Here is a 57671-nt window from a genome sequence, read left to right as displayed (position 1 = left end):
TCGATACCCACACCACCCTCTGGGCCTGGGCGGGTGCGAACCGTAAGCCTGCCGCCATTGGGCATGGCGTCAAAGGCGTTGAGAATGAGATTTTGAAGCGCCAGGCGAATCTGCGTCTCGTCGAATTCAACCTCTGGCGCATCGAGGGACAGCTCCCGCTCAATTCGTATCTTTCGGCTCGACGCCTCCTCGCTGTAAAAACTCAAAAGTTCATCGAACACATCGTTGATGAATCCTACCCGCCGCTCCGAGCGCGGCATCCGTACGAACTTGAGATAATCATCCGTCACCTGCCGAAGAATATCCACTTCGTGCCGAATCGAGCGGAGAAGAGCCCACGCCTCGGAGGTCTTCTCATCGTCGAAAGCGCCCAATTCATCTCCGAGCAACTCGGAATTCAAATTAATGGCGGAAAGTGGATTGCGTATCTCATGGGCAACCTGGGCGCTCATCTTGCCCACGATGGAGAGCCGCTCTTGCTGAAGAAGTTGCTGCTCCAGCTCACGCCGCTCAGTCACGTCCTTGATGTAGAGAATGACCTGCCTGACCGGCCCCTCGCTACTAAAAATCGGGTAGCTATAAAGCTCTATGTCTCGCCTTTTCCCATCGGGCATCAGGACAGAGCGATCGGCAAATCCTCGCTGACCACTCTCAAAAGTATGCTCAACAACATTGTGGTCTGCCAGGCCTTCAGGAAAAACCCCATCCCCCTCCCCGCTCCAAGTGCGATATAGCAAATCGGCGATCTCACAGCCAAGAAAACGGCTCATCTCCCGATTCACCGTGAGGATCTTAAAATTCTTATCCAGGATACAGATGCTGTCAGTAATACCATCGAAAAGGGCCTGAAGGCGCGTTTTGCTCTCAAGAACCTGGCCCGACCAATGGAGACGATTCTCCATCCGGATGCGGCGACGCTCGCGATCAAGGAGGAGCAGGGCGGCCACAACTATCACAACAAAACCAAAGCTGGTCAGAATAAAACTTTTTCGGAACACCCGCCGAACCAGATCGCCCACCTCGGACGAGGACGCCGTGACGGCCAAGGTCCATTGCTCTTGCCCGACGAGAATCGGCGAAAATGCCGTTAGGGTTCGGCCCCGGCGCGTTACCTTTCCCGGTCGAAAATCATGATGCCACTCAAAACCGCGACCTCCCTGGCGCATCTGGACCGCAATTCGCTTGAGACGCTCATCCCCGAGGCGCTCGGCAATATCTCCGATTCGTTTTCCCTCAAACATCCGGAAACCGGGCGCGAAGAGAATTCGTCCAGAGGCATCTAAAAGCCAGGCACGGCCTTTCAATCCCGACTGAACAGGATCGACAAAAGAGGTGCCCAGATCATCAAGCGTCACCTTGACGTAAAGCCAGTCTCCACCCCCGACCGGGGCGGCGTCAAAGATATATTTCGGCTTGCCGTTCTTTCGGACAATCAGGAAACAAAATCGGACACGCGAGGAACATTGCGACAGGAGGGCAGCATACTCTTGGTTCGTCAGATCGAGGGAGCCTGAATTTTCACTCAGATAGCCGACCTCGCTGACGCGGAGCCGCCCCCCGAGGCGCTCGAACAGACCCGCGATGGAACTCATCCGCCCTGGATGATCAGGACCAACCGTTCTGAGAAACCGAGCGCTATACCTAAGACTTGCGGAAAGCTCATCTAGAAAAGAGGCTATTCTACCGCTAGCCTGATCGGCGATCAGAAGCTGCTGGCGGTTGAACTGGTATTCGATATCTCTTGTGGCACCGGAATGGATTTTGAGTGAGATGGTAATTAAAACGATCAACACCGCCGTCACGCCCAGGACAACGAAATACTGGAATCGGCGGTTCACCCGGCGGGATTCTTGAATACCGGAGTTCTCGCCATTAACGGGCTCTTTGGTTACATTTTGCGCGGCCATCGCTCTTTCCACCATCTGACATACCCTACAAAACGATTAATGATATCATATTCAAAAGTTTATGAAGAAAATTTCAGAATATAGAAGGGGTGCATAGAACTAACATATAGTGCAAAGGGGAAATTGCATGAAACAAAATTTCTTGACAGCCTCTCCCCCCCTGTTTAAGCTCCATTAATAAGGTTAGCACTCCACCTACAAGAGTGCTAACCATACTTGTTCGCCCTGCCATGGGACTCGAAAAATCATGACCGATACGACTCTCTCGGCACGAACCCAAGAAGTGCTCCGGACGGTTGTGAACACGTTTATTGAGACCGGCGAGCCTGTTGGCAGTCGCACCCTCTCGAAGAAGATTCCAATCTCCTTAAGCCCGGCGACCATCCGCAACATCATGAGCGATTTAGCGGATGCCGGATTCATCACCAAGCCACATGCTTCGGCCGGAAGGCTGCCCACGGATTTGGGCTACCGGGTCTTCGTCGATGCCCTGATGAACGTCCACCACATCACCCCCGAGGAGCGTGAGTCCATTCAGGGGAGCACCGCCCGCCGCATGGCCCAGGTCGAGCAGGTCGTCACCCAGGCCTCACGAATACTCTCCGAACTTACAAACCAAGCGGGCATCGTCGTCCTCCCGGGGCGCGATCAGCTCATCTTCCAGACTATTCAGTTTATCCGCATGTCCAGCGAAAACCTCCTCGTCGTCATCGTCTCGGAGAGCGGCGTCATCCAGAACCGCGTCGTCCCCGCCGGGGAGGATCTTGAGCAAGAGGAACTCAACCGCATTTCGAGCTACCTGAACGAGGAGTTCGGCGGCCTCTCCCTCCGCGAGGTTCGCGTCCGCGTTTTGAAAAGGATGGGCGAGGAGCGCGACAATCTTGACCGGCTCTATAAACAGGCCGAGGAGCTCAGCCGCAGAACCTTCCTCGATGACGAGGAAGAGGGGGGCGAGGCGCTTTTCGTCGAAGGTGCATCGCGCGTTTTCACCCAGCCCGACTTTGCCGATGATTTCGACAAGCTACAGAACCTCTACCAGGCTTTTGAGGATAAGGGCCGGCTCATTCGTCTGCTCGACGGTTGCCTCAACTCCCAGGACATCACCGTCTTCATAGGCGCCGAAAACGATATCGACGGCATGAACGAATGCAGCGTCGTGGCGCGCTCCTACTCCATCGACGACAGGCCGCTGGGCACAATCGGCATCATCGGCCCCAAGCGGATGCACTATGACCGCGTGGTCTCCCTCGTCGAGTGGACGGCCGACGCCGTGAGCCGCCATATTTCGAGCAGCGACTACAGGCCCGAGACGAAGTAGCGACTGCTCCCTTTCTTTCATCAATCCCCCAAAATTCGGAGGCGTGCCACAAATGGCCCGAGACGCCTATGAAGTCCTAGGTGTTCCCCGGGGAGCCGGCGCCACCGAAATCAAAAAGGCCTACCGCAAACTCGCGCTTGACTACCACCCTGATCGAAACCCGGACGATAAAAACGCCGAGACCCGCTTCAAAGAGATTGTCATCGCCTACGAAACCCTCAAGGACCCCAAAAAGAGGGCCTCACACGATTCAGCCCCAAGAGGATCGCGAACCGGCGGCAAACAAGGAGATTACGGCCCCGAATGGGAAGAATTCTTCTCCCGTATTTTCAAATCCCGGCGAGACGGAGAAGACCCACGCAAGGAAGCCGCGCCCCTCCGAGCACCCGGCGGCGATCTTCAAGCGCGACTAGAGATTTCGCTCGAGGAGGCGGCAACGGGCGTGGGGAGGGAAATCGAAGTGCATCGACGAGTTGTGTGCCAAAGCTGCCAGGGCAAAGGGGTGGACCCCGGTGCCCAGCCCTCCGAATGCATCCACTGCCGGGGCTCTGGCGAGGTACGCTTCAAGCAAGGGCTGGCCGAGGTTTCGATTCCCTGCTCAACCTGTATGGGCGAGGGCGTCCACATCCGAGAGAAATGCGCCGCCTGCAGGGGTGCAGGTCGCAGGCGAGAGCGAGAGCGCATTCGCGTAAAGGTGCCCGCCGCCGTGGAGGAAGGCACCCAGCTCAGGGTTCGCGGCAAGGGAGATGAAGGCGAAGACGAGGCAGGCGATCTCCTCGTCACTGTGCGGATAAAATCCCACAAAATATTTGGGCGCACGGGGAACGATATCCTCTTCAACCAGCCCATCACATTCACCCAGGCGGCACTGGGTGATGAAATACTCGTCCCCACCCTCGAGGGCCAGGTGAAGGTTCGCATACCGGCTGGCACCCAGACAGGTCAGATATTTCGCCTCAAAGAAAAGGGACTCTCCCCGGCGGGCGGGCGCACCACAGGCGACCAGCTCGTCACCGTCACCGTCGAGACCCCCATTCGCCTCAACAAAAAACTACGGGAGCTCCTAAGGGAGTTCCAGCGCTTCTCCACCGCCTCGACCCACCCGCTCGCCAAGCGCCTTCTCGACAAAGTAAAGGCCTTCCTGCGCTGATTGCCGAATCGAAGCGCCCCACTTAAAGTGCTCTAATCTGTAGTCTTTATTCTTCATCTGAAGGAGAAAATCCAATGACAAGCGATGCCGAGGCAAGAATCGAGGAATTCGTATCCAATCACGCGAGCTGACCGGCAAGGTCACTGGCAAAGGCGAGGGCAGCTCGATCTCCATTGAGTTCACCGGGACCAATCAATTCGACGAAGCGGCAAGCTCCGGCTCGGCCGAAGTCATATTACCGCTCAAAGGCTAGCCCTTCGGGCAGCTATCACCTAAAGGAAGACCCCTGATGCCCGCATGGATGGAGCTTCTCGCCCAGGTATCCGGAGAGCTCGCCGAGGAAGCCTCGGCCCGTTTGATTGAAGCGGGGGCCTCCGCAGTTGAGACACGGGACACGCAGCCCGGCGTCTGTCTGTTGATCACCCATTTTCTCCTTGAGGCAGGGGCAACCCAAAAACTGCGGGCCTCAGAGGCCGCGCTCGCCGATATCGGAATCCCACCTAGCGCCATTGCCGTGCGCAACATCGAGGAAGTCGATTGGGTTACCCGCTCACGTGAAAGTTTCACGGCCCGGCCCTACGGGGAGCGCCTCTGGGTGCGCCCGCCCTGGGATGCGCCCGGCGCGCCCGAGGGCCGCCAGGAAATTATCCTTGAGCCCTCGCTCGCCTTCGGAACCGGACGCCACCCCTCGACAACGCTGTGCCTCGAGGCCATTGATCGAATGTGCGCCGCCGGGGCGCCTGAACGATTTCTCGACATTGGCTGCGGCTCGGGAATCCTCAGCGCGGCGGCCCTTAAACTCGGGGCAGGCCAGGCCCTAGCGCTCGATCTCGATCCGGAAGCAGCGGACACCGCCCTCAAGCTCGCAAAAGAAAATGATCTTACAGGCCACATGCGGATACTCACCGGAACGCTTGAACCTACTACTGCAGGCGATTGGTGGGGGCGGGTGGACATGCTCGCCGCGAACATTTTTCTCAACCCTTTAAGAGAGCTTGCGCCATTGATGTTTGGAGTGCTGGCCTCGGGGGGCCGAGGCATCTTGAGCGGCATCGGCTATGAGCAGGCAGACGCCCTGGCCGAAATTGTCGAGGCGGCGGGACTCACCGTAAGCGGCAAAAAATATCATGACGAATGGGCTGCGGTCGAGATTGAAAAACCATGAGTGCCGATCGGCTCCGTCTTTTTTATACCGAGGCATCGCAAATCACAGGCGATGAGGCGCTGATAACAGGTGATGAAGCCGCCCATCTCGTGCGAGCGCTCCGCATGAAACCGGGCGAGCAGTGCCGCCTCGCCACCGAGGCGGGCGATGAATTCATTGCTGAGATTTCCAATGTTTCACCTAAAGAGGTAAGCGCAAAAATCATCGAGCGGCTTGGTAGGCGCCCTCCCCCGCCACTTTTAGTCACTCTGGGTCTGCCGCTCATCAAGGGCGAGCGATTTGAGTGGGCTCTTGAGAAAACCACCGAGCTTGGCGTGACCGCCTTTCGCCCGCTCGCGCTTTCTCGGTGTGAAGTGAAAATCCCCGCAAACAAAGCCGACGCGCGCACCACCCGCTGGGAGCGCATCGCCCGCGAGGCAGCCAAGCAGTGCGGGCGCATACCCCCGCCCCTGGTATTGGGCCCCGCACCGCTGGATGATTTTCTCTCTAATACCAAGGACGCGGACCTTAAGCTCATCGCCTGGCTCGGAGAGGGTCGCCTCATGGCCACGGAGGTCATCGCCGAGACCAGGGCAACGAAAAAGGAGGATGCCCAAATAAGCGCCGCCCTCATCCTTGGTCCCGAGGGCGACCTCACGCCCGAGGAAGTCGAGGCGGCATGCGCGGCAGGCTTTATCCCGGTGGACATGGGCCCCCGCGTATTGAGGGCCGACACCGCACCCGTCGTGCTGGTCACGATGCTTCAGGCCGCTCTCGGTGACATGGCCTGATTTTGACAGCCAGGTGCACTTACCCGGATAATCATTCCAACAGGCGTGCGCCCCGGCCCGTATAAGCCGGGGACTTGAAGTAAGACCCCCGCGACTCTACGGGGGTTTTCTTTTTGGTGAATTGTTCAAGTAAACATTTATCCATGCGGATTGACGCCCCGCCGCCTCGGGTGCAATCTTCTCTTACCTAAAATCACACCACGCTGAATCATTCAGGCTTAGGAGCATCTGATGAAAGTCATTATTGTCGGCGGAGGCGGACGCGAGCATGCGCTGGCCTGGAAACTGGCCCAGAGCCCGGAGGCCGAGGAAATTATCTGCGCGCCCGGCAATGCGGGAACGGCCACAATTGGCCGCAATGTGCCCACCAGTGCCGAGGACATCGAGGGCATCGTCACACTCGCAAAAGCCGAGGGGGCCGGTCTTGTCGTCATCGGGCCCGAGGCCCCTTTGGCAATGGGACTCGCCGACCGGCTTGAGGCTGAAGGCATCACAGCCTTTGGCCCCAAAAAGGGCGCCGCACGCCTTGAGGCGAGCAAAGCATTTTCAAAAGAGTTGATGCAGGAGGCGGGCATTCCGACAGCCGCGTTCGGGGTGTTCGAAAATCCTGATGAGGCGAAAAGCTTTGTGAGACAGCGCGGCGGCGGATGGGCCGTTAAGGCGGATGGTCTTGCGGCTGGCAAGGGGGTGCTCATCTGCCCGGATCCGGCCTCGGCCGAGCTCGCCATATCCGAGATCATGGAAAATCGCGCCTTCGGCGAGGCGGGCGAGCGATGTGTAGTAGAGGAGTTTCTCGAAGGCGAGGAAGCGAGCCTGCTTGCCTTTGTGGACGGCGAGACTGCCGTACTCATGCCCTCGGCCCAGGACCACAAACCCATAGGCGAGGGCGATACCGGCCCCAACACGGGCGGCATGGGAGCCTATTCGCCTGCCCCGGTAATGACGCCCGAGTTAGAGGCGCGCGCGATGCGCGAGGTTATCGAACCCACGGTGCGCGCACTGGCCAAGCTTGGCACACCCTATAAGGGGATTCTCTATGCCGGGCTAATGATCAAGGACGGAGATTTTAAAGTCCTGGAGTTCAATTGCCGCTTCGGGGACCCGGAGTGCCAACCGCTTTTAATGCGGATGGACTCGGATCTATTGCCCGTTCTTATCGCCTGTGCGACGGGCAACCTGGCCAATGCTGTGGTCTCGTTCTCGGTGGAACCTGCAGCTTGTGTCGTCATGGCTGCGGGGGGCTATCCGGGCGACTATCGAAAGGGCGACGTGATTAGCGGGCTTAATGAGGCCAATGCCATCGGGGGCGCGTATGTTTTTCACGCCGGAACCTCGGAAGATGAGCAGGGCCAGGCCGCCACATCTGGGGGGCGCGTTCTCGGCATCACGGCGCGAGGCCCCGACATCAAAACCGCGCTCGGGCGAGCCTACGAGGCCGCCGGGCTGATTCATTGGGACGATGCGTATTACCGGAAAGACATCGGCGCCAAAGCGCTCCGCCGTCTTCCATGACAACCGTCAAACAATCCTAAAGAGGGGGAGCCGTTGTGCAAGCGATAGTATTACCTGGGCCTGGAGAGCCTTTTGTGATGGAGGAGCGCCCGGACCCGAAACCCGGTCCCGGTGAAGCGGTGGCTAGGGTGCTGGCCTGTGGCTCGGGCCTCACAATTCAACACACCCGCGTTGGGCGCAACCATGGCGCGAACTATCCCGTCATCATCGGCCACGAGATCACGGGCGAGATTGTCGAGACCGGTACCGGAGTGAACAACCTTAAGGTAGGCGACCCGGTTACATGCTATTTCTACCTCGATTGCGGCCACTGCAAATGGTGCCTGAACAACAGGCCGACGCTTTGCTCGAACCTGGCCGGGCATGTTGGCCGCCAGATCGACGGCGGCTACGCCGAATACATCAAGATGCCCGAGCGCAACTACATCAAGATCCCAGAGAGCCTCGACTGGAGGGGCCGCCCGGCGGAGGTGGGCGTCATCGCCGACGCCCTGGCCACGCCTTATAAAGTTATCAGGCGGGCCCAAATCGCTCCGATTGACACTGTCGCCGTCATTGGTGCAGGCGGCGGCCTGGGCATCCATATGGTGATGATGGCTCACTGGGCGCGCGCTAGGGTTATTGCAGTGGACGTTGTTCCCGAAAAACTCGAGAAATGCCGCGAGATTGGCGCGAGCGAAACGGTGAACGCCTCTGACGGCAAAATGGTAGAGGCGTTGATGGACCTGACAGGTGGAGATGGGGTGGATGTCGTGGTGGACTTCGTCTCGAACGAGAAAACGCTCACCGATGGCGTCAGATCGCTCGGGCGCGGGGGCCGGCTCGCCACGCTGGGCGGGGGCGGCTCCAAAACACCCTTCGAGGCCGTGGGCGGCGAACTCTCGGGCAAGGAACTCAACATCATGGGCAGCCGCTACTGCACGCGCCAGGAGGTCAGCGACACGCTGGATATTGTGGCGCGGGGAGATGTCTGGCCACTTGTTACCGAAAAATACGGCTTCAACATTGGAGACGCCGAGCTTGTCCATGAGCGTCTTGAAAAGGGTGAGGTTATGGGACGCGCCGCCATAATGGTCGCCGGATAAATATCGCCTTTTAAGTCTGAACAATAAACGCCCCCACGATTTTCAAACCGTGGGGGCGTTTTATTGTTTCGTAGCGCTTAATTGACGACGTTCCAGCTTCCATCTGGCTGGCGACAGGCGGTTCCGTAGGCACGTTTGCTCTTGCCATCGATGACGACGGTCTGGGTGTACTCACGGCAGTAGCGACCTTGAGCATTTTGATAGGCGGGCTTCGGGATCACTGTACCGTGGGCATTTGAGTCCGGGTCGCGCCAGGGCACTTCGGTCTCCGAGCGGGATGTCTCTAGGGTACGGTTCGTCGTACTCGCAAGAATAAGCTGCTGGCGCTCGTCAAGTTGCTTGCCAATCTCGCCTCCGGCCAAAAGACCGATGATCGAGCCCGCGACGGTGGCAACTACCTTTCCCCTGCCCCCGCCAATTCGCGATCCGATGACACCGCCACCGATGCCGCCGAGAATGGCACCGAGCACCTGGCTCGAATTTTCCGCGCGCTCGTATGTGGAATATGTAGTGGTGGTCCCTACCGGCTGATAAACACGCTCAACATAAACAGGCTCACGATGAACGTGGCGGTGTCCCCAATGGTGGCCATAAAAGCCCGAATAAAATATAGGGGGTCGAAAGTGACGAGGACGAAAATGCCGAGAGCGGATGTGGCGCGCTCTAAAATGTCTGTCTCCGTGCCAAGCATCGGCGCTGCCTGTGAAAAAGAGCGCCCCGCCCATGATTCCCGCCAGCGCTATCACCATAAATCTTTTCATTTCGTAATCTCCCGGATTGTTGGACTCTCTTCCGGTCGCCCATATCGCCAATAGCCAAAAAAGTGCAAAACTTCATTGCTGCCGTTTTGGACGCGGCGGGTTCCCATTTCGATTCACCTTCAAAGAAAACAATACAAGTATTTTTATTTCAATTACTTACAAAGAAAATAGCTCGCCCCCCTCTAGTCTCCAACTAAAGAATCGACTAGAATTTAGCAAGCACTGACACATGACAAAATAAAGTTTACCTATAGGGAGAAAAGCGTGCAGAGCGGGATTCCTTTAGAGGACTGGGTCGTTGGACAAAAAATTACGACTCGCGGGCGAACCATCGCCGAGACGGATATCGTCAACTACGTAAATACGGTGGGCTACACAGAGAGCCTCTTTCTCGACATGGAATATTTGCGCGAAAAGGGACACGACAGGCGCATGGCGCCAGCGCTTTTAACCGCCGGGATAGCCGACGCACTCATCATCCAGACGGGCATCCTGCACAACTACGCCGTGGCGTTATTGGGAATAGACAATCTCGTCGCCCGGGCCCCGGTTTATGCGGGCGACACCCTGCGCGTCGAGGTGGAAGTCAACGAGACCAAAGCCTCCACGAGCCGCCCCGACAGGGGCGTTGTCGCCAGCCACCAGAGAGTCATCAACCAAACGGGCGAGGTTGTGCTTGAGTACGATGTAAAACGAATGGTTCTTCGCGAAAAATCTGTTTAAACGCCGCCGCCTAGATTTCGAAAAACTTTTTCGCCGTACCACTCCAGATTTTATCGGCGTCGGGCTCTGAGAGTCCCAACTCCCCGACAATCTTCACATGCGCCTCAACGGGCACCCAGGGGGCGTCCGAGGCAAACATGAGCCGGTCGGCACCCATTTCCTGAAGCGCGAGGCTGAGCGCCGTTGTGGAATGTGCTACGGCATCAGTGTGAATGCGCTCGAAATAATGACTCGGTGCATGGGAGATGTTGTCCCGTGGGCCCGGGCGGTTGCTCGAAAGACGGTCCACCCGGCCAATGAGAAGCGGCAGCGTTGCCCCGCCGTGAGGCAGGAGCACCTTGAGCCTGGGGTGGCACTCCATGATGCCCGAGAAAATGAGCCGAAGCGCGGCGATGCTTTCATCGAAGAGAAATCCAACCAGGGGTCCTAGCCAGTAGTCCGCATAAACGGCACCAGCGGGCGAGGGCCCCGGATGCAGAACGAGCGGGACATTGCGCTCGGCCAACAACGCCCAGACGGGGGCGAAGGCGGGATCGTCGAGGGGGCGCTTTCCACCGATGAAGGCGAATACCTGAAGGGCGATGAAACCTAGTTCGTCGATGCATCGCTCAAGCTCCCGGCAGGTCGCGTCGATGTCGCCAAAACCAAGGTTGGCAAATCCTTTGAAGCGATCCGGGTGCTTCGCAACGGCCTCGGCGATGCCGTCATTTCCGATGCGCGCCAGCTCGTCGGCGTCCTTGGGGTCCGCCGCGAGATCGGGGCCCGGAATATTGAGGCTGATCAATGCCAAATCGATATTATGCGCATCCATCTCTTCAATTTTAAGCCCGATATCCAGTATCGAGGGGGCCATCGGCAGCCGGGCATGCGTGGTGCCCTGGGCAAACCAGCTATCGCCCTCCCGCTCGAAGAAGGGATAATCTGAACGTTCGGCAAGGGCCTTCACATAACCGTCCGGCATATGGTGCGTCTGGACATCAATGCGCATATCGGTCTCCTGAATTCAAGATAAGATCGGATTTTCCGGGTTCCCCCCAGATTATCGGTCTCTTCGGGATGCCGCGCAAACATAAAATTAACGCCAGAATCAAGAGACTTCCGAGTCTTGACCTATGCCAAATACCCGATACAATTTTCTCATTCCGGGAAACCGCTTCGTTCCTGACACCTCTGCTGGCTGGCACGCCCTCGATGGTTGCCGATTTCCGGCCCGCAGGCACTTTTCTCGCAACGAAAAGGCACCTAAATGCTCGAACCCGTCGATAACCTAAGTTGGGACATCAGCGACCACATCGCCACACTCACCATCGACCGGCCCGAGAAGCGAAACGCGATGACCGACACCATGTATAGAGGAATGCGGCGCTGGCTTTTTACGTTGGACGAGTCGCCCGAGGTGCGGGTGATTATTGTCCGCGGTGAGGGACCCACTTTCTGCGCGGGCTCTGACGTGAGTTCATTTGGTGACAAATCCGGGCCCGAGCGGGAACGCCACTTCGGCTACACCGCCGATTTTTTCCTGGCCTTCTCCCAGATCAGCAAACCTGTTATTGCGGCCCCCCAGGGCTACGCGCTAGGCGGCGGAACAGCGCTGACGGCGGCGGCAGACTTTGCTGTCGCCGAGGAGGAAGCCTTATTCGGCGTTCCCGAGATTAAGCTTGGCTTCTGGCCCTGCACCATCATGCCCCCGGTGATTCGCGCCGTGGGTGCGCGCCGGGCGTATGAGTTATTCGTCACAGGTCGCCGCTTCGGCGCGGCGGAGGCCGTCGCCATGGGCCTTGTGACTAAGACCACGCCAGCCGGGCAATTCGAGGACGAACTAACCGCCTTCGCCACCCAGATCGCCGAGACAAGCCCGTATGCCGTTCAGATGGGCAAGCGGGCGTTTTATGAAATCGAGGGAATCGAGTACAACAAAGCCGTTCGCCTCATGAGCAAACTCATGCCCAATCTTCTCGAATCAGAGGATGCGAAGGAGGGCATCGCGGCTTTTTTTAAAAAGCGCAAACCAGAATGACATGACTGGCAGTCCGATGAACCGAACTAATCACTTTCATTTTATAGGGGAGAAACATGGAATCCACAGGCGTAGCAGTCATCGGAGCGGGCGGGATCGGCACACTCAGGGCCCACTCATGCTCTCAGATACCCCAGGTCGATTACCTGGCCATCTGCGACAAGGTGCCCGAAAAACTCGACACTCTCTCTGAGGCCGTCGGTGCGGACATGGCAACAACAAATTTCGAGGAGGCCATTCGAAGCGATCGCGTGGGCGCGGTCATTATATCAACCGATGAGGAATACCATCACGCCCCGGCCGCCCTTGCGGCCGAACTCGGCAAGCCTGTCCTGATCGAAAAACCATTTGTTCTTGATCTAGACGAGGCAGACGACATTTTGGCCAAAGCCGAAAAAAGCGGCGCCGAGATTTTCGTGGGCTACACCCAGCGCTTCCGCCGCCGCTACCTACACGCCAAACAGGCCGCCATGTCGGGACAGCTTGGCAACATTGTCATGGCGATGGGAAAAATCTACGTCACCCGCGCCGTCGGCGAGGCCGTCGCCCGCCGTTCACCAAACACCACGCCGTCAATCAACACCCTGACCTACATGGTTGATCTTATCCTTTGGTACATGGAGGGGAAAAAACCGGTCGAAGTCTATGCCAAGGCGGCGAGCTTTGTTTTCAAACCCTACAACCGAGATGATTTCCAGTGGCTGATCGTTACCTTTGACGACGGGAGCGTCGCCACCCTGGGGACAAGCTGGCTGCCTCCTCATCACTGGCCTGCTTACACAGCATCGATGGAAATCGACCTTCAGGGGACTGAGGGAACGCTCAACATCGACGATGCGCACCGGGACGTTGTTCTTGCAACGGGCCAACCAATCCCCTGCCCCTACACCCCGGAGCACGAAGTAAACGTCGCCTTCCTCGGCTCGGCAATGCCAGGCGATTTCATGCTGGGCGAATTCTTTGGGCCGATGAAAGAAGAATCCGATGCCTTCATCCGCCACGTCCTGGGCATCGGCGGAGTTGGCCTCTGCACCGGGGCAGACGCCCGGCAAGTACTCGAACTGACAATGGCCTCGGATCGTTCGGTTAAGGAGGGTAAAGCCGTCACCCTTTAGAACAAAGAACCATCAATTGGAAATTAACTGTAAAACCTTGAACTAAATTATAAGGAGCTATTGAGGTGGGCGAGAAACTTGGAATGATCGGATTAGGGAAAATGGGCCTTGCGCTCTCAAAGGAGTTTCTTGCAGACGGACACGAGATGCTCGGCTACGACGTTGATGAGGGCCGGATGAAAATGCTCGAGGGGCTGGGCGGGAAACGCGCCGCATCGGCCAAAGAAATTGCCGAACAGTGCGACATCACCTTCTCAATTCTCCTGAAGGAAGCCCACATCGAGGAAAATACGTTCGGGCCAAATGGTATCGTCGCGGCCGGAAAGAAGGGTTTAATTCACGTCGAAATGAGCACCATGAAACCCGCCTTTCAGGCAGATATGGGCAAGCGTCTCGCCACCACGGGCATCAAAATGCTTGACGCACCGATATCAGGTTCTCATCCCCGCGTGGCCTCACGCCAGATTTCGATGATGGTGGGTGGGGTTAAAGAGGCCTTTGACCGAGTATATCCGATACTCGACTCGATCACCTCAAGCGTTGTCCACATGGGAGAAAACGGCAAAGGCGCGACCATGAAGGTCGTCACCAATTTATTTGTTAATTCCTGCACGGCCTTGATATGCGAAATGCTTTTGACCGGTCGGCGAGCAGGTCTTGATGACGATGCGATGATGGAGTGCCTGCGGGCAAGCACCGTAAAGGGCACGATGCTGGAAAATGCCGCTCCTCGAATTATGAACCGCGATTGGGAAGCTCGTGGCGCGGTCGAAATATTCGTTAAGGACATGGGCCTTGCCATTGATCTGGCGAAAGAAAACGGTGTGGAACTCCAGGTCGTCCCTGCGGCTCGAAAAATGTTCCAGCGCGCAGAAGCTGCCGGATGGGGCAAGGACGATGCCGCCCGCGTCTTTGAGGTATACGAAGGCAAAGACAAGTAAACACTACTCTTAAAAAAAAACAGGAAGGATGGTGGCCATCGCACCACCATCCTTCCTGCGCCTTAAGACTAAACCCACGCTTTCCCCAAGCATATTAAAATATTCATCCGAACATATACCTGGCGTATTCAGCAAAGACTATGTCGCTACTACTCGGCTTTTTCTCAAAAAAACACCTTACTTCAAGAGTCCGCCCGAACGAGTTCTCTAACTCAGCGATGCGCCCGGCGAAAGAGCGTCGATGTCAGTCATAACCTCGACGAGGGCGGGCCTTCCTGCGGCAAAAGCCTTGTCCATCGCTGGCGCAATGTCCTCAGGTTTTTCCACGCGAATGGCAAAGGCACCCATGTCCTCGGCAATTTTAGTGAGGTTAACGTCTGTGAACTTCCACATCGTACCCCACTGATCCGAGGGATTCCCATCGTAGGCTTTCGTGTAAACGCCGATCTCCTGATTCATCGATTTGTTGTTGTTCACAACCGTCACCGAGTTGATTCCGAAGCGCACGGCCGTTTCCATCTCCTGGAGGTGATACCAATAGCCGCCGTCGCCGGTGAAACAGACGACCGGCCTATCCGGGAAAGCACACTTGGCCCCGAGCGAGGCAGGAAAGCCCCAGCCAAGAGAGCCTGCGCATCGGATGATGTCCCATTTCGTGGAGTCCATCCACAACTGCTGGGAAAGCCACATCGCCGAGTGTCCGGTATCGCTAACGACCAAAACATCCTCGGGCAGGCAATCGCTAAGCTCTTTGAGGACACGCTCCGGGCGCATCGGTGTGGCGTCAGAGTTTCGATACGGCTCAATCTCGGCCCGCCAGTCGGCCACCATCTTCTGCACCTCGGCCACCCAGGAACCCGCCTCTCTCTTATTCACTGCGCCAACCAGAGCCTCAACCGTCACTTTCGCATCACCCAAAACCGAAACCGAGTTCGGGTAGTTGCGCCCAAGATCGTTCGCGTCGATGCCAATTTGAATTATTTCGGTACCAGGCTTGGGCAGCTTCCAAAAATGGGTAAGCTGACCTCCTACCTCGGAACCAATGAACAGCACCAAATCTGAGGCGAGCATTGCTTTATTCGAGCAGCTTCTCGAATACGTACCCGGCACACCGCAATAGAGCGGATGGTTCTCCGGGGTGAGCGCCATCGCACCGGTTGAATTCAAGATGGGAATCTGAAGCTTCTCTGCGAGTGCAGTGATCTCGGCTCCCGCGCCCGACACCCGGGCACCGCCGCCAGCCACGATAATCGGTCTTGCGGCCGCCTGGAGGCGCTCGGCCACTTTTTCGACATCCGCTATGTCAGGTCGGGGCCGGTAGGCGGGAATGCTCGTGTGGCGCTCCTCGACGATGACTTCTTGATCGATAATATCGCGCTCGATCTCGCCGTGGTTGCCGTAGAACTGAAGGTTAACCGGACCCGGGTTTCCCGATGTCGCCTCACGGAAAGCCTGCCGCATCATATCGGGGATGCGATCTGCAGTATCAATCTGATAGTTCGCCTTGGTTGTGCACTCGAACATCGAAAAATCATCAATCTCTTGATAGGGGAAGCGATATTTCTGCTCGGAAAAGCGCCCACCAACGAGGGAGATGACCGGGCTGTGCGCCATATGGGCGTCTCTGAGCCCGGCAGCGAGGTTCGAGGCCCCAATCGCCTGGGCTCCACAGATACCAGGTTTGCCCGAAGCGCGTGCATAGCCGTCCGCCATATAAACAGCAGCCTTCTCTCCGTGGGTCATAATCCGCCGGATAGGATAGTCATCCATAAGCGCCAGCGTGTGGCTCAGCATCGAGGGCATGAAAAAATACGTGCTCACACCGTAGGCTTTCATAATTTCACACAAATACCGCGCACCTGACATTTCAGTCATTTCTAGCTCCTTGCAAGAGACCTCCAGCCTAAAACCATCGACCGGAACAAATATAAAAATTCGGTTGGACTTTTCCAGATGATAGAATTATCCGCCTTCCCCGGCATTTCGTCCACCTACGGAATGAATTTTCGGACGAGAACACCCACCATCTATGATAAAATTATGTAAGTTAAATCAGACCTATTTTTTTGTTTGAGGTTTCTGGTGCGCTATCTCGTCAGGGCTTTCGTCATAAAAGGCAAAGAGCGGGCACTGCTTGAGGCGGTCGAGTCAGGCTCTCTGGGCAAGGGCTCCATCGCCTACCCCACCTACATCAAATGCATGAAGAGCGCACGCCTCTTGGATAACGGTCAGGTACGCTGGATAGAGCCTTGTTATTGCCGAGAGGCGTTCGGCCCCGGCGGAGAGCTACTAGAGGAGCTTCCCTATTGGCGAGAATATTTCGAGGATTTCGACATTCGCTACACCACGACGCTCGAAAAATGCGAAGGCTATCCTAGTTGCGGAAGCTGTGAGTGCACTGAAAAGCTTGAGGGAAAGCTTGAAGTCATGGACAACCGTTTTTTCACAGCATTAAAAAAATAGCAAAAATACCAGCTTAATCGTTTTTTTCTTCTTTTTCTTTTTCCGCAAGAAATTCTGCCGATCGCCCCCAAAGTTTCGTTAGCTTCCAGCGATCGTGCAGCCACAAATATTGATCCGGGCATTTACGGACAAACTTTTCAATCTCTACGTTCATAAGCGTCGTCAGCCGCTCGATCTCAACAAGCGATTCCGCCTCTGTGTCGGGCACAATCGGGTCGCTCAAAAGCACCTCATATGCTCCTCCTCCAGGCTTTCGCACACAAGCAACCAGCATAATCGGGCGACCAAAGGAAATGGCGAGGGCAGCAGGTCCCGTCGTGGTGCTCGCTGGTTTCCCGAAAAACGGCACGTCGATTCCCTTCATCCCGGCATGCTGATCCGCCAGCAGACCAACCGATCTTCCCTTTCGTAGTGCTGTCCTGAGGTAGAAGAGCGCATTTCGCTTTGCAAGAATCTCTTGCCCTGAACCTGAGCGCATCTCGAATAGATGTTTTTCTAGTTTCGGATTGTCGAGAGGTCTCACAACAACCGTCACTGGTATTCGCGCAATTGTGGCACCGTGCACGATAAGCTCCCAGTTACCCAAATGAGGCACTACGAAAATGCACCCACCCGCCTCATCGTGCAGCTGCCTCGCTTGATCGAAAACAGACTCCACCCCATCGATCATCCGGCGAACTTCCTTTTCCGCGTCATCGATTCGAAAACGGTAGAGATACTTGACGCTTTCAAGCCCGGTCAGCACAAACGAGCGACAACTCGCCCGCGCCATACGGGCCCGCTCGTCCTCGCTCATGTCTGGAAATGCGATTTCAAGATTATTCAGAAGAATTTTTCGGCGACGTGGAGCTAGCTGGAAAACAGCAGCCCCGACAAGTCTGGCGAGGATATTACACAACCAGAGCGGGATCCATCGAATGATCGAGAGGGCACCAAAGACAGCGAAAAATTCAGCATTCTGCTGAAGGGGGCTTTTATCCTTGCTACGGCGTCGTTTTTTGCGGGGCTTCGCGGCCCGCCCGACTACCGGACTCACGGTGCCGATAAAAGTGTGGCGGAAGACTGGCCGCCAAGGCCATGACTCAGCGAAAGAAACGAGTCCCCCTCGATCACTCTTTCCTCGGCAGCGATATCGAGATTGTCGAATTCTTTTTCAGCCGTCTCGAAGCCCAGGGTAGGTGGAAGAGCACCCTCCCGGAGCGCCTTGAGACCGAGAATCATTTCACCCACATCACTAGCCGAACCCATGTGGCCCGTATGGGGTTTCCAGGCTGCAAGGGGCACTTCGCTCCCGCTCAGAAATTCCTTGAGCGCCCGCATTTCGGCGCGATCTCCCTTTTTGGTGCCGCTCCCATGCGGAAGGACAAAAGAAAGGTCGGTGGGGGACTTATCGCCCTCGCCCATCGCCGCCCGGCTCGCTCGGCTGACAGAATCGCCTGGCACCGAGATATGGGCACCCGACGAAACTTCCTGAAAATTTCCCGTGCCCAGTATTCTTCCAATTGGTTTTGCGCCTCGCGCCTCTGCAACCTCCGCCACCTCTAGCACCAGAGCAGCAGCCCCCTCGGACGGGAAAAACCCATCGCGCCGCCTGTCCAGTGGCCTGAACGAGTCGACTCCATCGTGGGCTCTGGAAAGTATTCCCAGTCCGTCAAGTTCGAAACGAATCAACGCGCTGATCCAGCACCCGCAACCCACCACCAGGCCGAGATCCGCCTTCCCCCAGCGAAGAGCCCGATCACAACCCTCAAGAGCTTGCGCACCACACGAGGACAGGCTCGCAATGCTCCCGTTCGTGCCCATAATTTCGTAGCTCGCCGTTAGGAAGCTGAAAAGATTATTCGCCAGCCCTTCCAGCAGATAAAACGGGTTCACCTGATGTAGCGCCACCTCGTTCAACTCCTCTGGATCGGGAAGACCCCAATAGGGACCAGCGGTCTCGGCAAAGGACTGGTAAAAATCGAGATACTCAAGACGTGTGTAGTCACCAGAGCCGACATAAAGCGATTTTCGCTCAGGCGGCATGGACAGCAAATCAACACCTGCGCTCTCAATCGCCTCTGCGGCCGCGTGGAGCCCAAGGATCGAGGAGCGGTTCAGAAATTTCCTCTGGCTGTTGAGATTGGGCGGCACCTCTGGCGGCTCTTCATGACCTGCCACCGTGCCGAAATAGAGAAAGTTATCGGGAAACGGGGCCGCATTCTGCTGAGGCTGTCGAACGACGCCGCGCCGCCCGGACCGAAGCCCCTCCCAATTCGCATCGACGCCAGCCCCAAGAGGGGAGAGCATCCCGGCACCCGTAATCCAGACTTCCCTGCCTTCCATCATATCAACCGCTCTTTTAAGAGAGTGTTATTTCTCGATTTAATATTTTAAAAAGGTGCGCCTGCTCAGCAGGATCTTCATAGTCTTTGAGATCAACCATCCTACCGGCAAAATCTACCACCACTTTTCGCTCGCCCTCTACCTGGGCAAGACCCTTGTAGAGAGCAAGCCCTTCATCTTCCCCGGCTGCCTCGACTCTGAGTTCAATCTGGTCGCCCGGCAGGGCGAAACCGTAATATTTAACCGTCTTAACCTGCTCAAGAAGAAACCATCTGGAAAAATCAGAACTCGCCGCCTCAAGCCATCCTGTTAGTTGAACGAGCGCCTCAAGAATCATCGAGCCAGGCATCACAGGAAAGCGCGGAAAGTGAAATTCCAAGAAATCCTCGCTCATGGTGACGTTCTTGACGCCTACCATGGTGGCTCCGCGCTCCCATGAAGTCACGCGATCAACCAGCAAATAGCGCATCATGCTCCTCCCGCATTGTTATTCTTCCTCAACGCCCGCGGCTGCGCCTAGCATCATCACCGTCGCTACAGCGAAACTATCGGCGTGGCTAATCGAAACCGTCACCTGATCAATCTTGAGCCGCATTCGCATTTTCTCCATCGACCCGTGCAGAAGGAGAGTAGGTTTGCCCGAGGGCGTGGATTCCACTTCAATCTCCTGAAAACGACCGATGGCGCCGAATCCACCCATTCCCACCCCGAAGGCTTTGAGGCATGCCTCCTTGGCCGCAAAGCGCCCAGCTAAATGCGGATACGGATCGGGCCGAGAATTGCAATATGCCAGTTCGGCCTCCGTAAAAATATCTTTTCCGAAAGCCCCTTGGCGATCATGCGCCACCTTAATCCGATCAATCTCTATTAAATCAACGCCCTGATACAAACGCACTCTAATTCTCCGCTCCTCAACCGATGTGCATGCCGCCGTCAACTGTAATCGCCTCGCCATTGATGTAGCTCGACGCCGACGAGGAGAGAAATACGACAATACCGGCAATATCTTCTGGCTGCCCGAACCGTTTCGAAGGAATTCGCTCCATAATTTTATCGCCCGCGTGTTTTCGGGCAACCTCGCTCATGTCGGTTTCAATCATACCGGGCAAAACGGCGTTGAAGCGCAGCCCGCGCCCGCTCATTTCAGCCGCGCAGGCCCGTGTGAATGAAATCACCCCCGCCTTGGCGGCGGCATAGTTCGTCTGCCCGCCACCACTCATGATTCCAATGATCGAGGAAATATTCACGACACACCCTGTGCGCGCGCGCATCATAATCTCGGCCGCCATTTTCGTGCAGTTGTAAACGCCATTCAGGCTCACCCCGATAACTTTATCCCAGTCGGCAGGCTTCATACGTAGCAAAAGCGTGTCCTTGATGACACCTGCGTTGTTCACCAGAATATCCAGCGTGCCAAAATCCTCCTTCACCTTCTCGAACATGGCCTCGACCTGCTCGAATGAGGAGACATCCGCCTGATAGCACTCGGCCCGGCCACCGGCCTTTTCAATTTCGGCCTTCACCTCCTCGGACGCTTCTTGCGAGGCGCTGTAGTTGATCGCCACCTGTGCGCCCGACGCCGCGAGCGCCAGAGCGCACGCACGCCCTATGCCGCGCCCGCCTCCGGTTACAAGCGCCACCTTTCCGCTCAAATCAATGTTCATCTATGCCGCCTTTCTGACAACGAGAGTCACGTTCTGGCCACCAAAACCAAACGAGTTCGATATCGCGGCGGGAACCGCCATCTTGCGTGACTCGTTCGGGACATAATCAAGATCGCACTTGCGATCAGGGTTTTCCAGATTCAGAGTGGGATGCACTTCATCGCGAGCCACGCTGAGCGTGGTGAATATCAACTCGGGCGCACCGCAGGCCGCAATAAGATGGCCAATCATCGACTTGCTCGAACTGATAGCGAGTTTTTCCGCCCAAGGGCCGAACACCTCTTTAATCGCCAGCGTCTCGGCTGGATCATTAAGCTTCGTTCCCGTCCCATGGGCATTTACATAAGCGATATCCTCGGGGGCCATCCCAGCATCACGAAGCGCCTCACTCATCGAGCGTGCAGCGCCCCTTCCCTTTGGATCGGGCGCTGTCACCTGATAGGCATCCATGCTCGACCCGTAGCCAGACAGTTTGGCATAGACCCTCGCCCCGCGCCGAGAGGCATGCTCGGCTGACTCAAGAACCAGCACCCCGGCCCCCTCGCCAACCACCAGGCCCGAGCGTCTCCTGTCAAAGGGGCGACAAAGATTCTCAGGTGGGGCGTCGGTGGTCGTCGCTGCGCCAAGGAGTAGAAAAATCGCCATCCCGACAGGATGGATCATCGAGTCCGCCCCGCCGCAGAGGATAACGTCGGCCTCTCCCCGGCGAATCATACGCATGCCAAGGCCAATGGCCTGCCCGGCTGCTGCGCAAGCTGAAGTCATCGTAGCCGATGGGCCTCTGAAGCCGGCCCACTTAGAAATCAGCGAGGTGGCCCGCTCTGGCGGATTTCGAAAATATCCCGCTGGATGGGTCTTCTCGATCTCGACCGCAAAACGGGTAGTATCAAATTTATCATCCTCGCCAATCCAGGCAGCAAAATCCTCTAGGCGATAGGAACTTAATCCGGTTCCCATCAGCACGCCCGAGCGCACAGGATCTGCCTCTCCTAGTGCCAATCCCGCATCCTCAAGTGCACTCTGCGCGGCATCGAGGGCGAACAGCACACGCCGCTCCCCCTCGCCAGCGTATTCCTCCGGAAGCCGCTCTTTGAGAGCGGCGAGTTCCTCCAGCGACACCTCGCCCGCCCCCGCGATGGGAAGACGCCCGGCCTCGAAAGAAGAAACCGCTCGCGCACCAGATTCACCCCGAAGCGCTTTGCTCCATGCGGTCTCCAAATCTGAACCGAGGGCTGTCACCATGCCCATACCGGTGATGTGAACTTCGCTCACGATGCCTCCCAGTCCCAGCGGGGCTCAAGCCAGCCCAAATGGCGAAACCGTTGGGCCGTTTCCTCAGGATATGGCTCTTTGAAATGTGGAAACAAAAATCGATCCGCGCTCGCAATCGTCTCGCCATCGCGCTCCACCCACGCACGGCACCGGCTCCAGCGTTTATCGGTGTCGAGTATTTCACCGTGAATATCCACCGTCGTCCCCGCCCGAAGGTCGATGGGCACCTTGACGTTGTTGATAAGCGAAATTACGCAGGCCGTCTCACATTTGTGGGTATAGACAATGAGCCAGCCCGTGATCTGAGCCATGGCTTCGATCAGAATCGAGCCCGGAATCAGAGGCGCTCGGGTAAAATGCCCCTTGAGATAGGCCTCGGACAACGGGAACGTCTTTACCCCGCTGACTCGCTTTCCGCTCTCAACCTCGGTGATGCGATCAAAGTAGAGGAACCGCAAATCTCTCTCCTCGGATAAAACAATGACCAGATAATCGTTTCATGCCGCGCTAGCACAAAACGCCGCACATGAGCCCTCAAATCCTCTCGACAAAACTAGCGCCCTTTTCATTTCGGCGGCCACGGGAACATCCGAAAACTCAAGGGCATCCTGCCCCATCTCGCCCACCCCCGGGCTCGGCAATACAACACCCTCACCCAGCGCTCGGAGCGCCAGCAACAAATCCACAATTGGCGAGGCCCCTAAAAGATGACCAAGGGCGCCCTTTGTCGCAAGTGCGTACGGGCGGCGCGCGCCAAATACACTTAACAACGCCGCAGCCTCGGCCTCATCCTCATCGGGATGTCCCGCACCGTGAACCACCACGAGGTCCACATCGCCAGGGCTTAATCCAGCCGATCCTAGCGCCACGCCAATCGAATCCTTAATCGCCTCTTTGAGCCCTGCACCTTCATCGAGAGCGGTGGCTCGACCCCACCCTCTCAAAAATCCCATGCTAGCAGCCCCTCTCGCCGCTGCGGCCTTCCCGGACTCAATCAACAAAACGCCTGCGCCCTCTCCCAGTGCAGCGACACCAGCACCCGAAAAAGGACGGGGAAATTGACCATCACCTGATACAGGCAAGAATCCACGATTGATATAGCGGGCAACGGAGCGAGCCGAAACAGATGGGCTCACCCCGGCGGCCAGCGCGACCCCCGCCTTTTCCTCTCGCAAGGACTCGGCTGCCTCAATCAAGGCCCGACTAGCGGCCTCAGGTCCCGGGCTGAATGTTCCGTTCTCGCCCCGCAAATCGAACTGAATCGCCACCTGACAGAACCCAATGGCATTGAGCATTCCGAGCGGCCAGAGCGGCGGAATTTGCGCCATCCCCTCGTCATAAAATTTATCCAAATCAACGCCGCCCTCCTTGCGCGCGGACAGCGCAGCGGAAACGAGATCGCCCTCCTCAGGGTCTACCGAATCCATTCCGGCAAAAAAAGCTGTCTCCTCGCCGCCAATGTCTTTACCTGATTTTTTAATCGCCTCGGATACCGTAGCGAGCAACATGTGGGTTTGATGCCCCATGATTCGTGCGGCGCGTCGATCAGCACCAAGTTCCTCAGGGTCAATGGCAGCACATCGCGCCGAGGCTATCGGCGCAAAACCCGAGAGGCCGGGATCAACATCCAGGGCGAGAAAACTTTCACCCTTACAAAGCGACTCCCATGCGACGTCCACACCTCTTCCCGCCGCAGAGACTATTCCGCCTCCTGTGACGGCAAAAGTAGTAGACATCGAGTTCACTCACCCTCGTAGCGGCCAAAGCAAAGCGAGGCATTTTGTCCGCCGAAACCAAAGCTGTTCGACAAGACAACCCGGTGCTCGGAGGGACGCATTTCATTAGGAACATAATCCAGATCGCACTTCGGGTCCGGGTTCTCGTAGTTAATTGTGGGAAGAATCTCCGAGCGGCGCATTCCTTCAAGAGAGAAGATTGCCTCAACTGCGCCCGCCGCTCCAATAGTGTGCCCGACCATTGATTTGTTCGAACTTATCGGAATGCTACTCGCCCTATCGCCGAACACTTGTTTAATCGCAGTCGTTTCGGTGAGATCATTTTTAGGAGTCGATGTACCGTGCGCATTAATGTAATCCACATCTTCGATAGAAATGCCTGCATCAGCGAGCGCCCCACGCATCGCAAGAACGGCTCCGGCTCCCTTGGGGTGCATGTCAGTAATGCGAAAAGCATCAGCCGAATCGCCGTAGCCTAGCACCTCGCCCAAAATTGGCGCTTTTCGTGCCAGCGCGTGTTCAAGTTCCTCAAGCACTAAAGAGCCAGCGCCCTCAGACATGACAAAACCGTTTCGCCGCCGGTCGAAGGGGCGCGAGGCCATCTGTGGCGTTTCGTACTTTTCAACAAGCGCTGTCAGGAGAACGAAACCAAAAAAACCGGCATAGGAGATCGCAGATTCACAACCACCCGCGATCATCGCATCCGCCTTCCCGTCGCGAATCAAGCGAAGTGCCTCGCCCACTGCCTGCCCACCCGCCGCGCAGGCCGAGCAAACCGAAATCGTCGGTCCTTGGGCATCAAACCCTGTCGCCACTACAGAAGTGGCCACATCTATTTTTCGCCGATAGAACTGAAGGAAATCGTAGCCACCCGAATTAAATAGCTCGCTGAAGTCCCAATGGCCCTCCCAGGGGGAGCCACCACCCGGGCGCCACTGGCGGAATAGTTGAATCATCTGGGGAATATCAGGGTGCTCGCCATGCGATCCGATCGCGACCCCAATGCGAGAGCGATCAGCAATCTCGCTAAGGCGAGCGTGGCTCGCGGACTCTCCCGTAGCTGTAAGCATCATCCGGACGCCACGCGTGGCAAATTTTAGAAGTTTGCGGTGGGAGGGCACCTCGCGTGCCTCAATCCAGGCGTCGTCCACTTCACCAGCAATTTGACAGGGCAGCTTCGCCGGGTCGAAAAGGCGGATATAGTCGATGCCGGATTTTCCCTCGCGCGCCGCATCGAAACTGGAGGCAACATCTCCCCCGAGGGGAGTCATCATCCCGTAGCCGGTAACTACGACACGTTTTTGGGGCCGTGCCATCGAGGGCAACTCCCGAGGTAAAACAGGGCGGCGAGTGAACTAGAAGATTTGTTTTTCTTCCTGGAGAGATTTCAGCCAGTTCTGGATCACATCATCGCCGCTGGGCAACACAGGGGCTTTGCCGGTTTCAGAGCAGACAATGTGAGTGCCGTCCTCCGTTTTCCAGTCCACCCCGGCAGGGCTCTTGTCCGGCAAGTGGGCAAGAATGTCACCAACACCCGCTGCAAGCGTTCGGGAGGTAACGAGGGCCGGAAGTTCATCGACAGGGGTTCCCGGATCGAGATCGTTCGCCGCCTCAGTCAGGCGCAACTTTAGAATTTCGACACCCTTTTCAGTGACATCGTTGTTCTCATCTATTGCCACACCCTCGCCAAACATTTCCTCGACATGCTCAAGAACAAAGCTGCGGGCCATTTTGATACCGAAGACCTGCTCTAGCCGAAAATTCACATCGAGAAAATCAAGAGACAGGACATCCAGATCTTCCACAAGCGAGCTATCCGGGGTAATCGTGTCCTTGTCCACACCGGTGGTGTGAACGATTGCGTCGAAGACTTCCTGCATGATCCGCTCTTCACTGATCATGTTCTGCGCCATTTGTTTCTCCTCGTGCCTCTTATGAATGTCCTATTATCAAAGGGATAAGACAACCGCCCGGACCCCATATCAATATCAACCATGACATTAGACCTGCATTAAAACGCTCTGCCCGGCAATGTGCAACTTCGGGACCGGGGGAGGCAAGAATGCATCATCCTGGGGGGGATGGCCAGAGTAGGCGGTTGCTCACACCCTTGTCGGCCACCACCGTCTGCCCCCGTATGACCCCGCTCGCTGGCCCCAACAGATACTGGACCACCCCGGCAACCTCCTCGGGCGATAGAAAAAACCGCTCAGGCAGGTTCTCCAGGTCCGGGTTCACCATCCGGAGCGTCTTGAACGAATCCGTCATCACCAGACCGGCACAAACAGCGTTCACCGAAATGCCCTGCTCGCCCCAGCTTTCTGCCCAATACTTCACGGCTGACTCCATCGCCGCCTTCATCGAGCCTAATGGATAGTCCGGATTAACAAACCGGCTTCCCAGGCTCGAAAGAAACACAACGGCCCCACCCCGCCTGGAAAGAGGGGCAATCGCCTTCTGCATGCAAAAAACGTTGCCCAAGTAATTCGTATCTACCAGTTGGCGGAGATCGCGCTCCAAAAGTTTTTCCCACGGCTTAAAAGGAGCGCGGGCGGCGTTGAGCACAAGAAAATCTAGGCGACCAAATTCTTCTTCGGCCCTGGTGAATAGGGCCTCGACCGCATCTTTTTTTGCAATATCAGCAGGAACCGCTATGGCGCGTACGCCCTCCGCCTCAGCTTCGCGGCACAACTCTTCGGCCATTTTACCCGAGCGACCCCGGCCCTCGCGGTGATTGATCACCAAATCCACCCCCGCCCGGGCAAGGCATCTCGCCACGGCCGCGCCAATACCTCGCGAGGCACCAGTGATCAAAGCAACCTTGCCCTGAAAATGCGATTCAGTTTCATTCAAGGTATTCACTGGCAAACCTTACCTTCGCCGTTTATAACGGCGGGGTTTATCACACAGGCGGGAACTAATGTAGCGTGGGTCATAAAATACCCACTCGAGCACGAAAAAATCTTCCTCGGATTAGCTGCCCTGTTTATAGCATCCGGGCGCTAAGCTATCAATTATAATAACTTTGGGCCGATTACAATGGTTTTTCAGCAGGTTTGAAAATTAGGCTTTGAATCCTCTCGCCTAGAAGTTTAGAATATCCTCATAAGATTAGTTTCGAAATTCTGTCCAATCCTTCCCAGCCGCCGAGGACGACCGATGGAATATCTTAAAATTCAAGAGATACCGGAACTCAGAAACCCCACCCTGGTGCTAGCCTTTTCGGGGTGGAACGACGCCAGTAGTGCCGCGACAACTGCAGCGACCTATATCTCAGAGGAACTTGGGGGCTCGGAGTTCGCCTCCATCGACTCTGATTATTTCCACAATTTCCAAGACGCTCGTCCCTTGGTGAGCTTGGACGCTGAAGGACAACGCCAGATTACCTGGCCCACAAATACATTTTATGCTTGCCGCACCCCTCAACTAGCAAACGATTTAATCTTCTTTGTCGGAGTCGAACCTCATCTTCAGTGGCAATTATTCACGAGAATGATTCATTCCCTCGCACAAAAGTGCGACGTCAGGATGGCCGTGACATTGGGCGCGCTCCTCGCCGACGTCTATCACAGAAGCGAGGTACGCATCACCGGCTCCTCGACCAATATCGAGCTCGCTACCCGATTGGGCCTCAAACGATCGGGCTATGAAGGCCCCACCGGGATCGTCGGCATCCTGAATAATCTGTTCCGCGATGAGAACCTGCCTGCCGTGAGCGTCTGGGCGAACGTCCCTCACTACGTCAACGTTTCGCCAAATCCTAAGGCAGCTCTAGCCCTAGTCCGCCGCCTGAACGAATTTCTCCAAATCGAAGTTAGTGTTTCTGAGTTGGAAATGGGCTCCATCGATTTCGACGATAAGGTTGATCAGGCCCTCGAATCGAACAAGGCAGTAAAAGAGTATGTGGAGGAACTCAAACTCCGGAGCGAGGATGAGAACGAGGATGAGGACCCCTCGGGAGGCCTGCCCTCGGGAGAAGATCTAGCTCGTGAGGTCGAGCGGTTTCTGCGCGAGCGTGGTCGAGGCAAAGATTCGGGCGAGGACAACTAACTCTCTGAATCAGGAAACCCTGCCACAATCAACAAATAATCCTGAAATTTGTATGTCGCTTTTTATGAAAAGACCGCCAAGCGCAGAAAACCCGCTAATCCTTAACTCACGATACTTAAAACGGTTGCCTAGGAAGAGGTCCCGGAAACTCTTGACTCCACTGATTGGCGAACCAAGTCTCTGATTTGCGCCGTATCGGCCGGCTTCTGGAGGAAGTGCGAGGCGCCCAGGTTCATGATCCGCTCTTTATGACTGGGATCGTCCAGGCCTGTTATGGCAATTATCGTTGTATTCGAGCCGCCGCCACTTTGTTTAATCTGGCGGCAAACCTCAAAACCATCCACTCCGGGAAGCATCAAGTCGAGCAAAACAACATCGGGTTTGTTATTGGCATATAACAACCCGGCCCGGAACCCATCGTGAGCTATCTCAATTTCATACTCTGAGTTATCCAAAAGCAAGATATCCCGGATCAACTCAGTGAAATTCTTTTCATCATCGACCACAAGCACCTTTGGCGGACCAGTGCGCTCGTTGAAAATATGCGGGATATTCCTTGACTCAAGGAAAGCCATGAGATCTTCACGAAGAACACGTCGATGGCCACCCGGTGTCCTGTAGGCACGGAGCCATTCTTTGTCGATCCAGTTTTGGATCGTTACAGGAGTCACATCACATATCTCGGCCACTTCAAAAGTCGTAAACGCTTTTTTCGAAGCCAACTTTTCGGGAATTGCCACCTTTAATCTCCCAAGCTACAAATGGTAAAGATAATGATACCTTACCGTTTTTAGGAATTCAATTGTAAATTCCTTTTTTCATTGGACTTATACTACATGATTGAACATGACAGTTTCAAGAGGCCAAAGACTAGAAACTGGAAAAATTTAATTAATTCAAATAATTAAACGGAGCTCTTTTTCCTTTAATTTTCAATTATCCTGAGCCCTATCATCAACTATTCAATCAAAAATCGAGGTAAATGAATTTATGTAATCCTCAATCTTTGATAAAATGGAACACTTGAGATCATCTGGCAATTCAAAATATTCTTGCTAGAAAGAGGCATTCCTATGCTGGCCGTCATTCAACGTGTCCGAAATTCCAGCGTGAGCGTCTCCGGCGAAGTCGTAGGCAAAATCGGGCCGGGCATTATGATTCTCATCGGGGTGGGGCCCGAGGACACCGAAAAAGAGGTGCACTACCTCGCCGATAAGAGCGTCCATCTTCGAATCTTTCCTGACGAGGGAGGCAAAATGAACCGCTCGCTCCTCGACTCAGGGGGCGAAATGCTCATCATCAGTCAGTTCACCCTCTACGGTGATTGCCGGAAAGGAAGACGCCCCTCTTTCACTGGCGCCGCTCCACCTGAATTGGCAAAAAAGTTGATCGAGCAATTCGTCGCCGAGGTTGGAAAACTCGGCGTGACCACCGCCACGGGTAGATTTGGCGCCATGATGGATGTTGAATTAATCAACGATGGGCCCGTTACCCTGATACTCGATTCGAGCGGGGCGTTCTAATGCCCCTTCGTCCCGCAAATGTGTCCGCCGTCAAATCCCGGCTCGATGCCCTGATGAAAACCTATGGGCCCTTCTTCCTAGACTCAGACCCCCTTGGACTAGTGCATCGCTATCCACGCAGGGATGACCGCGAAGTTGCCGCTTTCATCGCGCAGGCGCTTGCCTTCGGGAATGCAAAGGCGGTGCGAACCAGCCTGGGCCGTGTTTATGAACGTCTTGGTGAACAACCTGCCGAGACCCTGCGCAGCTTTCAAATCGAAAAGAACCGAAATCTTTTCAAGGGAATCGTCCACCGCTGGATCTGTGCCGACGACCTATCTCGCTTTGCCCACATGACGGGAGAGGCGCTTCGAGAATGGGGCTCACTCGAGACCATATTCATGCTCAACTACAACTCCAGCGCGGCCACGCTAGCGAGCGCGCTGGCTGCCTTCCGGGGGAGGCTACTATCTCTTGCCCCCGGCGGCGCGTCGAAAAAAGGTTTTTCCTATCTCCTACCCGACCCCACAAGAGGGGGTGCAAGCAAGCGCATGAATCTTTTCTTGAAATGGATGATTCGACAGGAAGACGGAGTGGACCTTGGCCTCTGGAAGGGACCACGATCCGATCAGCTCACCATTCCGCTCGACACCCATATCGCGAGAATCGGTCGCCTCCTGGGTCTGACCGATCGAAAAACACCGAACCTTAAAATGGCCGAAGAGATTACAGACTCCCTCAGGCTCCTGTGTCCCGACGATCCGACGCGCTACGATTTCGCGATATCACGCCTCGGCATCCTGGGTCACTGCCCAAGCCGCCCGGATGTAAGCATTTGCACCGAATGCCCGCTTCAAGACATCTGCCGCCATTGGCAAGGGGAATCAAGGCGTAAAACCCGTCAAAAACCCAAACGCCCCGCTCCTGCAGGCGGCGCCATTCGTTAACCCCAGTTATTTGGTTGCGGCGCACCCTCGAGATTGGGATACTCTCGATCCTTGGCTTTATTATGTAAAAGGGAGACACCGGATCGTGGCCGATTCATTTCAAAAAATTGCGCTTATGACATGGCCCACTGCGCTTACCCAGGAGGTGGATTTATCCTCTGTCGTAAACTGGCTCCGAGACAAGGATTTTGAAATCGTCCTGGACAAGGCAACCGCCGGGCAAATAGGTGCCTCCTGCGGCCTTGACCAGCAAAAGGCTATCGCGGACGCCGACTTGATTATCGTTGTAGGCGGAGACGGCTCGATGCTGAGAACCGCTCATCTCCTAGGCAAAAATGCGCCACCTCTTCTGGGCATCAATGCCGGCCACCTTGGTTTTCTAGCAGACGTTCCCGGCTCCGACGCCATTCCCGCGCTTGAAGACATTCTCATCAAAGGAAATTATGTGACCGAAACGAGAATGCGTCTTCGGCCTTCAGCCCAGAAAAATGGATCAAACATACCGTTGACGGACGTTCTGAACGATGTCGTTCTCACCTCCGGCCCTCTGGCGCGAATGGTGGAATTTCAAATCTCGGTGGACGGAAAGCAGGTTGGTATATTCCGAGCGGACGGTCTAATAATCGCCACCCCTACTGGCTCGACCGCCTATTCGCTCTCGGCGGGGGGGCCCCTTCTGATGCCGGATCTCAACGTCATGCTCATCAACCCCATTTGCCCGCACACGTTAAGCAACCGCCCGCTCGTCGTCCCGGCCGAGGCGAGCGTGGAGGCGATGATCTTCACCGACGCCGATGATGAGGACCGCGAAATACTTCTTACTATTGATGGACAACACGGTTGCAATCTTGGCTCTTCTGATTATCTTCACGTAAGCTTGAGTCCGGACCCTATTCGCCTGGTGCGCCCGTCGGGATCAGACTTCTTCGAGATTCTCCGGGACAAGCTCCTTTGGGAGACGCACCCGCGCGGCGGAAAAAACGGGTCATGAGGACGCCATGCTTCGATTAATGCGAATCTCGGATTTCGCAATCATCGACTCGCTTGAGGTGAGCTTCGGAGCGGGACTGAACGTACTTACTGGCGAGACCGGCGCGGGAAAATCAATCATATTCGAAGCCCTTCACCTCACCCTCGGCGGCAGGGCAAGCGCCGATCTCGTCCGCTCGGGCGCAAAAGACGCCGTAGTCGAGAGTCTTTTCGAGCTTCCCGACACACCCGGCGGGGCCGCTGCCCGCGCTACACTTGAGGAAGCTGGCATCGACATTTCCAAAGAGGGTGAATTGATCGTGCGCCGAAAAATTTCTGCAAGCGGGAGGAGTCGCATATATCTGAACGGAGCCCTCTCGACTGCCGCAACGCTTTCCTCTATCGCCGACGCTCTAGTCAACATCCACGGTCAGCACGCCCAGCAAACCCTCCTGAAACCCTCGGCGCATTTGGGCCTTCTCGACGATTTCGCTGGGCTCTCCGATGAGAGATCCGCTCTGGGGCACCTTGCCGCCGAACTTAGGGAAGTGGAGGCCGAATTAGAGACACACCGCACAGGAGCAAGAGAGCGTGCCCAGCGCGCCGACCTTCTCCGATTTCAAGTCGAGGAGCTTGATCGCGCCGCAATTTCGTCAGGCGAACTCGAAGAGATCGAAGCCGAGCTTCCCCGCCTTCGCAACGCTGGGCGCCTCGGCGCCCTCGGCCAGGGTATATATGAAATGCTTTATGGGGCAGAAGGTTCGGTCATCGAACAACTTGGTGAATCCATTCGAAATTTAGAGCAACTTGTCGAGTTGGATCCCTCGCAGGCCCCTCTACAAGAGATGGCCGCCTCCGCGCGGGCCGAAGTGGAATCGCTTGCCGACTCGGTGCGAGATTATTTCGGCGGTATCGAGCTCGACCCCGAGCGCCTCGAAATCCTTGAAGTCAGGCGAACCCTTCTCCGCGAACTCGTACGTAAATACGGCAACGATGAAGAAGAGTGTCTCGAATATCTAAATAACGCCCGCTCGGAGCTTTCCGCCATTTCGGATGAAGAGGGCACAGAGGCCCACCTTCTAGAAGCGTCCGAGAAATTGCGGAGCGAAGTCTCTCGCCGATGCCATGTCATCTCCCAAAAACGCCAGAAAACCTCGACTGATCTCGATAAAGGGATGAAAAAAGCAATGGCCGATCTTGGCTTGAGCGACGCAGTTCTTGAGACCAAGGTTTCCCAACACGCCGCCCTCGAAGGGGCCGTTGAGATCAAGGGCGAGCGGTTCGAACTGCGCTCGGGGGGCATCGACATGTGCGAGTTCTTCTTCTCCCCGAACGCAGGCGAGACACCGCGCCCGCTGGCACGAATTGCCTCGGGCGGAGAGCTGTCCCGCCTCATGCTTGCGCTCGAATCCGTCCTCCGGCGCGGCGACATGATACCCACCTTGATTTTCGATGAAGTGGACGCTGGCATCGGCGGTGGAATAGCCGAGGTCGTAGGCAGAAAGCTCCAGGAAGTCTCTGCAGATCATCAAGTCCTCGTCATCACCCACCTTCCCCAGGTTGCCTGCCTGGGCGACCAACATTTCCGGATCGAAAAGCATACCGCCTCGGGACGCACCGCCACCTCTATCGAGCCAATTGAAGGAGAGGCCCGCATCGAGGAAATTGCGCGCATGGGCGCCGGACTCGAAGTGACCGCAGCAGCCATCAAACACGCCGAGGAAATGCTAAAGGCTGGAAAAAGAAAGATTGAAACTACGGCTTAATGATGAAGCTTCTCTCCGTCAACGTCGCTAAACCCCGGGCGGTTTTTCACAATGATCAGCCTGTCCACACCGGAATTTTCAAAATACCCGTCAAGGGTCGCGCAATGATGCGAAGCCTTAACATCGACGGCGACGGACAGGCGGACCTCAAAAATCACGGCGGGGAATACAAGGCTGTCTACACCTACGACATCCAAAACTACGCGCACTGGGAAAAAGAACTCCGGCGAGACGATTTTACTTTTGGCCAGTTTGGCGAAAACCTTACCACTGAGGGTATGACTGAGGATGAAGTATTCATTGGCGATATTTTTCGAATCGGGGGCGCGGTGGCTGAGGTGAGCCAGCCTCGAAACCCTTGCTTTAAGCTCGGGATTTCAATGGCGGACAAGAGCTTCGTTGGTAAATTTTTCAATAGCGGGTTGCTCGGAATTTATCTCCGCGTTATCGAAGAAGGGGAAATCGGCGCTGGCGACGCCATCGAGCGCATCGAGGCAGGACCCGAGCAAATTACTGTCCGAGAAATGGCCCGGCTTAGAAATTTCGGCGAAGGTGATTTGGAATTAACGAGGCGGGCATTGCGCATCTCCGCTCTCGCACCAGAGATTAAAGAACAATTCAAAATTCGTTTGGAAAAAGAAAATCAACCAACCAAAGATGCCGAATGAAAACATTTTGCAACCTCGCAGTAGATCTCGCTCTTGTTCTTCTTCTCGCAGGATGCTCGGGCGAGGGTGACACTTCAGTCCCAGGCCCAATGACCGCCAACCGGCACGGCCACACCGCCACGCTTCTCGACTCGGGACGCGTTTTTATTGCAGCCGGCCTAACAAAATCTGACCCACTCGGCTCAATCGAGTTCTACGGCATCGTCGAGGAGCGATTTATGGCGCTCCCTGTGTCAGGCCTTAGTCCGAGGGGTTGGCACCGTGCAGCTAAACTTAAGGACGGGAAAATCCTCATCACAGGTGGATGGACCCACGGTAACCTCGCCCTGCGCGAGGCCGCGATAATTCCCCCGGCGGGAGGCACTCCCATTCTCCTCAAAATGAAATCCGCGCGCTTTGACCACACCATCACTCCACTCAAGGATGGCAGCTTTTTGATTGCTGGAGGAAACGATTCTAAACGCGCCGTCCGCGACATGGAAATTTTCTCGCCCCTGGGCAACATGTTTTCTAGCACCCGCCCATTGTATGCCGCACGCCAGCAACACACCGCCACCCTGCTGGAAAATGGAACCGTACTCATAGTGGGCGGTGCCCGCGGCCCCGGCGAGCGCTATGCCGAGATTTATCATCCAGCCCGGCAACGGACCACGCTGGTGAAAAAGGCGCTATCAATCTCGCGAAGCCGTCACACGGCAACACGCCTGCCCGGAGGACGGGTGCTTCTTGTCGGTGGACTCGGGCCAGCAGGAACACTCGACACCGCCGAAATTTATGACCCGGGCGCTTCTTCGTTTAATTTACTCAAGGCAAAGCTGAACACCTCTCGGCAACAACACACCGCCACACGGCTCCCGGACGGACGAGTGCTCATTATCGGGGGCTGGGGCAAGGGCAAAACCCTTTTGAGCGGAGAGATTTTTGATCCAAAGGGGGAATGTTTCTTACCGCTGGGCTCATCGCTACGCTTTGAGAGAAGGCTCCACACGGCGACCCTGCTCCCCGATGGGAGGGTGCTCATCGTCGGCGGCGCCTCGGACATCGAAGTCCTCGACTCGGCCGAATTGCTCAAAATTCCGCCGCGCGGCAGTGGGTGCAAAAAATAAATGCCGGTTGCCGCCAAAAATATTATCGGGCCTAAATTCAGCTAACCAGTATTTTTCGCTCAAACTCAATGATGGGCGAGCCGACCCCGACGATGCCCTCGTAGCTAAGCACCTTTGTCGAAGGCTTGGGCCCCAAGGCACCTAGCAACATATAAAGCCCATGCAGACCGCCCGCCTCAAGCTCTCCACCGGCAATTTCAGTGTCCGTGTAACTGAAAATATCCTCGGGGCATCCCTTGGTGACAGTATCGAGAAGCTTTCGGTCCCACACCTCACCGTCTGGCCAAAGCGCGTCCGGGCTATCGAAAACGAAATGATGGGAAAGTGTTCCGCTCGCTATAAACACCGCGCGACGACCGATGCGCTCTATCTCACGCTCGATAACTTCCCCCCATTTGCGACTCCGCTCATGGGAACCCTCCTCGTTCGAGATAAGCACGACAGGAAAACGCCCCTCGGGATTTAAATACATGATCGGCACGATAGAGCCATGATCGAGGGCCTCTGGCTCGGACTCGAACTGAACGTCAAGACCCGCCTCCTTGCCCGCGTCAAAAAGACACCCGGCCAGTTCCGTATCGCCGGGAAAATCGTAGGGCACCGGGGGTAGATCCCGGCGATGCTCTGGCGGTAAAACTTCATTAATGTGAGGAAGAAATGTATCAAGCGTGCCTTTATACCGAGGTGCACCGCCGATGCGGTATTTGCCCAGTATCGGCCAGTGGGGCGATGCGACGATCATGACGTCGGGGGCGAATTTGGCCACCTGATCGCGTACCTGCCTATAGGCCGAGGTGGTCAGGGCGTGATGTCCCTCCTCTAATTCACCCGCGACCATTATCCATGGATGGGGCACCATGAAACCGAGTTCCACACCGGACATCGAAAATCCCTCCCGTAGAAAATTAATTCCGAATAGGAAGCACCCAAATCCTGGCCATTTCAAGACTTAAAAGTCCTTTATATTACTAAAATCTTAGTTCTGCAATATTATGTAGAGCGCTTCCACCGTCATGCCAGATATTAGGTTCTCTGCCAGACTCACGTATTCGATGGCTTATACGCCTCCCTTCCGGCTCCAAAATTGACTATATTGATGCTTATGAGCAGGGAATCGGGAAGGAAAAAGATGAGCGGGGGAAAATACGCGCTATTCGCCGTGTTGGTGGTCATAATCTCCACCGCAGCATTGCTCGCCACATTCTTGGCAGGCGATCTGTACTTTCACTACAAGCTTCAAGCGAAGGGCATGTACAACATTTGGGGCTATCGGGGGTCATCAGTCGGGCCGAAAAAGAAAGGTGAATTTCGAATCGCTGTCCTCGGTGGAAGCTCAGCGCTCGGCTACGGAACACCTTTGGGTCACTCATTTCCGGCCAATCTTGAGCGGGCATTCAACAAAAATCCCCGGAGAAAGGGAGGTCCCGAATCCTACAAAATCGTCAACCTTGCCTGGAACAATGAGGGAGCGCATTCCTATATCCATACCCTCAAAGACTACACCTATCTGGACTACGATGCCGTGATCATCTACACGGGCTACAATGACCTCGGAGGCAAAAACCTCGCTGTCTTCAGGCACAAATCTCCCATTTTCCGGTTGACGGGCTATTTACCCCTTCTACCAACGATGATGCTAGACAAAGCCAAAACCCTCCAGTTCGGACTCGGAATCGGCGAAATTAATCTCGGGAAGAGGCGAACCAACTTTACACCAAGCGTCATGGACCAAACCAAAGCTACCGCTCTGAATATAGGGGGGCAAATCGCTCTCTCGCTAGAAGAGCAACTCGGAGGACTAACTAATCCAGGCCAAATTAAGATAATGGCAGGAGACACCGATTGCGGTGAGAGATGGACATTTTACTGCAGCGAAATCAAGCCAGCGCTACACTTCGCTCTTAATAATGGATTACCTGTCGCTATCGTCACCCAGCCATATATCTCCGACAAACATGTCGAGCAACAAAAAACTTTAGTCAACATGCTGAGGCGGCGCTATGGCGATAACCCCAGACTCCTTCACATCAACCTTGGGCGGGCGGTGGACCTCAAAGACCGAAAATTGTCCTTCGACGGCATGCACCTCACATCCCGAGGCAACGAAATCATTTCGAAAAATCTTATCGCTCCGCTGACCCGTTTTTTTGCGCGAGCAAGCTAGTGACACTCCATAGTTCCAAAAAAAAGAGGCGACCCTTGAGAGGATCGCCTCTTTTCCAGATTCGCTAAAAAACTTTACCCGTCTTGATATTGCTGAAGGCTCTGAAGAACAGAAACGTCCTCAAGCGTGGTGGTGTCGCCCACCTGATCGGCTCCCGAGGCGATATCGCGCAAAAGGCGCCGCATGATCTTACCGCTCCGCGTCTTGGGGAGCGCCCCCGTGAAGCGCATGTAGTCGGGACGGGCAATCGCACCTATCTGCTTGACCACCCACTGGCCCAACTCTTTTTCGAGAGCCGGGTTCTTTTTGTTCTCCCCCTTCATGGTGACAAAGGCAGCGATGCTCTCGCCCTTGATCTCGTGCGGAACGCCAACGCATGCGGCCTCGGCCACATCCGGGTGCGCCACGAGAGCGCTTTCGACCTCCATCGTGCCAAGGCGGTGGCCCGCAATGTTAATCACGTCATCCACCCGGCCCATTATCCAGATGTAGCCATCCTTGTCCCTGCGGGCGCCGTCTCCGGTGAAGTAGCAGCCCTTCACGTCACTCCAGTATGTCTTGCGGTAGCGTTTGTCATCGCCCCAAATCGTTCTCAACATCGAGGGCCATGGTTTCTTGATGACGAGTAGCCCACCCCCCTCGGGGCCAACCGATTTTCCGTCCGGTGTCACCACATCGGGAACGACACCAAAGAACGGCAGTGTTGCCGTGCCCGGCTTGGTGGGCGTCGCACCCGGCAATGGGGTGAGCATGATTGCACCCGTCTCGGTCTGCCACCAGGTATCAACGATAGGGCATTTTTTATTTCCAATTACGGTGTGGTACCACATCCAGGCCTCGGGATTGATGGGCTCGCCCACCGTGCCAAGAAGGCGCAGGGATGAAAGATCGCAGCTTTTCGGATGCTCATCGCCCCACTTCATAAATGCTCGGATGGCCGTCGGCGCGGTGTAGAAGATATTGACCTTGTACTTTTCGACAATCTCCCAGAAGCGGCCGGGGCCCGGGTGATTGGGCGCCCCCTCGTACATGACAGAGGTCGCACCGTTTAATAGCGGGCCATAGACGATGTAGCTGTGTCCGGTCACCCATCCGATGTCCGCCGTACACCAATATGTGTCCTCATCTTTCAGGTCAAAAACATATTTTGAGGTCAGATAGGTGCCGCACATATAGCCGCCCGTGGTGTGGACGATGCCCTTTGGCTTTCCTGTCGTGCCGCTCGTGTAGAGGATGTAGAGCGGGTGCTCGCTATCAAGCTTTGCAGCCGGACAATCGCTCGAAGCATTTTCCATCAGGTCATGCCACCAGTGGTCGCGGCCCTTTTTCATCGGAACATCGGTGCCAGTCCGCTTCAGGACGATGACGTGCTTAACCGACGGGCAATCCTCAATCGCCTCATCAGTGCTCGCCTTGAGCGGGACCACATTTCCGCGACGCCAGCCGCCGTCGGCGGTGAGCACGGCAGTCGCCTGGGCGTCCTGAATGCGATCTTTAAGCGAGATGGCGCTGAAGCCGGCGAAGACAACGCTATGCGGTGCACCAATCCGGGCGCAGGCGAGCATAGCGATTGCCGCCTCGGGCGTCTGGGGCATGTAAATGAGAACCCGGTCGCCCTTCTTGATGCCCACATTTTTCATCGAATTGGCGAACTTGCACACCTCGCGGTGGAGTTCCTGGTAGGTAAGGGTGCGTGATTCACCCGGCTCCCCTTCCCAAATAATAGCCGCCTTGTTTTTGCGCCAAGTGGTGAGATGGCGGTCCAGGCAGTTGTAGGAGATGTTCGTCGTCCCGCCCACGAACCATTTGGCGTGGGGCTCCTTCCACTCAAGAACCTTCGTCCATTTTTTGAACCAATGGAACTCGTTCGCCACCTTGCCCCAGAATTTCGCCGGAGACTTGACCGACTCGTTATACATTTTCCGGTAGGCGGCCATGGACTTGATGTGTGCGTTTTTTGAAAATTCTTTATGGGGCTTGAAAACCCGGTTTTCGACCAAAAGGGTATCGAACTTCATGGAATCGACCATATGGTATGTTCCCCCGATCTAGGAATGAATAAGCAATGCGGTGAATCTCGATGCTGGAGCGATCCTATTAATTCACCACTCCCGAACTTCTCTACTCTAAATATACAGTCAATGAGCTTCTTGTCACTTCTTTAACCGGAATATTGAGGCAACCGGGGCACTTACCCAAAATTCACACCGAGCGCTCTGATAATTTCGTCGGCGGCACGCGCAGGGTCGGGAGCGCCAAGAATGGCGCCTATCAGTGCGACCCCGTGGGCCCCTGCCTCGATGCAGGCGGCAGCATTACGGGCGGAAACCCCGCCAAGCGCATAGACGGGTCCGCCGCAGGCCTGAACGTCAAAGCGAAATCCCTCAAGGCCTAAAATTGGGCCCGATGCCGCTTTGCTCGTTGGCGGAAAAACCGGACTCAGCGTGACAAAATCAGCCCCCGCCGCGAAGGCCTCTGCCGCCTCGCCTCCGCTGTGAGCCGAATAACCGATAAGGCCGCTATAGGTGGCGCGGACCTCACCAACAGGCAAGCTAGATTTTCCAAGATGAACGCCCGCCGCTCCAAGTTCATCTGCCAGCGCTGGATCGCCATTGACGATAATCCGCGCGCCTAACGCCCTGGCCAGCGCCATCACCTCGCGGCCCAGCGCCAGCCGCTTGGGTGCAGGCAAATCTTTTTCCCGAAACTGAACAAGACGCACCCCGCCCTCAAGCGCGCTTTTGAGCGCCGCCAGCAAATCCCCCGAAGGGGGCGCATTCCTGTCAGTGATGAGATAGAGGGAATCGAGAGCGCCGCTCACAGGGCCCGCCTTTCCCCGGCGTCTATGAGCCGACCACGCCCTCAAGCGGGCTTGAGGCCGTCGCGTAGAGTTTCATCGGAATCCGGCCCGCCTCGTAGGCCAACCGCCCCGCCTCGATGCCAAGGCGCATCGCCCGTGCCATTTTTACCGGATCGTCAGCTCCCGCAATGGCCGTCTGCATAAGCACCGCCGTCGAGCCAAGCTCTAGCGCCACAGCAGCGTCCGAGGCCGTACCCACACCGGCATCGACAACCACGGGGATTGAAATTTGCTCCATGATGATCTTGAGATTATAGGGATTTCGAATGCCCATCCCTGAGCCAATTGGCGCCGCCAGTGGCATAACCGCGTGGCAGCCCATATCTTCTAGTTTTTTGCAGACAATCGGGTCATCGATGCAATAGGGAAGAACGATAAAACCATCGTCGAGCAGAATCTTGCACGCCTCAAGCAAACCCTCGTTGTCGGGAAACAGCGTTTTGTCATCGCCGATGACCTCGACCTTCACAAAATCCGAGCCCGTCGCCTCCCGGCCGAGCCGCGCCGTCGTCACCGCGCTCTTCACGTCGAAACATCCTGCCGTGTTCGGCAGGATGGTGCAGCGCTCCTTGTCGAAATTCGCCCAGAAACCGTCCTTGGTATCGTCGTTCAGATCCGTGCGCCGGATGGCAACGGTGACAATCTCGGCCCCGCTCGCCTCGATGGCATCGCGCATGACGTGAAAACTCGGATATTTCCCAGACCCCACCCAGAGGCGGGAGGTGAACGTTTTGCCCCCAATTTCGTAGCTACTCATGATTCCCCTCTCCTTCTCGCGACGCTGGCTGGCTCTAGCCGCCACCCACGGCGCGCACAATTTCGATTTCATCGCCCTCGGAAAATTTTGTCGCGGCGTAATCACCGCGGCGGACGATGTCCATGTTAACGGCAACGGCGAGCCCGCTCACATCGAGGCCGAGTTCATCAAGAAGCGCAGCTACCGTGCTCCCCGCCTCGACCTCCCTCGCCTCGCCGTTCACCTGTATTTGCATTCCAGTGCCCTTAAATCAAAACAAAAAAACCGCTGTCCCCCAGGGGGAAGCGGCTCTAAATGCCGGAAAAAACTCTTTCCGAACTTTCAGCCCCGCTTCCCTTCGCTGGAATTACCCAGATCAGGTTCTAAGGGTTGCCTCAGGTCTCAAGGCTCTCAGATACCCACCCCTAGCAGGTCCTACTGCCCATCGATAATTACCCCTCCGGCCTCGGGTGTCAATCGGGGGGAAAGGGGCTTAAAAGGCTGCCCTACAAGCTCCCTGGCTCAACGGGCCGACCCTCCTCGGCCGAGAGGACAATGGCTTCCATAACCGCGACGGCTGCCATACCCACCTCGCCCGAAACTTCAGACTCTCTACCCTCAAGAATGGCGCCCGCAAAATCGTCCATCTGCTCGGCGAGAGAAATAGCCAGTTGCTCATCGGCATCCGGCATCGGCAATTTCTCGAAGGTGTCCGCATCTTTTCGCTTAATCGAGCACTCGCCCCCGTCCACGTCGAGATAGATGACGCCCTCGGTGCCGTGGGCCTGAAAGTAATTTCTGTCGGGGGTAATCATCGTCCCGCCCAGGTAGCCGAGCGCCCCGCTCTCGAATTCAAGCACCGCCGTCATCACGTCGTCCGGCACGGCCGGGCCGTTGAGCTTGCTCACGAAAGCTGATACTCGCCGCACGGGTCCAACAAGATGGTTCATGGAATCTATCTGATGGATGGAAAAACTCGCCAGTGGTCCCCCCGGGCTCTCGACCCGCGAATTCCGCCAGAGACCCTCGATGCGATAGCTCTGGGGTCTGGTCTGGTTGGCCTCGACCAGGGCGACCTCGCCAATCGCCCCCGAGCGAATAAGTTCCTCAGCCTTCCGGTAGCGGGGGCTGCGCCGGGTGTTCTGACCCACGGCCAATACGACGCCCGCCTCTTTGGCTGCCTCGATCATTTCCCTGCATTCGGCGGCAGAGAGCGCCATCGGTTTCTCGACAATGATGTGCTTGCCAGCGCGGGCCGCCTCAATAGCCAGGGGCTTGTGAAGGCTGTTCGGTGTGGTGAGCACTACCGCATCGATATTCTCATCAGCCAGAATCGTCTCCCAGGATTTGGCCGGGATGCCGCCAAAGTTCTCGGCAAACGCATCCATTTTCTCAGGCGATCGCGACAGGCCGGCGGCCACCTCGGCCCGGCTGCTTTTGCTGGCACCCGCAGCGACCATGCCTGACCACCTGCCCAGCCCGACGAACGCCATTCTCACTTTATCGCTCATGGTTCTCCCTTACCTTATTAATGCGTTCTTTATATCCGTGTGTGCTTTGGGTGAATGCGACCGTGATTAAACGAGCCCCTCGATCATGGTGGCACGGGCCTCAGGGTTATCCGCGAATTTTGTATCCTCAAGCTCGACCCCGAGGGCATTCGCCACCCGGGCGATGTAATTTCGGTAAGCCGAAACAGTGGCAATTTCCAGTATCGCCACATCGTCAAAGCCATGAGACCGCAAATTCTCGACATCCGCCTCGGTTACGGTCCAGGGGGCAAGCGTGATTTTCTCGGCGTACTCAAGCATCGCCACCTCCTCGGGAGCAATGTCGGCCTCTCTGAAATCCTCCTTCAAATCCAGTGCGTCCTGCGTCGCGTCGCCCTCGCTCACCTCACGGAGAAACTCTCCGTGCGAGACCGTTCAGTACTTACACTTGATCATCGAGGAAATCGCCACCGCCAATATTTCCTCGCGCCGCCGACCAAGGCTGGTGGCGCCGAAAGTCACGGCACGGGAAAAATCGCGATACGCCTGCAGCAGCGGGGGCTTGATGCTGTATATCTTCTGGATATTTCCTACGCGTCCCCCCATCTTGTCGTAGTACGCCTTGAGCTCGCCCTCGGCATCACCCTCGTCAATTGTTTTGATAAAAGGCATTTTGAACCCCTTTGGAATTGAACCACCAGCCCGCCTGGGCCAGCCGTGTATGGAAGTGCAACGGAGCCGTTTTTCAGGTAATAATGAGAAACATACTTCTATATCGGCGCCGAAACAAGAAAAGCCGCCGAATTCGAGAGCCCCTCACCTGGCTTGGCTAATAAGGAGCCCGCCATGAAAGCAGCCGTCTTCTATGAGCCGAACAAACCACTGGTCATCGAGGAGGTTGAGGTCTCGCCCCCAAAAGAGGGCGAGATACTGGTGAAAATGGCGGCGGCGGGCGTTTGCCACAGCGACCACCACGCGATGACGGGCGAGATGCCCATCACCACCCCGGTCATTTTGGGCCACGAGGGCGCGGGCGTCGTCGAGGAGGTGGGCCCCGGTGTCACCTCCCTCAAGCCGGGCGACCACATAGTGAGTGTCTGGCGCTACGCATGTGGAACCTGCGAATACTGCCTCATCGCCCGGCCCCAGCTATGCCCCACGAGCGCCATCATGCGCACGAACGCCAGCCTCTCGGACGGCACGAGGCGCTTTAAAATAGGCAACACCGAAATTGGCCACCATCTGGGGGTTTCGACCTTCGCCGAATACTCGGTGATGAGCGAGAAATCCGCACTCAAGATTCGCGACGACATGCCGCTAGACATGGCCGCCGTGGTCAGTTGCGCGGTGATCACCGGTGTCGGCGCGGTCATCAACGCAGCCCAGGCCCGGCCTGGCGAGAGTGTCGCCGTTTTCGGTGCTGGCGGCATCGGCCTCAACGCCATCCAGGGGGCCCTTCTTGCCGGAGCCGAGCCGATCATCGCGGTCGACATTATGCAAAACAAACTCGATATGGCGAAAAAGTTCGGGGCCACCCACTTCGTCAACGCCTCGGACGAAGACCCGGTCGAGCGCATCCGTGAAATAACCGGCGGCCAGGGGGCGCATCATGCCATCGAGGCCATCGGCAACACCGAGGTGACGACACAATGCTTCAACGCCGTCCGGCGCGGGGGAACGGCGGTGATGATTGGCATCACCAGCCCCACCTCCACCGCCGCGATACCGACCCTGGACCTCGTCACCCAGGAAAAGCGGCTTGTCGGCTCGCTCTACGGCTCCTCGGTGCCGCGCCAGATGGTGCCGCGACTGATTGAGCTCTATATGGCGGGTAAGCTCAACCTCGATGATTTGCTCACGCGCTCGTATCCACTCGATCAAATCAACGAGGCCTATGACGCGCTCCTCCGGGGCGAAGTGGCTCGAAGCGTTATCGCCTACGATTGAGGAAACAAAAACAGAACACCTTTGCCCCGCAACACACCGCCCTGTGGCATAATCTGATCCGATGAAACGCGCGGCTAAACATTTCTCGATTCTTGCGGCGCTCGTGCTGATGCTAGGCGGGTGCTCCCTCAAAGAGGTGGTGGTCCGATCCTCGGCCACACTTCTGGACGACTTAATGGGCGCCCTGAGCGCCGAGTCCGACCCTGACCATGCCCGCGAGGCGGCCGCCACGCTCCTCGTCATGCTCGAGGGCTACATCCGCGCCGACCCGGACAACCCTGGTCTTCGCCGCGCCGCCGCCCAGGCCTACGGTAGTTTTGCCTTCGGTTTCCTCGAAAACTCTGAGCCCGAACGCGCCAGGCGCCTTTTCAAGCGAGGCCGCGACCACGGGATGCGCATCCTGTTGCCGCGCCCCGGCCAAAAGAGAATTCCCTTCGAGGTGCTTCTCGAACATACCGGGCCAGAGGACCTTCCCCTTCTCTTCTGGACAGCCTACTGCTGGAGCGGATGGATCAACTTGAGCCGCCAGGACCCGGATGCGCTAGCCGATCTCCCTCGCGCCAGCGCGATGATGGAGCGCGTGCGCAAACTCGATTCGAAATATTTCTTCGGCGGCTCCGACCTATTCTTCGGCGTATATTATGCCAGCCGCTCGCCCCTTCTGGGCGGCAACCCCAAACGAGCGAAAACGCATTTCATTCGCGCCATCAAAGCCTCGGGCGGGCGCTTTTTAATGGCAAAGTTTCTTTATGCACGGCACTACGCCGTCCGGGTGCAAGACAAAAAACTGTTCATCAAGCTGCTCGATGAAATTGAATCGACGCACCCGGGCCTTTTGCCCGATCAGGCGCTAGCCAATTCGCTGGCCCGCCGCCGCGCAAAAGCGCTTCGCGCACAGGTTGAGGATTTGTTTTGATGCACCTTGGAAAATCAATATCTATAAAACCTTTTGCGCTACTCGCGGCTGTGCTGCTCGCGTTCATAACGCTTGCTGTGCCGCCACCGGTCCTTGCGGCGAAAAAACAGGTCATAAAATTCGCCAGCCTCGCCCCCGAGGGAACGACCTGGATGCGCATCATGCGCAAGCTGGACAAAGACATGCGTAAGGCCACGAAAAAGGCTGTGCGCTTTCGCATTTATCCGGGCGGGGTCTCGGGAAACGAGAAGGATGTTGTGCGCAAGCTGCGCATAGGCCAGCTCCACGCAGCCGGGTTCACCGGAGTGGGGCTGGGGGAGCTTCTGCCCGCTGCGCGTCTGTTTGAGCTGCCATTTTTCTTTCAAAGCTACGAGGAGGTGGACGCTGTCCACAAGGCGCTCGACCCCTGGTATGAAGCCGAATTCCGCAAAAAGGGTTGGGTTCTCCTGGGGTGGTCCGAAGTGGGTTTTGCCCATTTTTTCTCAAAAAATCCAATCGTCGCCAGCCGTGACCTCGCGGGGCAAAAGGTGTGGATGTGGGAGGGCGACCCCCTCGCACGGGCATATTTCAGTGCCATCGGCGTTCGGCCTATCCCACTGGCAGTAACAGACGTTCTCACATCGCTCCAGACAGGGCTTATCGACACTGTCTACATCAGCCCGCTCGGTGCGATTGCGCTCCAATGGTTCACCAAGGTGCGCTACATTTCCAAGGTACCGATGGCAAACGTCACCGGCGCCCTCATCATGAGCAAACGGCGATTCAAGCGCATGACGCCCGGCCAGCAAACGCTCCTGCTCGACAAGACGCGGGCCCGCATGATTGAGCTTCGCCGCCTCACCCGCTCCGAGAACGAGCGCGCGATCAAGGCGATGACAAAGCGCGGGCTCACCCTCTCGCCAAAGCCGGAGGCCTCCGAGCTTGCGGCGATGCAACGTTTGGGCGAAAAGGCGCGGGAAAAACTCGCAGGCACCCTCATTCCCCGCGAACTCATCGAACGCGCAGGGCGCGCCATCGCCAAAATGCGCGGCGGAAAGTAATTCTGAGCCGTGGAAGGCCGAAAATACTCATCAATTCGCGAGCGCTGGGAGTCGTTTGACGACACGCTGGCGGGATGGGAAGGCATCGCCCTCATCACCCTTCTCTTCGTCATGCTTATCACCGGGTTCATTCAGGTTGTTCTGCGCAACCTGTTTCACACCGGCATCCTCGGGGCCGACCTTCTTTTAAGACAAGGGCTTTTATGGCTTGGTCTGCTGGGCGCATCGCTCGCCGTACGCGGGGCCGGGCGCCACATTGAAATCGATATCGTCTCAAGGCTCATTTCGCCCCACTGGGCAAAACCCGCCAGGCGTCTGACCGACCTTTTCGCCGCCCTTGTCTGCGCACTGCTGGCGCGAGCCTCGCTACTTTTCCTCATAGGTGAATACGACGCGGGGAGCCGGATAGCGGGTGTTTTTCCGGCCTGGGTTTTTCAACTAATACTTCCGGTCGGATTCGCGGTCATGGCCGCTCGATTTTTGGGCGCCTCGCTGCTGGGCCGCCCAGATAAGACAGACGACAAAAGCGAGACGAAAAGTTGACCGCGCTCGGTGGCGTGGGCCTCGCCGCATTCGCGCTTCTTGGCGCGCCGCTTTTCACCGTCATCGCGGCGATCGCGCTCTGGGGTTTTTGGGAAGAGGAGATTAGCGCGGCCGCATTCATCATCGAGCTCTACCGCATGACCGACGCGCCGACCCTGCTGGCAATCCCCTTTTTCACATTCGCGGGCTTCCTCATGGCCGAGGCTGGGACACCGGGGCGACTCACCCGGCTGGCTCGTGCGGCACTGGGGTGGATGCCGGGCGGGCTCGCGCTGGTAACACTGGCAACCTGCGCCTTTTTCACCGCGTTCTCGGGCGCATCGGGGGCGACCATCGTTGCGCTGGGCGGGCTGCTCTTTGCCGCGCTCACTCAGGACGGCTACTCCGAGCGCTTCTCTCTGGGGCTGGTGACTACGGGCGGGGGGCTCGGCCTGCTCTTTCCGCCAAGTCTTCCGCTTATTCTCTACGGCGTCGTCGCCGGGGTGAATATCGATCATCTTTTCATCGCAGGGATCGTCCCGGGATTTCTCCTGATCCTGATCCTGTCGATCTATTGCATGAAAATCGCGAGCACCGAGGCGCCCCGGACCCCGTTTTCCCGTCCCGAGTTCTCGGCGGCGCTGAAAGAGGCAGGCTGGGAGCTTCCCCTTCCAGCGCTCATCCTCGGCGGAATTTATGGCGGGCTCTACACCCCGGCGGAGGCCTCGGTGGTGGCGGCGCTATATGTGCTCATCGTCGAGGTCTGGGTCTTCCACGATCTCGACCTGTGGGACGAGGTGCCCACCATCGCGAGAGAAAGCATGATCCTCGTCGGGGTGATCCTGGTGATCCTCGGCGCCTCGCTCGGGTTGACGAACTACCTGGTCGATCAGGAAGCGCCCCAGCGTATACTCGAGGCCGTCCGCTCCTTCTCGACGAGCCGCTACACCTTCCTCCTCGGCCTCAATCTTTTTCTCCTCGCCGTGGGCTGCATGATGGACATCTTCTCGGCAATCGTCGTCATCGTGCCCCTCATTGTTCCCATCGCAAAAGAATTCGGCATCCACCCCGTTCACCTGGGGATTATTTTTCTGGCCAACCTTGAGATCGGCTACATCACCCCACCCGTGGGGCTAAATCTCTTCATCGCGAGCAACCGCTTCGGCAAGCCTTTGAGCGAAATTTGGCGAACAACGCTGCCCTTCCTCATCCTCAGGCTCGGGGCGCTGGCGCTTATCACCTACTTCGCCTCCCTCAGCCTCGGGCCCCTCAGATGGTTAACGGGCACTCCCTAGCTCTGGGCCATGGTTGCAGGCACACTCCCCGGTTGAGGTGCGCGGGATTCGGCGATATTCTCCCGACACGCGTTACTTCCCAGACGACGCGGATTTACCCACCAATCATGGGATAAAAAATGACCGACGAGGCAGCCAAGCAGCGCGAAAAGGTACAGAAAATCTATAGCGGGGACTCAGACTACTACATCACGAGCACCCCCCACGCCAAGAGTAGCTCGCTCACCCGCGCGGCAGAAATTCTCCGGCCCGAGGGCGGGGTGCACCTCGATGTGGCGACCGGCGCGGGCCACACGGCCTACCAGATGGCGCCTAAGTGTGCGTGGGTAATTGCCTCCGATCTGACCTTGAGCATGCTTGAGTCCACACGAAAGAACGGAGCCGATAAGGGGATTACAAACACACGGCTTCTCTGCACCGATTCAGAGGGCATCGCACTCCAGGACGCCTCGGTGGATACGGTCTCGGTGCGTATCGCGCCGCACCACTTCTCGGATGTGCCCAAAGCCATTTCGGAGATGGGCCGCGTCTTAAAACCCGATGGCAGGCTCATATATATCGACAACATCGCTCCCGAGGAGCCTCCCGAGGCAAAGCGCTACAACGATTTTGAGGAGGTACGCGACCCGAGCCACAATCGGTGCGACTCGCTGCCCGCGCTGGTTGAGATGTTCGAGGATGCGGGCCTTAAAATTCTTTATACCGAGACCATTCGCAAGCGCATGGATTTTGAGGAGTGGGTGAACCGCCCGCATCTAGATGATGCCGCTCGTGACGATCTCAGGCGCTTTCTTGCCGAGCCCACGCCTGCAATACGCTACTGGATGAATCCCCGCACCGAGGAAGGCTTGCTCTACTTCGATGAGCTCGAAGGCGTCATCCTCGCCCAGCGTGCCTAGCAACATGACGAGACGCCCTTCTGAGGAGGATGAACAACGCCTCCGCCGCCTCGCCGAGAGCGACCATCGCCATCTGTGGCACCCCTTCACACCGATGGACGAGTGGGAACGAGAAGATCCGCCGCTCATCATCGAGCGCGGTGAGGGGGCCTATCTCATCGATGTCGAGGGCAAGCGCTATCTCGACGGGGTCTCGTCCCTCTGGGTAAACATCCACGGCCACCGGCGCGCCGAGATCGATGAGGCAATCCGCCATCAGCTCGACCGCATTGCCCACAGCACGATGCTCGGCATGGGCCAGGACAGCGCCATCGAACTGGCCGAAAAGCTCGCCGCCATCACCCCCCCCGGCCTCTCACGCGTTTTTTACTCAGACAGCGGCTCCACCGCCGTCGAGGTCGCCCTCAAGATAGCCTTTCAATATCAAAAACAAAAAACCCCGGCACGGCCCGAAAAATCTAAATTCATCGCGCTGAACAGGGCCTATCACGGCGACACGGTGGGCTCGGTGAGTGTGGGCGGCATCGAGCTTTTTCACGACATTTTTCGGCCCCTGCTTTTTGAAACCCTCCGGGCCGAGGCGCCCTACTGCTACCGTTGCCCGAGAGGAGCTGTGGACTCTCCTTGCCCGGTTTGCACGGGCGATGATATCGAGCAGCTGATCACAGAGCACGCAGATGAGGTTGCCGCCGTCATCGTCGAGCCGATGATCCAGGGCGCGGCGGGAATTATTCCCCAACCCAAGGGCTTTCTGAGACGGGTGCGGGAAGCCTGCACGCGGTCGGGGGTGCTTCTCATCGCGGATGAAGTGGCCACTGGCTTTGGCCGCACCGGGCGCATGTTCGCCTCAGAGCACGAAAACGTAGCGCCCGATATTCTCTGCCTCGCCAAAGGAATCACGGGGGGGTATCTACCGCTCGCCGCGACACTCACCACCGAGGAGATCTTTGATGCCTTCCGGGGAGCGCCCGCCGAGGGGAGGACTTTTTTTCACGGCCACTCCTATACCGGCAACCCGCTTGCCTGCGCCGCAGCCTTGGCAAATCTCTCGATATTCGAAAACGAGAAAACCCTCGACACGCTCGCACCCAAAATCATCCGCCTCTGGAAAGAGTTGGAACTACTCCGCCAGATTCCCGCCGTGGGCGATGTTCGAGGGCTAGGCTTCATGGCTGGTATCGAGCTTGTCGCAGATCGGGAAACAAAATCGCCCTACCCACCCGAGGCGCGAATGGGCCGGCAGGTGATTCTCGCCGCCAGACGGCGCGGGCTGGCAATTCGCCCGCTGGGAGATGTGCTGGTACTCATGCCGCCTTATTGCGTGAGCGAGGACGAGATTGCCTGGATGGCTGGAGTGGTGGGCGAGTCGATCCAGGAGGTGACGAAAAAACCTGAGTCTCCCTAGCGACCGCCCTGAGGTGCACCGACAGGGCCGATGGGTTTTTCCTGCTGAGAAGGAACCCCCACAGGAGAGACCGGCGCATCGGGAACACCCACCGGCGCAGGAGACGCAGCTGGGGCCGCAGGCTTTGTCTCGGCTTCAGTGGCAGTTTCAGTAATCGAGGCCTCAACGAGATCATCTCGGAACTTGAGCGGTCCGGCTATAGTGAGCGCCCCGGCGATAGTTTCGGCCTGCTGTCCCTCTATCAACAAGATGACTTTTTCATAAACTTTCCCAAAATTTGCGAGCACCGTATTCGCCACCGCCTGGGCGGTAAGAAGTTCACTCCATGCGCCACCAGGGTGATTTTCTCGGAATTTGCGGTCAAAATCGACATATAGGATCGAGCCGGGTCCCGGAAAGAGGGTGCGGATTTTCACCCCTGGCGGCACGACGGGAACGGCGGCGTCCTCTTCCCTGGGGCCCGCGACAAGGGTCTCAAGTGTGCGTCGCACCGAATTTATGGAGGTGCCGCCCTCCTCGACATCTCTCTCGACACGGAGAAGTTTATCGCTCCTCGGGCTCATATAAAAAATCACCTGCTTGACTGTCGGCGCCAGGGTAGGCGCCTTTTTCGGATCGCCAAATGTCGCCCGCCGACCCCGCTCCACTAAATCGCCAACATAGTCCAAGAGATAATTCTGGTAAAAGATCGACATCGCTACGCCGATGAGTAAGACGATGAGAATCCACCAGCGGCGGGAGCGGTTCATGTTAGTTCCCTCCGTCAGGTGGGCGGAAGGCGTTGCTTTCGTCGAGCGCCTCAGGCTCGGCTTTTTCTTTAACCGCCTCTGAGCCGGTTGGTTCGGCTGGTTCGGGCAGTTTTTCAGGCAGGCCCGCATAGCGAACGACTTCGGCCTCAATGGCGGCGATGTAGGGGCTTTTTTCATCCATCTCTCGAAGGCGGGCCTCCTCCTCGGGCGTCGAAATCACCCCAAGGCTGATGTAGACGGCCGGCATCCTGGCCCCCTCAAGCGAGCGCGGAAGTAGCGAGCGTATCGAGGGCTTCTCCCCGCCCCGAAGTTTTGCGAACCGCTTTTGAATCCCGCGAGCGAATCGACGGCTACCAGCCAGGTTAATGTTCTGGCCACGCTGCCACCTTAGGGCCAGGGCATCGTCCCCCTCACCCTCCACACGGGGCGGGCGCTGTGGTGCGGCGACTATGATTGAGGGATTACGTGCATCGGGCCGCCAGGAGGCATCGGCCTGAATCGAGAGCATGAGGGCCGAGCCGTTGTGATTCGCGATGGCCGCCCTTCGAACAGCACTAATCTCGGCGTCTGCCTCACGCGTGAGAACCACCTTGATCTCGGGACGACGGCCTAGCCGCTCGGCAAGTAGTTTAACTACCCGGAGGGTGACATCTTTTTCGAGAAGTGCACCGGATCCCCGGCTACCTGTATCGCGGCCACCATGGCCAGCATCAAGTGCGAGGATAAACGGCGAGGCGGCAGTGGGACCGGTTGCTTTAAGCGGGATCCCATTAGACTCAACCTTCAACCCATTTCCCGGCTGGGCATGCGCCGCCACTGAAACCGCGAGCGAGGCGGCGACGATGAAAATCGGGACATGAAATTGTTTTCGAATCATTTACTTTCACCTTCGGCGCAATCGGGACAGCTCCAAGGTAGCATTTCAATTACGTGCAAACCATCACTATTCCCGAAAACGGGGTTGCACCAATTTTCGCGTGGGGATACTTTGTAGTCTACCCGCCCAAATGAGATTATACGCCCCCCCATGAGGTGGAGTTTTCAGTTATGCGCCAATTCAAAAAATGGATAACCCTGTTGCCCTTGGTGCTACTCGTCCTCGTCGGAGGGTGCTCAACATTTGACGGCATTAACCCATTCGCCGACCAAAAACCACTCGACCCCAAGAAATTCCGGTTCGCCGATCTTCCGGTCCCCAATGGCCTGTCGCTGTCCTCCTCCGATTCTTTCATATTCGAGACACCGGGCACCCGTGCCGGAACACTCGTCTACACGGGCTTTAAAAACTACCACGATACCGTTGCCTTCTACCGAGAGAGAATGTCCGAGCACGGCTGGAAGCTCATCAACAGCATCGAAAGAGAAGAGGCTGCGCTAACGTTTGATAAGCCCGGCTGGACGGCCACCATTTTCGTCCGCTCGGCGCTTCTTCGAACACGCGTGACGATTAACCTAGGCCCCAAGGGAAAATCCATTGTGGAAGAAGATATTCCGGCTCGGAAATAATCTTGAGCCGCCCGCCTTACCCATCATAAAAACCGTGGGTGGGCAGGTCGAGGCGATCATCCTCAAAGGGCGGCTTGAGGCAGAGGACATACCAGTCCACCTCAGCTACGAATCCGCCAGTTCAATCTACGGATTTTCTTCAACAGGTCTCGGCAAGGTGGACATCATGGTGCCTAGGGACTTTGAGAGCGCCGCGAGAATCATCTTGGGACAAGAGGAAAGAGGTAACTCACCCACACCCGAAGGCTCGAGCCCACCCGGAGGCACAGGAAACGAGGCGGCTTAAAAATTATTCTTGCCGCCAAGTTATTCTCTTAGCTCTTTTTCCAGTAAACCCATAGCCCGTGCTCACGGGCGATGCGCACATCAGAGTTGATATTTGCCTTCTTCGCAATACTTTTCACATCTTCCTCGGAGAGCCTTTTTTTGTCGAGCTTGCTGTTCAGCTCACGGGCCTTAGGCAGAAGAGACTCGATTAGCTCATCGGGCGCGCCCGCGCCAAAGCCCCCGCCGTGGGCACCAACACCTCCCGGCTTTAGGACCCTGTTCATCTCTGCAAGAATTTTTTCTTGTTCATCCCAGAAGAACAAGCCACCCCGGAAGATCACCAGATCGAAGGTATCGGCATCAAAAAGCAGGCTGTACTTGTCGATGTTGAGAATTTCCACCCGCCGGCTCATTTTCACGTTGCGCACGCATTTCCGAAAGTAGGAAAGCGCCTCGTCGTTGTCGTCGCCACAGACAAAAGATAAATCAGGACATTTCTCGGCCAGCGCAAGCGTTACGCCTGGTCCGTAGGGGCCAATTTCGAGAACGCGACCCCCAGTGCCTCCAAATTGAGCCAACACCTCGTCCGCGACATAGGGATAAAAGGGAGTAAAATGTTCGTTCACTTCTTGTTCGAGCTTAAAAGCCATATTCCATCCTTGTGCGTTCGTTTATGGTGAATGTTGCGCCCGCCACCCTTGACACACAGCGGATGAACGCTATGTTATCCGTTTCGGAGACAAAAAAACACTCCCTCCCTTTCAAAATGAGAGACTTTTCATGTCGAACAAATCCATCGGCGTCGGAATCGTCGGCTTAGGCAAGTGGGCAGAAGTCATCGGACCCGGAATTCGGGACACCGAGGGCATCGATATCACTGCTTGCTACACACGCACGCAAGAGAACCGAGAGGATTTTGCCCGGCGCTATGGTTGCGAGCCAGTCGGAAGCTATGAGGACCTTCTCGCTCATCCCCGAGTCGATGCGGTGGCTATCCTCTCATCGACCACCGTTCATGGCGGACAGGCCTTTGCCGCCATCGATGCCGGGAAGCATCTGTTCATGGAAAAACCGATTACCCCGACTATCGCCGAGGGTGTGGAGATCGCCAAAAAAGTCGAGGAGGCCGGCCTAATAATGCAGATGGGCTACGAAACCCGTTGCATGGCGGGCGTCCGGCACATCAAGCGTTTGCTCGACGAGGGCCACCTGGGCCAGCCGGTAGCCTGCGAAGTGAACTGGTCACATGATCTGGGTATACGCCTGACGCCCGATGACTGGAACTATTACGCGGCCAATTGCCCGGGTGGGCCGCTCATGCAGCTCGGCATTCATCATGTCTTCAACGCCATGCTTCTTCTCGGCCCCATTAAAAAAGTAAAAGCCATCGGCGCCACCCGCCTGATCGACGCCGAGGTGCCCGACATTACCGGCGCGATATTAGAGCACACCTCCGGGGCGACGACATATCTGGGCTGCTACTATTTCTGCCCCCGAAGGTGGCACCTGAACCTCCTGGGCACCGAAGGCAACGCTATGCTTAACCTGCGCCTCCCCCAGGGCGATGTGAAGGATTACCTGATCAAGCTGCTCGACGCTGATTCGATCACCGATTTAAATATCCACTGGAAAGATCAGGCAGAGCCCGAGAGCGTCGATCTCACGCACGGGAATATGATCGTCGAGGAAATCAAGGAGTTCGTTAGCTGGGTGCGCGATGGCCGCCCCTCGGATGCCAATCCACGAGCGGGCGTCGAAACACTTGCTGTGATTCTCGCCGCCGTCGAGAGCATGGAAACGGGCAAGGCCGTCGAGATGGAGGCGTTTCTCGCCGCGAATGGCGCTTAAGCCTGAATAACCACTGAAATCCGAAATACACTTCTATTCTGGTCACGTATGGGAATCCGCGTGCGGCTGGGGTATTCTTTTTGCGTCAACTTTTATTGCCACACCTCCCATCGGCACTTATCCTTTTTTTCACAGGAGGAACGCAACCATGGCCTACCTTTTCCACCAAGACGAACTGCCCAAGTTGGTTTCTGTCACACCGGGACGCGAGCGCATCTTTTTCGTCAGCCAAGAGCTGGCGAACACCGATGCGATGCTGGCCGGAATCATCCGCTACAAAAAAGGGGCCGCCTCCCCCCTTCACTACCACGAGAATTGCGAGCATTTTTATTTCTTCCTAGAGGGCGAGGGCACCGTCGAAACCGACGAGGGCGTGACGCCCATCTCGCCGGGCACCCTCGTGTTCATCCCTGCAGAGGAAAAACATCGCCTCCGGGCCACCGCAGATTCCACCCATTTCGAATGCCAGGTGCCGAACCTGTTCAAGACGACCATTCTCGAGGGCACGGACGACGATCTGCGCTGGGAGAAAATCGACGGCAAAATCTGGGTCCAGAGCTAAGGAGAAAACCATGATTACTTTTATCGATACTGCGGCTTGCGAGCGAAAAAATTCAGAGCAAGGCGTGGCCGCCGAGGTGGTGAGTAAAGCTCTGTGCGGGGCCGAGCAAATGGCGGCCCATCTCCGCTGGCTGGGCGAGGGAGAGCGCTTCGAGGCAGAGCCGCTATCGGGCTCCCATCAACTGATTTACGTGATGGAAGGGAACGGCGTTGTCTCCCTTGAGGGAAAAAACTATGAGGTTGGCCCCGGAGCAGGCCTCTACCTCGGCCCCGGCGAAAGCGCAAGCCTCCAGGGAGCGGGTACCTTGAAAGCTTTCCATCTCATTGGGTCGCCGAAATAAAATACGGAATTTCAGAAGACACCGCTTGCTCCTGCGGCAAAGGCCAATCTTCTTTACGGCATGATCGCGCCTGAAACCTGAACGCGCCTCGCGGAAAAAAGAAAATTCTTTACTACCCATACGTAATACGTTAAGCTTGTTTTCAGCAATATCGGCCCTCCCGCAAGCATGAAATTTCACCTCTCCGACGGGAGAACTCCATGAGCAACTATGATTTCCCGAAGGGCGCGTTCGCGTTCATCGCCGTCTTCTTCGTCATCCTCGTCATTTTGTGGGCTCGGGCTTACCTGCAGCTCTGGGGAGGATGAGCATCATGAAAGACTCCAACTCCCCCTACAAACTCGAACTCATATGGATATTGCCAAGCATCGTCCTCCCGGTAGTGATGTTCGCTATTCTGCTCTACACCGCCTTCGGCCAGGGAGTCCATCTGCCATCGGAGGAGGGGCTGATCGATCCGGCGCGCATCGCGGCAACCGCGCCCTTCGATAAACTGGGCGTCCACCAGATAGGTCCCAAGAAATACCGCGTGCACATGATGGCCGGTATTTGGTTCTACGTCCCAAACCAGATCAAAGTCCCCAGGGGCTCGACCGTCGAGTTCATCGCCACAAGTAAGGATGTCGTTCACGGCCTCTACATCAAGGGGGCCAACGTGAACGCGATGCTCCTGCCGGGCCAGGTGACCCGCGTGACAACTCGCTTCGACAATCCCGGGGAATATCCCTTTATTTGTCACGAATACTGCGGCACCGCCCACCACACGATGTGGGGCAAGGTTGTCGTCGAGTAGCCAGCCAAGAAATCAGGGGGGAATGATGGCAGTCGCGACGGGAAACGATATCGAACAAGATCACCGGCTGACCGGGGCCTACCTTGCCGTGGCGCTCATCGCCCTGCTCGGCGGGGTCATCACCGGCCTGTTCCAAGCAATGAACTACGCTGGTCACGATGTCTACCCCAAGCTCTCACCCGTCATTCGCTCTTACTACCACGGGTTGAGCATCCACGGAGTCCTGAACGTTCTGGTGTGGACGACTTTCTTCAACTGCGGCTTCCTGCAGTTCATCACCGCCCGCTCGCTCGGCGCGCCGCTGGCCATCCGGGCGCTGGGCTGGCCGGTCTTCTGGCTCATGACGGGGGGGGTGGTTGTCACGGCCGTCCCGCTGATTCTCAACGAGGCGTCGGTGCTCTTCACGTTCTACCCGCCGATGCGGGCACACCCGGCCTTCTATATCGGCCTCACCCTGGTCGTGGTCAGCACCTGGCTCGTCGCCCTGAACATCGGGCGCAGCGTGGCCGACTGGAAAAAACGCAATCCTGGCGCGCGAACCCCGCTTCCCGCATTCATGTCGCTCGTCACCTTCGTCATGTGGTTCATCGCCTCGCTGGGCATCGCCTCCGAGATGCTCTTCATGATGATCCCCTGGTCGCTCGGCCTCGTCAGCGGAACAAACCCGCTGATGGCGCGAACGCTCTTTTGGTTCACGGGCCACCCCATCGTCTATTTCTGGCTCCTGCCCGCCTACGTGTCGTGGTACACCATCGTCCCCCGGCAGGCGGGGGGCCGGTTGTTCAGCGACCCGATGGCGCGGGCTTCGTTTCTCCTGTTCTTAATGCTATCGATACCGGTGGGCTTCCATCACCAGTTCACCGACCCCGGCATACACGAGGGCTGGAAGATTTTTCACGCCCTTCTCACTTTCGGAGTCTTCTTCCCGAGCCTGCTCACCTTCTTCAACGTTGTCGCCTCGCTCGAAAGCGGTGCCAAGGCGCGCGGGGGCTCGGGCTATTTCGCCTGGTTCCTTCGCCTTCCCTGGGGTGATCCCTCGCTGGCCGCCCAGTTGCTGGCGATGCTGATCTTCGTCTTCGGCGGCATCGGCGGGCTCATCAACGCCTCGATTTCGATGAACCTCATTGTCCACAACACGGCCTGGATCGTGGGCCACTTCCACCTCACCGTGGGTGCGGCGGTCACGCTCTCGTTCATGGGCATCACCTACTGGCTGGTGCCGATATTGAGCGGACGCGGGCTCTGGAGCCCGAAGCTTGCCCTCACCCAGGCCTGGCTCTGGTCCGGGGGTATGGTCGTCTTCTCGAACGCCCTCCACCGACTCGGCATGATGGGCATGCCCCGACGAACGATGATCGGCGCGGTCCCCTACATGCAACCCGAGTGGAAGGCCCCCCTTT

The 57671-nt window shown here is 56.8% G+C and carries 60 protein-coding genes and 1 riboswitch (1 of these 61 running past the window's edge); of the genes, 33 read left to right on the top strand and 27 right to left on the bottom strand.

From position 1 onward, the window contains the following. Window positions 1-1922, bottom strand: partial view of a PAS domain S-box protein gene (locus HOJ95_04855; GenBank protein ID MBT6394013.1) — the 5' portion only. Its footprint begins 220 nt before the window's first position; the window shows 1922 of its 2142 coding nt (coding positions 1-1922); the start codon lies at window positions 1920-1922; the stop codon falls past the left edge of the window. Window positions 1923-2154: 232 nt separating this feature from the next. Here HOJ95_04855 and hrcA point away from each other — a divergent pair, with 232 nt between their 5' ends. The 6 genes from hrcA to HOJ95_04825 all read left to right on the top strand — a co-directional run bounded on the left by hrcA (window position 2155) and on the right by HOJ95_04825 (window position 8907). Next, window positions 2155-3225 (top strand): heat-inducible transcription repressor HrcA, encoded by a 1071-nt coding sequence (gene hrcA, locus HOJ95_04850; protein MBT6394012.1) that lies wholly within the window; start codon window positions 2155-2157, stop codon window positions 3223-3225. 52 nt (window positions 3226-3277) lie between these two features. After that, on the top strand, window positions 3278-4375 hold the full coding sequence (gene dnaJ / locus HOJ95_04845) for a molecular chaperone DnaJ (GenBank protein MBT6394011.1): 1098 nt from the start codon (window positions 3278-3280) through the stop codon (window positions 4373-4375). A 289-nt stretch (window positions 4376-4664) separates the two neighbouring features. Then, entirely contained in the window at window positions 4665-5540 is an 876-nt protein-coding gene (locus tag HOJ95_04840; GenBank protein MBT6394010.1) for a 50S ribosomal protein L11 methyltransferase, read from the top strand. After that, window positions 5537-6310, top strand: coding sequence for a 16S rRNA (uracil(1498)-N(3))-methyltransferase (locus tag HOJ95_04835; GenBank protein MBT6394009.1), 774 nt, complete (start codon window positions 5537-5539; stop codon window positions 6308-6310). The genes HOJ95_04840 and HOJ95_04835 overlap by 4 nt, the downstream gene beginning before the upstream one ends. Before the next feature lie 231 nt (window positions 6311-6541). Further along, entirely contained in the window at window positions 6542-7822 is a 1281-nt protein-coding gene (purD, locus tag HOJ95_04830; GenBank protein ID MBT6394008.1) for a phosphoribosylamine--glycine ligase, read from the top strand. A gap of 74 nt (window positions 7823-7896) precedes the next feature. Beyond that, on the top strand, window positions 7897-8907 hold the full coding sequence (locus HOJ95_04825) for a zinc-binding dehydrogenase (protein MBT6394007.1): 1011 nt from the start codon (window positions 7897-7899) through the stop codon (window positions 8905-8907). 77 nt (window positions 8908-8984) lie between these two features. On the opposite strand, the gene HOJ95_04820 is transcribed toward HOJ95_04825, so the two are convergent. Beyond that, window positions 8985-9668: a glycine zipper 2TM domain-containing protein gene (locus HOJ95_04820; GenBank protein ID MBT6394006.1), complete on the bottom strand. Its 684-nt coding sequence runs from the start codon at window positions 9666-9668 to the stop codon at window positions 8985-8987. 264 nt (window positions 9669-9932) lie between these two features. On the opposite strand from HOJ95_04820, the gene HOJ95_04815 reads away from it, so the two are divergent. Beyond that, on the top strand, window positions 9933-10391 hold the full coding sequence (locus tag HOJ95_04815) for an acyl dehydratase (protein ID MBT6394005.1): 459 nt from the start codon (window positions 9933-9935) through the stop codon (window positions 10389-10391). A 10-nt stretch (window positions 10392-10401) separates the two neighbouring features. Here HOJ95_04815 and HOJ95_04810 read toward each other — a convergent pair whose 3' ends face one another. Continuing rightward, window positions 10402-11379, bottom strand: a complete 978-nt coding sequence (locus HOJ95_04810) for an amidohydrolase family protein (protein ID MBT6394004.1) — start codon at window positions 11377-11379, stop codon at window positions 10402-10404. Between the two features lie 258 nt (window positions 11380-11637). On the opposite strand from HOJ95_04810, the gene HOJ95_04805 reads away from it, so the two are divergent. The 3 genes from HOJ95_04805 (at window position 11638) to HOJ95_04795 (ending at window position 14464) form a co-directional block, all read left to right on the top strand. Beyond that, a complete protein-coding gene (locus tag HOJ95_04805) occupies window positions 11638-12408 on the top strand; it encodes an enoyl-CoA hydratase/isomerase family protein (GenBank protein ID MBT6394003.1) in 771 nt (256 codons plus the stop codon). A gap of 56 nt (window positions 12409-12464) precedes the next feature. Continuing rightward, on the top strand, window positions 12465-13523 hold the full coding sequence (locus tag HOJ95_04800; GenBank protein MBT6394002.1) for a Gfo/Idh/MocA family oxidoreductase: 1059 nt from the start codon (window positions 12465-12467) through the stop codon (window positions 13521-13523). A 65-nt stretch (window positions 13524-13588) separates the two neighbouring features. Then, window positions 13589-14464, top strand: coding sequence for an NAD(P)-dependent oxidoreductase (locus HOJ95_04795; GenBank protein ID MBT6394001.1), 876 nt, complete (start codon window positions 13589-13591; stop codon window positions 14462-14464). 207 nt (window positions 14465-14671) lie between these two features. Here HOJ95_04795 and HOJ95_04790 read toward each other — a convergent pair whose 3' ends face one another. Further along, complete coding sequence (locus HOJ95_04790) at window positions 14672-16339, bottom strand: thiamine pyrophosphate-binding protein (protein MBT6394000.1); 1668 nt, start codon at window positions 16337-16339, stop codon at window positions 14672-14674. A 207-nt stretch (window positions 16340-16546) separates the two neighbouring features. On the opposite strand from HOJ95_04790, the gene HOJ95_04785 reads away from it, so the two are divergent. After that, a complete protein-coding gene (locus HOJ95_04785; GenBank protein ID MBT6393999.1) occupies window positions 16547-16927 on the top strand; it encodes a hypothetical protein in 381 nt (126 codons plus the stop codon). 13 nt (window positions 16928-16940) lie between these two features. On the opposite strand, the gene HOJ95_04780 is transcribed toward HOJ95_04785, so the two are convergent. From HOJ95_04780 to HOJ95_04730, 11 genes are all read right to left on the bottom strand, one after another. Further along, entirely contained in the window at window positions 16941-17963 is a 1023-nt protein-coding gene (locus HOJ95_04780) for a lysophospholipid acyltransferase family protein (protein MBT6393998.1), read from the bottom strand. Then, entirely contained in the window at window positions 17960-19255 is a 1296-nt protein-coding gene (locus HOJ95_04775; protein MBT6393997.1) for a hypothetical protein, read from the bottom strand. Before HOJ95_04775 ends, HOJ95_04780 begins: the two co-directional genes overlap by 4 nt. A 13-nt stretch (window positions 19256-19268) precedes the next feature. Beyond that, window positions 19269-19724: a beta-hydroxyacyl-ACP dehydratase gene (locus HOJ95_04770; protein ID MBT6393996.1), complete on the bottom strand. Its 456-nt coding sequence runs from the start codon at window positions 19722-19724 to the stop codon at window positions 19269-19271. A 15-nt stretch (window positions 19725-19739) separates the two neighbouring features. Then, on the bottom strand, window positions 19740-20147 hold the full coding sequence (gene acpS / locus HOJ95_04765) for a holo-ACP synthase (GenBank protein MBT6393995.1): 408 nt from the start codon (window positions 20145-20147) through the stop codon (window positions 19740-19742). A gap of 16 nt (window positions 20148-20163) precedes the next feature. Further along, the gene (locus HOJ95_04760) at window positions 20164-20910 is read right to left on the bottom strand and encodes a beta-ketoacyl-ACP reductase (protein MBT6393994.1); all 747 of its coding nucleotides are present in this window, start codon (window positions 20908-20910) and stop codon (window positions 20164-20166) included. Between the two features lie 6 nt (window positions 20911-20916). Continuing rightward, entirely contained in the window at window positions 20917-22191 is a 1275-nt protein-coding gene (locus tag HOJ95_04755; GenBank protein ID MBT6393993.1) for a beta-ketoacyl-[acyl-carrier-protein] synthase family protein, read from the bottom strand. Beyond that, complete coding sequence (locus HOJ95_04750) at window positions 22185-22646, bottom strand: hypothetical protein (protein MBT6393992.1); 462 nt, start codon at window positions 22644-22646, stop codon at window positions 22185-22187. Before HOJ95_04750 ends, HOJ95_04755 begins: the two co-directional genes overlap by 7 nt. Before the next feature lie 39 nt (window positions 22647-22685). Further along, window positions 22686-23924, bottom strand: coding sequence for a hypothetical protein (locus HOJ95_04745; protein MBT6393991.1), 1239 nt, complete (start codon window positions 23922-23924; stop codon window positions 22686-22688). A gap of 5 nt (window positions 23925-23929) precedes the next feature. Beyond that, window positions 23930-25240, bottom strand: coding sequence for a beta-ketoacyl-[acyl-carrier-protein] synthase family protein (locus HOJ95_04740; protein ID MBT6393990.1), 1311 nt, complete (start codon window positions 25238-25240; stop codon window positions 23930-23932). Window positions 25241-25279: 39 nt separating this feature from the next. Continuing rightward, window positions 25280-25837, bottom strand: a complete 558-nt coding sequence (locus tag HOJ95_04735) for a hypothetical protein (protein ID MBT6393989.1) — start codon at window positions 25835-25837, stop codon at window positions 25280-25282. Window positions 25838-25991: 154 nt separating this feature from the next. Next, a complete protein-coding gene (locus HOJ95_04730; GenBank protein ID MBT6393988.1) occupies window positions 25992-26792 on the bottom strand; it encodes an SDR family oxidoreductase in 801 nt (266 codons plus the stop codon). Between the two features lie 291 nt (window positions 26793-27083). Between HOJ95_04730 and HOJ95_04725 the strand changes: the two genes are divergently transcribed. Further along, window positions 27084-27974, top strand: coding sequence for a PAC2 family protein (locus tag HOJ95_04725; protein MBT6393987.1), 891 nt, complete (start codon window positions 27084-27086; stop codon window positions 27972-27974). Window positions 27975-28102: 128 nt separating this feature from the next. Here HOJ95_04725 and HOJ95_04720 read toward each other — a convergent pair whose 3' ends face one another. Next, complete coding sequence (locus tag HOJ95_04720; GenBank protein MBT6393986.1) at window positions 28103-28714, bottom strand: response regulator; 612 nt, start codon at window positions 28712-28714, stop codon at window positions 28103-28105. Between the two features lie 333 nt (window positions 28715-29047). Between HOJ95_04720 and HOJ95_04715 the strand changes: the two genes are divergently transcribed. The 6 genes from HOJ95_04715 (at window position 29048) to HOJ95_04690 (ending at window position 34932) form a co-directional block, all read left to right on the top strand. Next, complete coding sequence (locus HOJ95_04715) at window positions 29048-29497, top strand: D-tyrosyl-tRNA(Tyr) deacylase (protein ID MBT6393985.1); 450 nt, start codon at window positions 29048-29050, stop codon at window positions 29495-29497. Next, entirely contained in the window at window positions 29497-30423 is a 927-nt protein-coding gene (locus HOJ95_04710) for a TIGR02757 family protein (GenBank protein MBT6393984.1), read from the top strand. The genes HOJ95_04715 and HOJ95_04710 overlap by 1 nt, the downstream gene beginning before the upstream one ends. Window positions 30424-30508: 85 nt before the next feature. Next, window positions 30509-31414, top strand: a complete 906-nt coding sequence (locus HOJ95_04705) for an NAD(+)/NADH kinase (GenBank protein ID MBT6393983.1) — start codon at window positions 30509-30511, stop codon at window positions 31412-31414. Window positions 31415-31421: 7 nt separating this feature from the next. Continuing rightward, window positions 31422-33158: a DNA repair protein RecN gene (recN, locus tag HOJ95_04700; protein MBT6393982.1), complete on the top strand. Its 1737-nt coding sequence runs from the start codon at window positions 31422-31424 to the stop codon at window positions 33156-33158. After that, the gene (locus tag HOJ95_04695) at window positions 33158-33826 is read left to right on the top strand and encodes an MOSC domain-containing protein (protein MBT6393981.1); all 669 of its coding nucleotides are present in this window, start codon (window positions 33158-33160) and stop codon (window positions 33824-33826) included. The genes recN and HOJ95_04695 overlap by 1 nt, the downstream gene beginning before the upstream one ends. Continuing rightward, entirely contained in the window at window positions 33823-34932 is a 1110-nt protein-coding gene (locus tag HOJ95_04690) for a hypothetical protein (protein MBT6393980.1), read from the top strand. The genes HOJ95_04695 and HOJ95_04690 overlap by 4 nt, the downstream gene beginning before the upstream one ends. A gap of 37 nt (window positions 34933-34969) precedes the next feature. On the opposite strand, the gene HOJ95_04685 is transcribed toward HOJ95_04690, so the two are convergent. Further along, window positions 34970-35815, bottom strand: a complete 846-nt coding sequence (locus tag HOJ95_04685) for a hypothetical protein (protein MBT6393979.1) — start codon at window positions 35813-35815, stop codon at window positions 34970-34972. Between the two features lie 246 nt (window positions 35816-36061). Here HOJ95_04685 and HOJ95_04680 point away from each other — a divergent pair, with 246 nt between their 5' ends. Next, entirely contained in the window at window positions 36062-37096 is a 1035-nt protein-coding gene (locus HOJ95_04680; protein MBT6393978.1) for an SGNH/GDSL hydrolase family protein, read from the top strand. Between the two features lie 74 nt (window positions 37097-37170). On the opposite strand, the gene acs is transcribed toward HOJ95_04680, so the two are convergent. The 7 genes from acs to HOJ95_04645 all read right to left on the bottom strand — a co-directional run bounded on the left by acs (window position 37171) and on the right by HOJ95_04645 (window position 42854). Next, on the bottom strand, window positions 37171-39114 hold the full coding sequence (gene acs, locus HOJ95_04675) for an acetate--CoA ligase (GenBank protein ID MBT6393977.1): 1944 nt from the start codon (window positions 39112-39114) through the stop codon (window positions 37171-37173). Window positions 39115-39287: 173 nt separating this feature from the next. Then, the gene (gene thiE / locus HOJ95_04670) at window positions 39288-39917 is read right to left on the bottom strand and encodes a thiamine phosphate synthase (GenBank protein ID MBT6393976.1); all 630 of its coding nucleotides are present in this window, start codon (window positions 39915-39917) and stop codon (window positions 39288-39290) included. Between the two features lie 22 nt (window positions 39918-39939). Further along, window positions 39940-40713, bottom strand: coding sequence for a thiazole synthase (locus HOJ95_04665; protein MBT6393975.1), 774 nt, complete (start codon window positions 40711-40713; stop codon window positions 39940-39942). Window positions 40714-40747: 34 nt separating this feature from the next. After that, the gene (gene thiS, locus HOJ95_04660; GenBank protein MBT6393974.1) at window positions 40748-40948 is read right to left on the bottom strand and encodes a sulfur carrier protein ThiS; all 201 of its coding nucleotides are present in this window, start codon (window positions 40946-40948) and stop codon (window positions 40748-40750) included. 80 nt (window positions 40949-41028) lie between these two features. Beyond that, a riboswitch (TPP riboswitch) is annotated at window positions 41029-41129 on the bottom strand. A 69-nt stretch (window positions 41130-41198) separates the two neighbouring features. Beyond that, window positions 41199-42203 (bottom strand): Gfo/Idh/MocA family oxidoreductase, encoded by a 1005-nt coding sequence (locus tag HOJ95_04655; protein ID MBT6393973.1) that lies wholly within the window; start codon window positions 42201-42203, stop codon window positions 41199-41201. Window positions 42204-42269: 66 nt separating this feature from the next. Further along, entirely contained in the window at window positions 42270-42587 is a 318-nt protein-coding gene (locus HOJ95_04650) for a peroxidase (protein ID MBT6393972.1), read from the bottom strand. A gap of 30 nt (window positions 42588-42617) precedes the next feature. After that, a complete protein-coding gene (locus HOJ95_04645) occupies window positions 42618-42854 on the bottom strand; it encodes a hypothetical protein (protein MBT6393971.1) in 237 nt (78 codons plus the stop codon). A gap of 174 nt (window positions 42855-43028) precedes the next feature. Here HOJ95_04645 and HOJ95_04640 point away from each other — a divergent pair, with 174 nt between their 5' ends. The 7 genes from HOJ95_04640 (at window position 43029) to bioA (ending at window position 50206) form a co-directional block, all read left to right on the top strand. Next, the gene (locus tag HOJ95_04640; GenBank protein MBT6393970.1) at window positions 43029-44129 is read left to right on the top strand and encodes a Zn-dependent alcohol dehydrogenase; all 1101 of its coding nucleotides are present in this window, start codon (window positions 43029-43031) and stop codon (window positions 44127-44129) included. A gap of 61 nt (window positions 44130-44190) precedes the next feature. Continuing rightward, complete coding sequence (locus HOJ95_04635; protein MBT6393969.1) at window positions 44191-45045, top strand: hypothetical protein; 855 nt, start codon at window positions 44191-44193, stop codon at window positions 45043-45045. Next, window positions 45045-46085: a TRAP transporter substrate-binding protein DctP gene (dctP, locus tag HOJ95_04630; protein ID MBT6393968.1), complete on the top strand. Its 1041-nt coding sequence runs from the start codon at window positions 45045-45047 to the stop codon at window positions 46083-46085. Before HOJ95_04635 ends, dctP begins: the two co-directional genes overlap by 1 nt. Window positions 46086-46094: 9 nt before the next feature. Further along, window positions 46095-46628, top strand: a complete 534-nt coding sequence (locus HOJ95_04625; protein ID MBT6393967.1) for a TRAP transporter small permease — start codon at window positions 46095-46097, stop codon at window positions 46626-46628. Continuing rightward, window positions 46625-47902 (top strand): TRAP transporter large permease subunit, encoded by a 1278-nt coding sequence (locus HOJ95_04620; GenBank protein MBT6393966.1) that lies wholly within the window; start codon window positions 46625-46627, stop codon window positions 47900-47902. The genes HOJ95_04625 and HOJ95_04620 overlap by 4 nt, the downstream gene beginning before the upstream one ends. Window positions 47903-48021: 119 nt before the next feature. Further along, window positions 48022-48801 (top strand): methyltransferase domain-containing protein, encoded by a 780-nt coding sequence (locus tag HOJ95_04615; protein MBT6393965.1) that lies wholly within the window; start codon window positions 48022-48024, stop codon window positions 48799-48801. Beyond that, window positions 48764-50206: an adenosylmethionine--8-amino-7-oxononanoate transaminase gene (gene bioA, locus HOJ95_04610; GenBank protein ID MBT6393964.1), complete on the top strand. Its 1443-nt coding sequence runs from the start codon at window positions 48764-48766 to the stop codon at window positions 50204-50206. Before HOJ95_04615 ends, bioA begins: the two co-directional genes overlap by 38 nt. Here the strand turns inward: bioA and HOJ95_04605 are convergent. Next, entirely contained in the window at window positions 50203-50955 is a 753-nt protein-coding gene (locus HOJ95_04605) for a GerMN domain-containing protein (GenBank protein ID MBT6393963.1), read from the bottom strand. The two genes, bioA and HOJ95_04605, sit on opposite strands and share 4 nt — an antisense overlap. Window position 50956: 1 nt before the next feature. Next, window positions 50957-51832 carry an N-acetylmuramoyl-L-alanine amidase gene (locus HOJ95_04600; GenBank protein MBT6393962.1) on the bottom strand — a complete coding sequence of 292 codons (876 nt, stop codon included), beginning with the start codon at window positions 51830-51832 and terminating at the stop codon, window positions 50957-50959. Between the two features lie 170 nt (window positions 51833-52002). Between HOJ95_04600 and HOJ95_04595 the strand changes: the two genes are divergently transcribed. Beyond that, window positions 52003-52461 (top strand): hypothetical protein, encoded by a 459-nt coding sequence (locus HOJ95_04595; GenBank protein ID MBT6393961.1) that lies wholly within the window; start codon window positions 52003-52005, stop codon window positions 52459-52461. Further along, complete coding sequence (locus HOJ95_04590) at window positions 52430-52747, top strand: DUF2007 domain-containing protein (GenBank protein MBT6393960.1); 318 nt, start codon at window positions 52430-52432, stop codon at window positions 52745-52747. Before HOJ95_04595 ends, HOJ95_04590 begins: the two co-directional genes overlap by 32 nt. Window positions 52748-52775: 28 nt before the next feature. On the opposite strand, the gene HOJ95_04585 is transcribed toward HOJ95_04590, so the two are convergent. After that, the gene (locus HOJ95_04585; protein MBT6393959.1) at window positions 52776-53378 is read right to left on the bottom strand and encodes a class I SAM-dependent methyltransferase; all 603 of its coding nucleotides are present in this window, start codon (window positions 53376-53378) and stop codon (window positions 52776-52778) included. Window positions 53379-53508: 130 nt separating this feature from the next. Here HOJ95_04585 and HOJ95_04580 point away from each other — a divergent pair, with 130 nt between their 5' ends. The 5 genes from HOJ95_04580 to HOJ95_04560 form a co-directional block, all read left to right on the top strand. Then, a complete protein-coding gene (locus HOJ95_04580) occupies window positions 53509-54576 on the top strand; it encodes a Gfo/Idh/MocA family oxidoreductase (protein MBT6393958.1) in 1068 nt (355 codons plus the stop codon). A 148-nt stretch (window positions 54577-54724) separates the two neighbouring features. Then, window positions 54725-55138, top strand: a complete 414-nt coding sequence (locus HOJ95_04575) for a cupin domain-containing protein (protein MBT6393957.1) — start codon at window positions 54725-54727, stop codon at window positions 55136-55138. Window positions 55139-55148: 10 nt separating this feature from the next. Beyond that, window positions 55149-55478, top strand: a complete 330-nt coding sequence (locus HOJ95_04570; GenBank protein MBT6393956.1) for a hypothetical protein — start codon at window positions 55149-55151, stop codon at window positions 55476-55478. Between the two features lie 313 nt (window positions 55479-55791). Continuing rightward, window positions 55792-56271, top strand: coding sequence for a cytochrome C oxidase subunit II (locus HOJ95_04565; GenBank protein MBT6393955.1), 480 nt, complete (start codon window positions 55792-55794; stop codon window positions 56269-56271). Between the two features lie 22 nt (window positions 56272-56293). Next, a partial coding sequence (locus HOJ95_04560; GenBank protein ID MBT6393954.1) for a cytochrome C oxidase subunit I occupies window positions 56294-57671 on the top strand: 1378 nt, incomplete at its 3' end.

The sequence above is a fragment of the Nitrospinaceae bacterium genome, from assembly GCA_018669005.1.
Taxonomy (GTDB): domain Bacteria; phylum UBA8248; class UBA8248; order UBA8248; family UBA8248; genus UBA8248.
This window is presented reverse-complemented; position numbering and strand designations above follow the sequence as displayed.

Coding starts and splice junctions, on each gene's coding strand:
- HOJ95_04565 (MBT6393955.1), top strand. CDS start 55,792: ATGAAAGACTCCAACTCCCCCTACAAACTCGAACTCATATGGATATTG.
- HOJ95_04820 (MBT6394006.1), bottom strand. CDS start 9,668: ATGAAAAGATTTATGGTGATAGCGCTGGCGGGAATCATGGGCGGGGCG.
- HOJ95_04580 (MBT6393958.1), top strand. CDS start 53,509: ATGTCGAACAAATCCATCGGCGTCGGAATCGTCGGCTTAGGCAAGTGG.
- HOJ95_04725 (MBT6393987.1), top strand. CDS start 27,084: ATGGAATATCTTAAAATTCAAGAGATACCGGAACTCAGAAACCCCACC.
- HOJ95_04600 (MBT6393962.1), bottom strand. CDS start 51,832: ATGATTCGAAAACAATTTCATGTCCCGATTTTCATCGTCGCCGCCTCG.
- HOJ95_04680 (MBT6393978.1), top strand. CDS start 36,062: ATGAGCGGGGGAAAATACGCGCTATTCGCCGTGTTGGTGGTCATAATC.
- HOJ95_04710 (MBT6393984.1), top strand. CDS start 29,497: ATGCCCCTTCGTCCCGCAAATGTGTCCGCCGTCAAATCCCGGCTCGAT.
- hrcA (MBT6394012.1), top strand. CDS start 2,155: ATGACCGATACGACTCTCTCGGCACGAACCCAAGAAGTGCTCCGGACG.
- HOJ95_04575 (MBT6393957.1), top strand. CDS start 54,725: ATGGCCTACCTTTTCCACCAAGACGAACTGCCCAAGTTGGTTTCTGTC.
- HOJ95_04770 (MBT6393996.1), bottom strand. CDS start 19,724: ATGATGCGCTATTTGCTGGTTGATCGCGTGACTTCATGGGAGCGCGGA.
- HOJ95_04740 (MBT6393990.1), bottom strand. CDS start 25,240: ATGGCACGGCCCCAAAAACGTGTCGTAGTTACCGGCTACGGGATGATG.
- HOJ95_04640 (MBT6393970.1), top strand. CDS start 43,029: ATGAAAGCAGCCGTCTTCTATGAGCCGAACAAACCACTGGTCATCGAG.
- HOJ95_04615 (MBT6393965.1), top strand. CDS start 48,022: ATGACCGACGAGGCAGCCAAGCAGCGCGAAAAGGTACAGAAAATCTAT.
- thiS (MBT6393974.1), bottom strand. CDS start 40,948: ATGCAAATACAGGTGAACGGCGAGGCGAGGGAGGTCGAGGCGGGGAGC.
- HOJ95_04840 (MBT6394010.1), top strand. CDS start 4,665: ATGCCCGCATGGATGGAGCTTCTCGCCCAGGTATCCGGAGAGCTCGCC.
- HOJ95_04665 (MBT6393975.1), bottom strand. CDS start 40,713: ATGAGTAGCTACGAAATTGGGGGCAAAACGTTCACCTCCCGCCTCTGG.
- bioA (MBT6393964.1), top strand. CDS start 48,764: ATGAGCTCGAAGGCGTCATCCTCGCCCAGCGTGCCTAGCAACATGACG.
- HOJ95_04695 (MBT6393981.1), top strand. CDS start 33,158: ATGATGAAGCTTCTCTCCGTCAACGTCGCTAAACCCCGGGCGGTTTTT.
- acs (MBT6393977.1), bottom strand. CDS start 39,114: ATGAAGTTCGATACCCTTTTGGTCGAAAACCGGGTTTTCAAGCCCCAT.
- HOJ95_04810 (MBT6394004.1), bottom strand. CDS start 11,379: ATGCGCATTGATGTCCAGACGCACCATATGCCGGACGGTTATGTGAAG.
- recN (MBT6393982.1), top strand. CDS start 31,422: ATGCTTCGATTAATGCGAATCTCGGATTTCGCAATCATCGACTCGCTT.
- HOJ95_04775 (MBT6393997.1), bottom strand. CDS start 19,255: ATGATGGAAGGCAGGGAAGTCTGGATTACGGGTGCCGGGATGCTCTCC.
- HOJ95_04595 (MBT6393961.1), top strand. CDS start 52,003: ATGCGCCAATTCAAAAAATGGATAACCCTGTTGCCCTTGGTGCTACTC.
- HOJ95_04835 (MBT6394009.1), top strand. CDS start 5,537: ATGAGTGCCGATCGGCTCCGTCTTTTTTATACCGAGGCATCGCAAATC.
- HOJ95_04635 (MBT6393969.1), top strand. CDS start 44,191: ATGAAACGCGCGGCTAAACATTTCTCGATTCTTGCGGCGCTCGTGCTG.
- dctP (MBT6393968.1), top strand. CDS start 45,045: ATGCACCTTGGAAAATCAATATCTATAAAACCTTTTGCGCTACTCGCG.
- HOJ95_04715 (MBT6393985.1), top strand. CDS start 29,048: ATGCTGGCCGTCATTCAACGTGTCCGAAATTCCAGCGTGAGCGTCTCC.
- HOJ95_04570 (MBT6393956.1), top strand. CDS start 55,149: ATGATTACTTTTATCGATACTGCGGCTTGCGAGCGAAAAAATTCAGAG.
- HOJ95_04605 (MBT6393963.1), bottom strand. CDS start 50,955: ATGAACCGCTCCCGCCGCTGGTGGATTCTCATCGTCTTACTCATCGGC.
- HOJ95_04790 (MBT6394000.1), bottom strand. CDS start 16,339: ATGACTGAAATGTCAGGTGCGCGGTATTTGTGTGAAATTATGAAAGCC.
- purD (MBT6394008.1), top strand. CDS start 6,542: ATGAAAGTCATTATTGTCGGCGGAGGCGGACGCGAGCATGCGCTGGCC.
- HOJ95_04805 (MBT6394003.1), top strand. CDS start 11,638: ATGCTCGAACCCGTCGATAACCTAAGTTGGGACATCAGCGACCACATC.
- HOJ95_04645 (MBT6393971.1), bottom strand. CDS start 42,854: ATGCCTTTTATCAAAACAATTGACGAGGGTGATGCCGAGGGCGAGCTC.
- HOJ95_04800 (MBT6394002.1), top strand. CDS start 12,465: ATGGAATCCACAGGCGTAGCAGTCATCGGAGCGGGCGGGATCGGCACA.
- HOJ95_04690 (MBT6393980.1), top strand. CDS start 33,823: ATGAAAACATTTTGCAACCTCGCAGTAGATCTCGCTCTTGTTCTTCTT.
- HOJ95_04685 (MBT6393979.1), bottom strand. CDS start 35,815: ATGTCCGGTGTGGAACTCGGTTTCATGGTGCCCCATCCATGGATAATG.
- HOJ95_04745 (MBT6393991.1), bottom strand. CDS start 23,924: ATGTCTACTACTTTTGCCGTCACAGGAGGCGGAATAGTCTCTGCGGCG.
- HOJ95_04655 (MBT6393973.1), bottom strand. CDS start 42,203: ATGAGCGATAAAGTGAGAATGGCGTTCGTCGGGCTGGGCAGGTGGTCA.
- HOJ95_04735 (MBT6393989.1), bottom strand. CDS start 25,837: ATGGCGCAGAACATGATCAGTGAAGAGCGGATCATGCAGGAAGTCTTC.
- dnaJ (MBT6394011.1), top strand. CDS start 3,278: ATGGCCCGAGACGCCTATGAAGTCCTAGGTGTTCCCCGGGGAGCCGGC.
- HOJ95_04585 (MBT6393959.1), bottom strand. CDS start 53,378: ATGGCTTTTAAGCTCGAACAAGAAGTGAACGAACATTTTACTCCCTTT.